General features: G+C 63.3%; 53 protein-coding genes and 1 tRNA gene. 33 read left to right on the top strand and 21 right to left on the bottom strand.

Translation table 11 applies throughout. The features are described 5' to 3' along the window. Positions 1-202 precede the first annotated feature (202 nt). Together groL and groES are read right to left on the bottom strand one after the other, a co-directional pair. Positions 203-1,858 (bottom strand): chaperonin GroEL, encoded by a 1,656-nt coding sequence (gene groL / locus J7347_RS11720; protein WP_209162276.1) that lies wholly within the window; start codon positions 1,856-1,858, stop codon positions 203-205. A 53-nt stretch (positions 1,859-1,911) separates the two neighbouring features. Then, entirely contained in the window at positions 1,912-2,199 is a 288-nt protein-coding gene (gene groES, locus J7347_RS11725) for a co-chaperone GroES (RefSeq protein ID WP_209162277.1), read from the bottom strand. Positions 2,200-2,472: 273 nt separating this feature from the next. On the opposite strand from groES, the gene J7347_RS11730 reads away from it, so the two are divergent. Then, complete coding sequence (locus tag J7347_RS11730; RefSeq protein WP_348521619.1) at positions 2,473-3,306, top strand: mechanosensitive ion channel domain-containing protein; 834 nt, start codon at positions 2,473-2,475, stop codon at positions 3,304-3,306. Here J7347_RS11730 and J7347_RS11735 read toward each other — a convergent pair. Continuing rightward, entirely contained in the window at positions 3,303-4,715 is a 1,413-nt protein-coding gene (locus J7347_RS11735) for an MATE family efflux transporter (protein ID WP_209162278.1), read from the bottom strand. The two genes, J7347_RS11730 and J7347_RS11735, sit on opposite strands and share 4 nt — an antisense overlap. 147 nt (positions 4,716-4,862) lie before the next feature. Between J7347_RS11735 and J7347_RS11740 the strand changes: the two genes are divergently transcribed. Both J7347_RS11740 and J7347_RS13455 read left to right on the top strand, forming a co-directional pair. Beyond that, the gene (locus J7347_RS11740; protein ID WP_209162279.1) at positions 4,863-5,399 is read left to right on the top strand and encodes an acyloxyacyl hydrolase; all 537 of its coding nucleotides are present in this window, start codon (positions 4,863-4,865) and stop codon (positions 5,397-5,399) included. A gap of 122 nt (positions 5,400-5,521) precedes the next feature. Beyond that, positions 5,522-5,656 (top strand): hypothetical protein, encoded by a 135-nt coding sequence (locus J7347_RS13455; protein ID WP_255362961.1) that lies wholly within the window; start codon positions 5,522-5,524, stop codon positions 5,654-5,656. A gap of 168 nt (positions 5,657-5,824) precedes the next feature. Here the strand turns inward: J7347_RS13455 and rplL are convergent, their stop codons facing one another. From rplL to J7347_RS11775, 7 genes are all read right to left on the bottom strand, one after another. After that, positions 5,825-6,199: a 50S ribosomal protein L7/L12 gene (rplL, locus tag J7347_RS11745; RefSeq protein ID WP_067680291.1), complete on the bottom strand. Its 375-nt coding sequence runs from the start codon at positions 6,197-6,199 to the stop codon at positions 5,825-5,827. Positions 6,200-6,269: 70 nt separating this feature from the next. After that, positions 6,270-6,785, bottom strand: coding sequence for a 50S ribosomal protein L10 (rplJ, locus tag J7347_RS11750; protein WP_067680294.1), 516 nt, complete (start codon positions 6,783-6,785; stop codon positions 6,270-6,272). Positions 6,786-7,198: 413 nt separating this feature from the next. Further along, a complete protein-coding gene (locus tag J7347_RS11755; RefSeq protein ID WP_209162280.1) occupies positions 7,199-7,480 on the bottom strand; it encodes a hypothetical protein in 282 nt (93 codons plus the stop codon). 220 nt (positions 7,481-7,700) lie between these two features. Then, positions 7,701-7,946, bottom strand: coding sequence for a hypothetical protein (locus tag J7347_RS11760; protein WP_067680300.1), 246 nt, complete (start codon positions 7,944-7,946; stop codon positions 7,701-7,703). A 117-nt stretch (positions 7,947-8,063) separates the two neighbouring features. Next, complete coding sequence (locus tag J7347_RS11765; RefSeq protein ID WP_209162281.1) at positions 8,064-8,855, bottom strand: hypothetical protein; 792 nt, start codon at positions 8,853-8,855, stop codon at positions 8,064-8,066. Then, positions 8,839-9,048 carry a helix-turn-helix transcriptional regulator gene (locus J7347_RS11770; protein ID WP_067680306.1) on the bottom strand — a complete coding sequence of 70 codons (210 nt, stop codon included), beginning with the start codon at positions 9,046-9,048 and terminating at the stop codon, positions 8,839-8,841. The genes J7347_RS11765 and J7347_RS11770 overlap by 17 nt, the downstream gene beginning before the upstream one ends. Next, positions 9,048-9,554, bottom strand: coding sequence for a DUF2975 domain-containing protein (locus J7347_RS11775; RefSeq protein WP_209162282.1), 507 nt, complete (start codon positions 9,552-9,554; stop codon positions 9,048-9,050). The genes J7347_RS11770 and J7347_RS11775 overlap by 1 nt, the downstream gene beginning before the upstream one ends. A gap of 447 nt (positions 9,555-10,001) precedes the next feature. On the opposite strand from J7347_RS11775, the gene rpoB reads away from it, so the two are divergent. The 5 genes from rpoB to J7347_RS11800 all read left to right on the top strand — a co-directional run bounded on the left by rpoB (position 10,002) and on the right by J7347_RS11800 (position 24,374). Next, on the top strand, positions 10,002-14,198 hold the full coding sequence (gene rpoB, locus J7347_RS11780; protein WP_209162283.1) for a DNA-directed RNA polymerase subunit beta: 4,197 nt from the start codon (positions 10,002-10,004) through the stop codon (positions 14,196-14,198). A 77-nt stretch (positions 14,199-14,275) separates the two neighbouring features. Beyond that, positions 14,276-18,604, top strand: a complete 4,329-nt coding sequence (rpoC, locus tag J7347_RS11785) for a DNA-directed RNA polymerase subunit beta' (RefSeq protein ID WP_209162284.1) — start codon at positions 14,276-14,278, stop codon at positions 18,602-18,604. Positions 18,605-18,877: 273 nt separating this feature from the next. Then, positions 18,878-21,193 (top strand): EAL domain-containing protein, encoded by a 2,316-nt coding sequence (locus J7347_RS11790; RefSeq protein ID WP_209162285.1) that lies wholly within the window; start codon positions 18,878-18,880, stop codon positions 21,191-21,193. Positions 21,194-21,266: 73 nt separating this feature from the next. Beyond that, positions 21,267-22,634 (top strand): glutamate--tRNA ligase, encoded by a 1,368-nt coding sequence (gene gltX, locus J7347_RS11795; protein WP_209162286.1) that lies wholly within the window; start codon positions 21,267-21,269, stop codon positions 22,632-22,634. A 30-nt stretch (positions 22,635-22,664) separates the two neighbouring features. Further along, complete coding sequence (locus J7347_RS11800) at positions 22,665-24,374, top strand: SulP family inorganic anion transporter (protein WP_209162287.1); 1,710 nt, start codon at positions 22,665-22,667, stop codon at positions 24,372-24,374. 18 nt (positions 24,375-24,392) lie between these two features. On the opposite strand, the gene pyk is transcribed toward J7347_RS11800, so the two are convergent. After that, positions 24,393-25,871, bottom strand: coding sequence for a pyruvate kinase (gene pyk / locus J7347_RS11805; RefSeq protein ID WP_209162288.1), 1,479 nt, complete (start codon positions 25,869-25,871; stop codon positions 24,393-24,395). A gap of 51 nt (positions 25,872-25,922) precedes the next feature. Here pyk and J7347_RS11810 point away from each other — a divergent pair, with 51 nt between their 5' ends. The 4 genes from J7347_RS11810 (at position 25,923) to J7347_RS11825 (ending at position 27,987) form a co-directional block, all read left to right on the top strand. After that, positions 25,923-26,237 (top strand): DUF1244 domain-containing protein, encoded by a 315-nt coding sequence (locus tag J7347_RS11810; protein WP_209162289.1) that lies wholly within the window; start codon positions 25,923-25,925, stop codon positions 26,235-26,237. A gap of 105 nt (positions 26,238-26,342) precedes the next feature. Then, positions 26,343-26,579: a DUF2312 domain-containing protein gene (locus J7347_RS11815; RefSeq protein WP_067678053.1), complete on the top strand. Its 237-nt coding sequence runs from the start codon at positions 26,343-26,345 to the stop codon at positions 26,577-26,579. A gap of 190 nt (positions 26,580-26,769) precedes the next feature. Continuing rightward, complete coding sequence (locus tag J7347_RS11820) at positions 26,770-27,585, top strand: SDR family oxidoreductase (RefSeq protein ID WP_245174086.1); 816 nt, start codon at positions 26,770-26,772, stop codon at positions 27,583-27,585. Between the two features lie 84 nt (positions 27,586-27,669). After that, positions 27,670-27,987: a heavy metal-binding domain-containing protein gene (locus J7347_RS11825; RefSeq protein ID WP_067678068.1), complete on the top strand. Its 318-nt coding sequence runs from the start codon at positions 27,670-27,672 to the stop codon at positions 27,985-27,987. Between the two features lie 3 nt (positions 27,988-27,990). Here J7347_RS11825 and J7347_RS11830 read toward each other — a convergent pair whose 3' ends face one another. After that, positions 27,991-28,752, bottom strand: a complete 762-nt coding sequence (locus tag J7347_RS11830; protein ID WP_209162291.1) for a CPBP family glutamic-type intramembrane protease — start codon at positions 28,750-28,752, stop codon at positions 27,991-27,993. Between the two features lie 56 nt (positions 28,753-28,808). Between J7347_RS11830 and J7347_RS11835 the strand changes: the two genes are divergently transcribed. The 6 genes from J7347_RS11835 to J7347_RS11860 all read left to right on the top strand — a co-directional run bounded on the left by J7347_RS11835 (position 28,809) and on the right by J7347_RS11860 (position 32,321). Next, positions 28,809-29,552, top strand: a complete 744-nt coding sequence (locus tag J7347_RS11835) for a YebC/PmpR family DNA-binding transcriptional regulator (protein ID WP_209162292.1) — start codon at positions 28,809-28,811, stop codon at positions 29,550-29,552. Between the two features lie 28 nt (positions 29,553-29,580). Further along, entirely contained in the window at positions 29,581-30,054 is a 474-nt protein-coding gene (gene ruvC, locus J7347_RS11840) for a crossover junction endodeoxyribonuclease RuvC (RefSeq protein WP_209162489.1), read from the top strand. Between the two features lie 84 nt (positions 30,055-30,138). Beyond that, the gene (locus J7347_RS11845; RefSeq protein ID WP_156502123.1) at positions 30,139-30,594 is read left to right on the top strand and encodes a hypothetical protein; all 456 of its coding nucleotides are present in this window, start codon (positions 30,139-30,141) and stop codon (positions 30,592-30,594) included. Further along, positions 30,591-30,896, top strand: coding sequence for a transcriptional regulator (locus tag J7347_RS11850; protein ID WP_067683826.1), 306 nt, complete (start codon positions 30,591-30,593; stop codon positions 30,894-30,896). Before J7347_RS11845 ends, J7347_RS11850 begins: the two co-directional genes overlap by 4 nt. Before the next feature lie 28 nt (positions 30,897-30,924). Next, on the top strand, positions 30,925-31,275 hold the full coding sequence (locus J7347_RS11855) for an arsenate reductase (RefSeq protein ID WP_067683828.1): 351 nt from the start codon (positions 30,925-30,927) through the stop codon (positions 31,273-31,275). Then, entirely contained in the window at positions 31,254-32,321 is a 1,068-nt protein-coding gene (locus J7347_RS11860; protein WP_348521620.1) for a glycerophosphodiester phosphodiesterase family protein, read from the top strand. The genes J7347_RS11855 and J7347_RS11860 overlap by 22 nt, the downstream gene beginning before the upstream one ends. An 18-nt stretch (positions 32,322-32,339) precedes the next feature. On the opposite strand, the gene ubiG is transcribed toward J7347_RS11860, so the two are convergent. Next, positions 32,340-33,110 carry a bifunctional 2-polyprenyl-6-hydroxyphenol methylase/3-demethylubiquinol 3-O-methyltransferase UbiG gene (gene ubiG, locus J7347_RS11865; protein ID WP_209162293.1) on the bottom strand — a complete coding sequence of 257 codons (771 nt, stop codon included), beginning with the start codon at positions 33,108-33,110 and terminating at the stop codon, positions 32,340-32,342. 67 nt (positions 33,111-33,177) lie between these two features. Between ubiG and J7347_RS11870 the strand changes: the two genes are divergently transcribed. After that, complete coding sequence (locus tag J7347_RS11870) at positions 33,178-34,446, top strand: aspartate kinase (RefSeq protein ID WP_209162491.1); 1,269 nt, start codon at positions 33,178-33,180, stop codon at positions 34,444-34,446. A gap of 6 nt (positions 34,447-34,452) precedes the next feature. Here J7347_RS11870 and J7347_RS11875 read toward each other — a convergent pair whose 3' ends face one another. Beyond that, complete coding sequence (locus J7347_RS11875; protein ID WP_245174088.1) at positions 34,453-34,866, bottom strand: helix-turn-helix domain-containing protein; 414 nt, start codon at positions 34,864-34,866, stop codon at positions 34,453-34,455. A 114-nt stretch (positions 34,867-34,980) separates the two neighbouring features. Here J7347_RS11875 and J7347_RS11880 point away from each other — a divergent pair, with 114 nt between their 5' ends. Continuing rightward, positions 34,981-35,562 (top strand): flavodoxin family protein, encoded by a 582-nt coding sequence (locus J7347_RS11880; protein WP_067683834.1) that lies wholly within the window; start codon positions 34,981-34,983, stop codon positions 35,560-35,562. A gap of 77 nt (positions 35,563-35,639) precedes the next feature. After that, positions 35,640-36,818 (top strand): formate-dependent phosphoribosylglycinamide formyltransferase, encoded by a 1,179-nt coding sequence (purT, locus tag J7347_RS11885; RefSeq protein ID WP_209162294.1) that lies wholly within the window; start codon positions 35,640-35,642, stop codon positions 36,816-36,818. A 16-nt stretch (positions 36,819-36,834) separates the two neighbouring features. On the opposite strand, the gene J7347_RS11890 is transcribed toward purT, so the two are convergent. After that, on the bottom strand, positions 36,835-38,646 hold the full coding sequence (locus J7347_RS11890; RefSeq protein WP_067683839.1) for an SLC13 family permease: 1,812 nt from the start codon (positions 38,644-38,646) through the stop codon (positions 36,835-36,837). A 107-nt stretch (positions 38,647-38,753) separates the two neighbouring features. Here J7347_RS11890 and J7347_RS11895 point away from each other — a divergent pair, with 107 nt between their 5' ends. Both J7347_RS11895 and J7347_RS11900 read left to right on the top strand, forming a co-directional pair. Beyond that, complete coding sequence (locus tag J7347_RS11895) at positions 38,754-39,770, top strand: nitronate monooxygenase family protein (protein WP_209162295.1); 1,017 nt, start codon at positions 38,754-38,756, stop codon at positions 39,768-39,770. 4 nt (positions 39,771-39,774) lie between these two features. Beyond that, the gene (locus tag J7347_RS11900; RefSeq protein WP_209162296.1) at positions 39,775-40,095 is read left to right on the top strand and encodes a hypothetical protein; all 321 of its coding nucleotides are present in this window, start codon (positions 39,775-39,777) and stop codon (positions 40,093-40,095) included. A 199-nt stretch (positions 40,096-40,294) separates the two neighbouring features. On the opposite strand, the gene J7347_RS11905 is transcribed toward J7347_RS11900, so the two are convergent. Beyond that, positions 40,295-43,525 carry a TonB-dependent receptor gene (locus J7347_RS11905; protein ID WP_245174055.1) on the bottom strand — a complete coding sequence of 1,077 codons (3,231 nt, stop codon included), beginning with the start codon at positions 43,523-43,525 and terminating at the stop codon, positions 40,295-40,297. Between the two features lie 444 nt (positions 43,526-43,969). Here J7347_RS11905 and J7347_RS11910 point away from each other — a divergent pair, with 444 nt between their 5' ends. From J7347_RS11910 to J7347_RS11925, 4 genes are all read left to right on the top strand, one after another. Then, a complete protein-coding gene (locus J7347_RS11910; RefSeq protein ID WP_067685100.1) occupies positions 43,970-44,833 on the top strand; it encodes a dienelactone hydrolase family protein in 864 nt (287 codons plus the stop codon). 150 nt (positions 44,834-44,983) lie between these two features. Then, on the top strand, positions 44,984-45,196 hold the full coding sequence (locus tag J7347_RS11915) for a hypothetical protein (protein ID WP_209162297.1): 213 nt from the start codon (positions 44,984-44,986) through the stop codon (positions 45,194-45,196). A gap of 194 nt (positions 45,197-45,390) precedes the next feature. Further along, positions 45,391-46,425 (top strand): SPFH domain-containing protein, encoded by a 1,035-nt coding sequence (locus J7347_RS11920; RefSeq protein WP_067685104.1) that lies wholly within the window; start codon positions 45,391-45,393, stop codon positions 46,423-46,425. Positions 46,426-46,429: 4 nt separating this feature from the next. Continuing rightward, positions 46,430-46,891: an NfeD family protein gene (locus J7347_RS11925; RefSeq protein ID WP_348521621.1), complete on the top strand. Its 462-nt coding sequence runs from the start codon at positions 46,430-46,432 to the stop codon at positions 46,889-46,891. A 30-nt stretch (positions 46,892-46,921) separates the two neighbouring features. On the opposite strand, the gene J7347_RS11930 is transcribed toward J7347_RS11925, so the two are convergent. Then, positions 46,922-47,884 (bottom strand): complex I NDUFA9 subunit family protein, encoded by a 963-nt coding sequence (locus J7347_RS11930; protein ID WP_209162298.1) that lies wholly within the window; start codon positions 47,882-47,884, stop codon positions 46,922-46,924. A 77-nt stretch (positions 47,885-47,961) separates the two neighbouring features. Further along, positions 47,962-48,582: a hypothetical protein gene (locus tag J7347_RS11935; protein WP_209162299.1), complete on the bottom strand. Its 621-nt coding sequence runs from the start codon at positions 48,580-48,582 to the stop codon at positions 47,962-47,964. 183 nt (positions 48,583-48,765) lie between these two features. On the opposite strand from J7347_RS11935, the gene J7347_RS11940 reads away from it, so the two are divergent. The 3 genes from J7347_RS11940 (at position 48,766) to J7347_RS11950 (ending at position 50,648) form a co-directional block, all read left to right on the top strand. Next, positions 48,766-48,852: transfer RNA gene (locus tag J7347_RS11940), tRNA-Leu, on the top strand. A gap of 178 nt (positions 48,853-49,030) precedes the next feature. Next, a complete protein-coding gene (locus J7347_RS11945; RefSeq protein WP_209162300.1) occupies positions 49,031-49,552 on the top strand; it encodes a hypothetical protein in 522 nt (173 codons plus the stop codon). Then, on the top strand, positions 49,512-50,648 hold the full coding sequence (locus J7347_RS11950) for an endonuclease NucS domain-containing protein (RefSeq protein WP_209162301.1): 1,137 nt from the start codon (positions 49,512-49,514) through the stop codon (positions 50,646-50,648). The genes J7347_RS11945 and J7347_RS11950 overlap by 41 nt, the downstream gene beginning before the upstream one ends. A gap of 158 nt (positions 50,649-50,806) precedes the next feature. Here J7347_RS11950 and J7347_RS11955 read toward each other — a convergent pair whose 3' ends face one another. From J7347_RS11955 to J7347_RS11965, 3 genes are all read right to left on the bottom strand, one after another. Continuing rightward, entirely contained in the window at positions 50,807-52,000 is a 1,194-nt protein-coding gene (locus J7347_RS11955) for a diguanylate cyclase (RefSeq protein ID WP_209162302.1), read from the bottom strand. Positions 52,001-52,126: 126 nt separating this feature from the next. Beyond that, the gene (locus J7347_RS11960) at positions 52,127-52,966 is read right to left on the bottom strand and encodes a pirin family protein (RefSeq protein ID WP_209162303.1); all 840 of its coding nucleotides are present in this window, start codon (positions 52,964-52,966) and stop codon (positions 52,127-52,129) included. Beyond that, positions 52,963-53,928 carry a glutathione S-transferase family protein gene (locus J7347_RS11965; protein ID WP_209162304.1) on the bottom strand — a complete coding sequence of 322 codons (966 nt, stop codon included), beginning with the start codon at positions 53,926-53,928 and terminating at the stop codon, positions 52,963-52,965. Before J7347_RS11965 ends, J7347_RS11960 begins: the two co-directional genes overlap by 4 nt. A gap of 258 nt (positions 53,929-54,186) precedes the next feature. On the opposite strand from J7347_RS11965, the gene J7347_RS11970 reads away from it, so the two are divergent. From J7347_RS11970 to J7347_RS11980, 3 genes are read left to right on the top strand one after another with little or no spacing between them, the layout of a single operon-like run. After that, positions 54,187-54,504 (top strand): hypothetical protein, encoded by a 318-nt coding sequence (locus tag J7347_RS11970; RefSeq protein WP_348521630.1) that lies wholly within the window; start codon positions 54,187-54,189, stop codon positions 54,502-54,504. A 33-nt stretch (positions 54,505-54,537) separates the two neighbouring features. After that, positions 54,538-55,521 (top strand): rhodanese-related sulfurtransferase, encoded by a 984-nt coding sequence (locus J7347_RS11975; RefSeq protein WP_245174056.1) that lies wholly within the window; start codon positions 54,538-54,540, stop codon positions 55,519-55,521. Next, entirely contained in the window at positions 55,511-56,152 is a 642-nt protein-coding gene (locus J7347_RS11980; RefSeq protein WP_209162305.1) for a glutathione S-transferase, read from the top strand. Before J7347_RS11975 ends, J7347_RS11980 begins: the two co-directional genes overlap by 11 nt. Positions 56,153-56,243 lie beyond the last annotated feature (91 nt).

Consider the following 56,243-nt stretch of genomic DNA (forward strand, 5'->3'; position numbering starts at 1 on the left):
TAGTCCAATCTTCGCTGACTAGAAGGCGCTGCTCGCGATGAGCTGGCACGGTGTTAGCGAGCATTAGTGAAGAACGTCTCAATGCGAGCGCTAAGTAATTTTACCCAGCCAATGGGGAACGATCTTGCGTTCACAACGAAAGGGCCCGGCGGGATCGCTCCCGCCGGGCCCTCTTTAGATCCGGTGTCGGATGGGGGAGGGCTTAGAAGCCCATGCCGCCCATGCCGCCGCCCATGCCACCCATGTCGGGCATGCCGCCGCCGCCGGAATTCTTGTCTTCCGGCTTGTCGACGATGGCCGCTTCGGTGGTGATCAGCAGACCGGCGACAGACGCCGCGTTCTGCAGCGCGGTGCGCACGACCTTGGTCGGGTCGATCACGCCGGCCTGGACCAGGTTCTCATACGTGTCGGTCGCGGCATTGAAGCCGAGCGTTTCGTCGTTGCCGTCGAACAGCTTGCCCGACACCACGGCACCGTCATGGCCGGCATTGGACGCGATCTGGCGGACCGGAGCGGTCAGCGCACGGCGCACGATGTCGATACCGCGCGTCTGATCGTCGTTCTCGCCGGAAAGGCCCTGAAGCGACTTCGAAGCGTAGAGCAGCGCAGTGCCGCCGCCCGGAACGATGCCTTCTTCGACGGCAGCGCGGGTTGCGTGCAATGCGTCGTCGACGCGATCCTTGCGCTCCTTCACTTCGACTTCGGTGGCACCGCCGACCTTGATCACGGCAACGCCGCCGGCGAGCTTGGCGAGACGCTCTTGCAGCTTCTCGCGGTCGTAATCGCTCGAGGTGTTGTCGATCTGCGTGCGGATTTCCGAAACGCGGGCCTTGATGTCGCCCTCGTCACCGGCACCGTCGACGATGGTGGTGTTGTCCTTGTCGATGGTGACGCGCTTGGCTTCGCCGAGCATGCCGAGCGTGACGTTTTCCAGCTTGATGCCGAGATCTTCGCTGATCATCTCGCCCTTGGTCAGGATCGCGATGTCCTGCAGCATCGCCTTGCGACGATCGCCGAAGCCCGGAGCCTTGACCGCAGCGACCTTCAGGCCGCCGCGCAGCTTGTTGACCACGAGGGTGGCCAGCGCTTCGCCTTCGATGTCTTCAGCGATGATCAGCAGCGGACGGCCCGACTGGACGGCCGCTTCGAGCACCGGAAGCATCGACTGGAGGTTCGACAGCTTCTTTTCGTGGATCAGGATGTACGGATTTTCGAGTTCGACCGTCATCTTGTCCGGGTTGGTGATGAAATAGGGGCTCAGATAGCCGCGATCGAACTGCATGCCTTCGACGGTTTCGAGCTCGAATTCGAGACCCTTGCTCTCGTCGACGGTGATCACGCCTTCCTTGCCGACCTTGTCCATGGCTTCGGCGATCTTTTCGCCGACTTCACGATCGCCATTGGCGGAGATGATGCCGACCTGGGCGATTTCGCCCGAGCCCGACACGTCCTTGGAACGGCTCTTGAGGTCCGCGACGACCTTTTCGACAGCGAGGTCGATGCCGCGCTTCAGGTCCATCGGGTTCATGCCGGCGGCGACCGACTTCATGCCTTCGGTCACGATCGACTGGGCGAGCACGGTGGCGGTGGTGGTGCCGTCACCCGCCGCGTCGTTGGACTTGGAGGCGACTTCCTTGAGCATCTGCGCGCCCATGTTCTCGAACTTGTCCTTGAGTTCGATTTCCTTGGCGACGGTGACGCCGTCCTTGGTGATGCGCGGAGCGCCGAAGCTCTTGTCGATGACGACGTTGCGGCCCTTGGGACCGAGCGTCACCTTGACGGCGTTGGCGAGGGTATCGACGCCGCGCTGAATGCCTTCGCGCGCGTCGCGGCTGAACTTTACGTCCTTGGCTGCCATGTTGGTTTCTCCTGGATTGAATGAATTGGAAAGAAAGCGTCAGGGTTCGGCGATCAGCCGAGGATCCCCATGATGTCGCTTTCCTTCATGATCAGCAGGTCTTCGCCGTCGAGCTTGACCTCGGTGCCCGACCACTTGCCGAACAGGACGCGGTCGCCTGCCTTGACGTCGAGCGGGGTGACGGTGCCGTCATCGGCCTTGGCGCCCGAACCGACGGCGACGATTTCGCCTTCGCTGGGCTTTTCCTTGGCGCTGTCGGGGATGATGATGCCGCCTGCGGTCTTCTCGTCGGCTTCGATGCGACGGACCAGAACGCGGTCATGCAGTGGACGAAATGCCATGATGTACCTCTTTCCTGTTCGAAAGGTTTTGAATTGCGTGTTGGCACTCACGCTGGGAGAGTGCCAGCGGCGCGCATATGTGGACGGGGCGGTGCAGTGTCAACGACTCCGGCGGCAAAAATTCTGCGGCTTTCGGACAGGGCGTTGCATCGGGTGGCCGGACGGTGCGCCAGGCGGTGTGGGGCCGCATGGCTGGCCATTTCGGGCGGGTTTCGCTAGTCGCTCCGGCGAACGGGACGCAACCCCGAAATTTCAAGACAAGAGGCCGCCATCGTGACGACCGACAAGGACATCGCCGCTCTTACAATTCCCGAACAGCTTTTCATGTGGCTGAGGCTCCACATGATGGAGATCGCGGGCGCTTTCGCCGTTCTCGTGATCGGCCTGCTCTTGGCAGGATTGGTGTCGCGGTGGGCGCGTATCGCGCTCTCGCGCTCCTCCAAGCTCGATGCCACGGTCAGCCAGTTTCTCGCCAATCTGATCAAATATTCGCTCTGGGCGCTGGTCCTCGTCACCGTGCTCGCGCAGTTCGGCGTGCAGACGACCAGCATTCTCGCCGCGCTCGGTGGCATGGCGCTGGCGGTCGGGCTGGCCTTGCAGGGCACGCTGTCGAACGTGGCGTCGGGCGTGATGATACTGGTGCAGAAACCGTTCCGCGTGGGCGAGGGGATCACGGTCGGCGGGATAACCGCCGTGGTACAGGATATCGGCCTGTTCACGACCGAGCTGAAGCAGTTCGACGGCCTGTTCGTGATGATTCCCAATTCCGAATTGTGGAACCAGCCGATCGTCAATTTCAACCGCCACCCCACGCGCCGCTTCGAGCTGATCGTTGGCATCGGTTACGACGACAGCATGCAGGAAGCGCGCGAGGAATTGCTGAAGCTGGCCGAGGCGGACGAGCGCGTCCTGCCCGAACCGGCGCCTGCCGCCTACGTCGCTTCGCTCGACGACAGTTCGGTGGGAATCGGACTTAGAGTCTGGTGCGCGACGGGGGATTATCTGGGGCTCAGCTGGGATCTGACCGAACAGGCCAAGGCGCGCTTCGATGCGAAGGGCATCTCGATTCCCTTCCCGCAGCGCGAGATCACGACCAAAGCAGCCTAGGGGGCCGTCAGCCCCAGCCGGTCGCGGGCGGTCCAGCGCCAGATCAAGAGCGCTGCCGCCACGGTCAGCCCGGTGGCGAGGCCGATCCAGACGCCCACGCCTTCCAGCGGCGTGAAGAAGCCGAGCACCACCGACGTGCCGATCCCCGGCACCCAATAGGCGAAAGCCGCGATCCACATCGGCACGCGCGTGTCCTGAAGGCCGCGCAGAGCGCCCGCCGCCACGGCCTGCATCCCGTCGAACAGCTGGAAGGCGGCGGCGATCACGATATAGGTCAGCGCATAGCCGATCAGCACCGCATTGGCCGGATCCCAGGGATCGACATAGATCGCCAGCAGGTATCGCGGCGCGATAATCATCGCGAGCGCGGTGAGCCCCATGAACCCCGTCCCGATCGCGATCGCGGCCCAACCAGCGCGCTTCATCCCTTCCGGATCGCGCGCACCGTAGAAATAGCCCACCCGGATCGTCGCCGCCTGACCCACGCCGAACGGCACCTGAAAGGCGAGCGCCGCGATCTGGAGCGCGACCGTGTGCGCGGCCAGTTGCGCGGTGCCGATATTGCCCATCAGGAAGGCTGCGGCACCGAAAATGCCCGCCTCGGCGGTGATGGTCAGCGCGATCGGCGTCCCGATGCGCACGATCTGCCGGAACCGCTCCCAGTCCGGCGCCCACCAGCGCCCGAAGATGTGATAGCGATGCAGGCGCGGGTCGAGCCGGATCGCGGCGATATAGGCAGCCAGCGTCGCCAGCGCCGTGATGATCGTCGCCACGCCCGCACCCTTCAGCCCCAGTTCCGGCGCGCCGAGATGGCCGAAGATGAAGGCGTAATTGGCAAGCGCGTTTACCCCGATCCCGGCGGCCGTGATCAGCGTCGCCAGAATCGGCCGGTCGAGCGCGGAGACGAAGCTGCGCAGCACGTTGTTGAACAGCATCGGCACGAGCGACCAGACGATCACCGTGTTGTACTCGTTCGCCAGCCCGACGATCTGCGCGTCCTGGCCCGTCGCGCGCATCAGCGGGCCGAGCAGCAGGCATAGCCCCATGCCGAGAATGCCGCTCATCAGCGCCAGCCAGAGCGCCATGCGGATGCCGCGCCTGACGGGACGCAGTGCCGGAGCGCGCGCGCCCAGATCGGCGGCGATCACCGGAGCCACCGCGCCGGTCAGCCCGCTCATTGCCCACAAAATCAGGCCGAACAGCGCCACGGCCAGCGCGGAGGCGGCCAATTGTGCCTCGCCCAGCCGCGCGATGAAGATCACGTCGACCGCATAGGTCAGCATCTGCAACAGGTTCGCCGCCGCCAGCGGCCAGCTCAGCCGCAGCGTGGCGGCGAATTCGCCGCGCCAGCCATCTCTGCCGCCGAGGACTTCGGGAGGCAGGGGCGAGGGGGAGGACGTGGTATCCATGACAGTGCGTGCCGCCCGGTCAGGACAGCCGCACCGGATAGGGAGGCGCCCCGATCAAGGCAATCGCTGGCTTGTGCGCGCTTCAGCTTCGGGCAAGATGCGATGCAGCAGAGGCACACCCGTTCCAGCACAGGGGTCCCCCGCACGATGCGCCTTTCCTTCCTCGCCGCCGCTCTCGCGATCGGTCTCGCCGTTCCCGCGCAGGCAGGCGAAGTCTTCGGCGGAGTCTACGCCCACGCCGTCGACACGCCCTTCACCTTCGACACGGGCGAGGGCGGGGCGGATGTCCAGATCGGCGTGCGCAGCGAGCCGATCGAGGCCCTGCGCGTCATCGGCAAGCCGTCCGCCCATGTCTTCGGATCGCTCAACAGCGAAGAGGGCGGCACCGATTTCGTAGCCGCCGGTCTGTCCTGGAAGGTGGATGCGGGGCCGGTCTATATCCGCCCCGGCGTGGGCCTCGCGCTCCACAACGCGCCGGACCTGCGCGTCGACCCGGCAACCCGCATCCGCACCGATCTGGGCAGCCGCGTGCTGTTCGAACCCGAGATCGCGATCGGGACGAACCTGTCGGAGCGCGTCTCGATCGAGGCGAGCTGGGTCCACATCAGCAATGCCCGCCTGTTCAGTCGCGAGCAGAATCCCGGCATCGACATGATGGGCGTTCGGCTGAACTGGAAAATCTGAGAGAGTTTCGACGCGAAAACAGAGGCGTGCCACGCAATCGAAGGAACCGGTCAGACGGTTTGCGGTTGTATCCGCGTCGGCGCGCGTATGGTCGCATGCCGGAAGTAACTCGGAGAGACGCCATGAAGAAGTTCGTAACCATGCTCGCGCTGGGCAGCTCGATCGTCCTGTTGTCCGCCTGCAACACCGCACGCGGCGCCGTCAACGACGTCGAATCGGTTGGCGATTGCGTCGACGGCGTCGAAGGCAATTGCTGAGCCGACGCGAAGCGTAAGCTTTATAAAAAAAGGCGCTGCCCATCGGGCGGCGCCTTTTTTTATTGTGTCCGCACGGCTGGGCCTCATCCTCATCGAGAGCGGACAAACGAAAAGGGCGGCGCCTTGCGGCACCGCCCTTTCCTGTGTCTCGCAAAAGCGATCCGAAGATTACTTGAGTTCGACCGTGCCGCCAGCGGCTTCGATCTTGCCCTTGATTTCTTCGGCTTCCGCCTTGTTGACGCCTTCCTTGATCGGCTTCGGCGCGCCTTCGACGAGCGCCTTGGCTTCGCCCAGGCCCAGACCGGTGATGGCGCGGACTTCCTTGATGACCTGGATCTTCTTGCCACCGTCGCCGGTCAGGACGACGTCGAATTCGTCCTTTTCTTCGGCTGCGGGGGCATCGCCACCGGCGGCGGGGCCGGCCACGGCGACGGCAGCGGCGGCGCTAACGCCCCACTCTTCTTCCAGTGCCTTGGCAAGCTCGGCGGCTTCCATGACGGTCAGTTTGCTCAGTTCTTCGACAAGCTTGGCGATATCGGCCATGATGTTTCACTCCAAAATTTCAGTTGGGACACAGGCGTCCCGAGTACATGTTGCTTCTGCGGTAAATCGCTTACGCCGCTTCCTTGGCACCATAGGCACCGAAGACGCGTGCGAGCATCGATACGGGTTCCTTGATCGTGCGGACGACCTTCGTCGCCGGCGCATTGACCAGACCCACGATCGTACCACGCAGCTCGTCGAGCGACGGCATCGAGGCGAGTGCCTTGACCCCTGCTTCGTCGAGCACGCTCGCCCCCATGGAACCACCGACGATTTCGAGCTTGTCGTTGGTCTTGGCGAAGTCCACCACGACCTTCGCGGCCGCGACCGGATCTTCCGAATAGGAGAGGGCCGTGGGGCCGCTCAGATATTCGTCGATACCGGTGTAATCGGTGTCCTTCAGGGCGAGCTTGGCGAGGCGATTTTTCGCAACCTTGTAGGTCGCGCCCGCTTCACGCATCTTCTGCCTCAGTTCGGTGGACTGGGCCACCGTCAGGCCGAGGTTGCGGGTGACGACCACCACGCCCGCCTCGTTGAAGACTGCGTTGAGCTGGGCGACCGCGTCGGCTTTCTGCGAACGATCCATGCCATACTCCTTCACAATGTGCGCCGCATGCTAGGCCTTTTGGGCAGGCCATGCGGTTGGCACGATGGCCGCTCGGGATGGCTCCCGCACGGCCGGCTCATATTCGCCCATGCCGCTGATCGGCACGGACATGTCCATTGATGGGGAAGGAGGGCCGTTCGCTGCTCTGAGCGAAACATGCCTGACGGCCATGCGCGAAGGCATTGCCGATTGAAATCTCGTTTCCCCGCCTAGGCTGGAAATTAAGACCGGCAATTCCGGCCACCAACTGTCTCGGACGGCTGAACGCCGGATGCCTTGTCGCCTAAACGAAAAGGCCCGCCGTTCGAGGGCGGGCCTTTAGCGTTCCGGGCTGTCGAGTCAAGGACAAGCGTGTCTGCCGCTCGTGTCCTGACCCGATCCTGCCGAGCCGATTACATCGGCGTTTCGGCGGTGTCCGGCGTATCGGCCATCGCTTCGTCGGCCATCATGCCGTCTTCGCCCATGGCGTCGTTCGCCATGCCGTCCGTGGACATGGCATCGTCGGCCATTGGCGTTTCGCCGGCGACCGGGGCGGTCATGCCCTGATCCATCGGCTCGACCGCGGCGGGCTCCATCGAGGTGGTGTCGGTGCCGTCGACTTCCTCGGCCGATTCGCCACAGGCGGCGAGCGAGAGGGCGAAAGGCAGGGCGGCGATAAGGGCAATCTTCTTCATGGTAATCTCCGAGAAGGGTCCGAGGCATCGGTCGTGCTTCGGGTGAGTCTACAGGCCATGAAATCGCCATAATCGACGAAGGTTCCGAGACGCCCGGTGCATCGCCCGGCGCAGGGACAGGAAAAAGGACAAAGAAAAAGGGCCCAACCTCGGTGGCGGGGGCCCTTTTTCAGTACCGTCCGTAGGGATCGGGCGGAGCCGAACTCCGCCCGAAAGCCGCTTACATCGGGGTTTCGGTCGCTTCCGGAGCGGGGGTTTCGGCCGTCATGCCGTCTTCCATCATGCCGTCTTCCGCCATGGGGGTTTCGCCCGCCATCGGGGTTTCGGCAGCCATCGGCTCGGTGGTCATGGTTTCGGTGGTCATGGTCTCGGTGGCCATGGGCTCTTCGACGGTGTCTTCCGCGGCGTTGTCGCAAGCGACGAGGCCGAAAGCGAGCGGCAGAGCAATGAGAGCGAACTTCTTCATGATTTGATTCCTTTGCCGGTTAGGGCGCGCCGAAATGGCTTGCCGCGATTGGCCGTCACATTATCGCCTTATTTGAGATTCGTGCCAAGAGGAATTTTACCTGCCGGTAAGAAATACTCATGCGGGCGCAGCCTCCTTCGCGGAAAGACGAGCGGGCGTCAGGTCCACCCCCTTGCGCCTGGCAGCGCGGCGCGCAGCGAGTGCGCTCGATCCGGCGATCGTCAGCGCGAGAAAGCCCACCACCAGCGAATCCGCGATCATCAGCGCCCAGTCGAGCCCGGAGGGAGCCCAGACGACCGCCAGGATGGCCAGGCCGTAATGCGGGATCATCAGGGGCACGAAGCCCGCGACGAACAGACCGAGCGCGTACCAGAACGAACCGTTCATGATGGCGACCGAACGGACGGGACCGATCCGCGCATTGCCGAGCGCCCAGGCCACCGTCCAGACGGTCAGATAGATCATCGCCACCTGAAGCACGATACCGGTCCCGGCATCCACGATCGGTCCGCCAAGGCCCAGCGGCGCGAGGAGATCGGGACCGAACAGCGACCACCAGGCCTGGATCGCGGAGAGAGCGAATACGACCAGCCACAGTCCGATGGCGGGCCATTCGATCCGCACGGCGCGCGCCGCATCGCCGAGCAGCAGGTAGCGGACGAACCAATAGCTCGGCAGTCCGATCGCCAGCGTCTTGGCGAAGCCGAACCAGAGCCGCACCGGATCGCCCTCCGCCGCCTTCGCGCCTGCCTCGTTCAGATACATCCCGGCCTGTATCTCGACGACGTGCTGCGCCATTTCCACGAGCACCGGAATCAGGAACAGCAGCGGGAAGGCCAGAGCGAAACGCCCCGCATTGCGATAGATTGCCTTGATGTCGGCCCACATGATGTCATTCCCCCTCGTCATGGGCGAGCAGATCGCCCGGTTGGCACTGCAGCTCGCGGCAGATCGCATCGAGCGTGGAAAAGCGGATCGCCTTCGCCTTGCCGGTCTTCAGGATCGACAAATTGGCAAGCGTCAGGCCGACCCGGTCGGCCAGATCGGTCAGTGTCATGCGCCGCTCATGCAGCAGCTCGTCGAGCTTGACCCGAATGGCCATCAGATCGTGCCCTCCAGATCGTCGCGCATGATCGCGCCTTCCTTGAAAATGCGCGCCAGGATGAGAAGCAGCGGCACGGCAAACCAGCCGGTCAAAGAGAGCGACCAGCCGAGATATTCGCCGCTCGTCTCGCTCGCCCAGATGGAGACCTGACCGAAGGCGAGATCGACCAGATTGATAGCGAGCAGCGCCCAGGCGATGATGGCGAGGCGTTTGGCATTGGTTTCGGTAATGGCCGCGCCCGCCTGCGTATCGCGAAGCATGGCGATAAGCCAGGTGAAGATAAGGTGAGCGGCTCCCACGACGGCGAACACGCAGACGCAAGCGAGCTTGAGCCACAAGAACAGGGCGTCGACCGAGCGCGGACCTTCGAGGGCCCGCTCGAACGTCGAACGGAACTGATCCGGGGCGATCACCATCAATGCCAGCAGCAGGGCGAACAGCGCCCCCATGATCCAGTTCAGCCAATTGGCTGCCCGCAACACCCAGATCGCCACCTTGATCATGATCGAACCCCGCCTCGAATCTTTTATCGAAATTCGATATGGCCGAGCTCGACTTTATCATCAATCGATAAATCGCATATCGTTTTGCGGCGAGATGGCGTGTCACACGTGTCAACGCCCGGCCCTCTTGCGGGCCCGCCATTTCAGGCCCGAAGGTTGTCGCCCGCCGGTTGACCCCCGGTGCCCCGCCCCCTATATGCTGCCCCGACCGCACGCTTCGAGCGAGTCCGATTCATGCGCGGGAATCGGGACCAGGATGGAAGCGGCGTTTCCATATCGCGACGCTTGAAAAGAGCTGCAGCTGTCGGCCCAATCCCGATCCCGGGGAGGGTTGACGATCCGCTGCGGCTTGTTCGCGTCGGCATGGTTTCTTCAGCGCGAGAGTTGAATTTGCGGCCTCCCGTCCAGGGCAGGCCAGGCATTGCTAGAAAAGGCGAGAGCACCCTTATGGCTACCAAGGCGAAGGCCCCTCAGAACAAGGCCCCCCATGCCAAGGCATCGGGCACCGCGAAGCGGCGCATCCGCAAGATCTTCGGCGACATCCACGAGGTCGTCGACATGCCGAACCTGATCGAGGTGCAGCGCGAGAGCTACGAGCAGTTCCTGCGCTCGAACAAGGAGATCGATTACGTCTCCGGCCTGGAAAAGACCCTGCGCAGCGTCTTCCCGATCCGCGACTTCGCCGGCACCGCCGAACTCGACTTCGTCAATTACGAGCTCGAGCCGCCGAAATACGACATCGTCGAATGCCGCCAGCGCGGCATCACCTATGCCGCCCCGATGAAGGTGACCTTGCGCCTGATCGTGTTCGAGGTGGATCAGGAAACCGAAACCCGCTCCGTGCTCGATATCAAGGAGCAGGACGTCTATATGGGCGACATGCCCCTGATGACGGGGAACGGCACCTTCGTCATCAACGGGACCGAGCGCGTCATCGTCTCGCAGATGCACCGTTCGCCGGGCGTCCTGTTCGATCACGATCGCGGCAAGACCCACAGCTCGGGCAAGCTGCTGTTCGCGGCGCGGATCATTCCGTATCGCGGCTCGTGGCTCGATTTCGAATTCGACGCCAAGGACATCGTCAACGTGCGTATCGACCGCAAGCGCAAGCTGCCGGTCACTTCGCTGCTGTTCGCGCTCGGCCTCGACAATGAGGATATTCTCGACGTCTTCTACGAAAAGAAGACCTGGGAACGCGCCAAGGACGGCTGGAACATTCCGTTCGTGCCCGAAGCGTGGCGTGGCCACAAGCCCGCTTTCCCGCTGATCGACGCCAAGACCGGCGAAGAAGTCTTCAAGGCCGGCGACAAGATCAGCCCGCGCGCCGCTAACAAGGCGGCCAAGGACGGTCTCGAAACGCTGCTGCTGCCGACCGAGGAAATCTTCGCTCGCTACGCCGCGCGCGACATGATCGACGAGAGCACGGGCCGCATCTACATCGAGGCGGGCGACGAAGTCTCTCCCGAGAACCTCGAAAAGCTCGATGCCGCGGGCATCGACCGGATCGACCTGCTCGACATCGACGACGTCAACACCGGCCCGTGGATGCGCAATACGCTTGCAGCCGACAAGGCGGAAAACCGCGACGAAGGTCTGGAAGCGATCTACAAGGTCATGCGTCCGGGCGAGCCGCCGACCAAGGAAACCGCCGAAGCGCTGTTCGAAGGCCTGTTCTTCGATGGCGACCGCTACGACCTCTCGGCCGTCGGCCGCGTGAAGCTCAACATGCGCCTCGACCTCGATGCCGAGGACACCGTTACTACGCTGCGCAAGGAAGACATCCTCGCGGTGGTGAAGGAGTTGGTGAACCTTAAGGACGGCAAGGGCGAAGTCGACGACATCGACAATCTCGGCAATCGCCGCGTGCGTTCGGTGGGCGAGCTGCTGGAAAACCAGTACCGCGTCGGCCTGCTGCGCATGGAGCGCGCCGTGAAGGAGCGCATGAGCTCGGTCGATGTCAGCACGGTGATGCCGAACGATCTCATCAACGCCAAGCCCGCCGTGGCTGCCGTGCGCGAGTTCTTCGGCTCCAGCCAGCTTTCGCAGTTCATGGACCAGACCAACCCGCTGTCGGAAGTGACGCATAAGCGCCGCGTCTCCGCGCTCGGGCCGGGCGGTCTGACGCGTGAGCGTGCAGGCTTCGAAGTCCGCGACGTTCACCCGACCCACTATGGCCGCATCTGCCCGATCGAGACGCCGGAAGGCCCGAACATCGGTCTGATCAACTCGCTTTCGACCTTCGCGCGCGTCAACAAATACGGCTTCATCGAAACGCCGTATCGCGTGGTGACGGACAATAAGGTCACCGACGAGGTCATCTACCTGTCCGCGATGGAAGAGCAGAAGCACACCGTCGCGCAGGCGTCCGCCGAACTCGACGAGAATGGCGGCTTCGTGGAAGAGCTGGTCTCCGCGCGCCAGAGCGGTGACAACCTCATGGCGCCGCGCGAAAACATCACGCTGATGGACGTCAGCCCCAAGCAGCTCGTCTCGGTCGGTGCCTCGCTCATTCCGTTCCTGGAAAACGATGACGCCAACCGCGCGCTGATGGGCGCCAACATGCAGCGTCAGGCCGTTCCGCTCGTGAAGGCGGAAGCGCCCTGGGTCGGCACCGGCATGGAAGAGACCGTGGCGCGCGATTCGGGCGCCGCGATCACCGCGACGCGCGGCGGCGTGGTCGACCAGGTCGACGCGACCCGCATCGTGATCCGCGCCATCGGCGAGGTCGAAGCCGGCCAGTCGGGCGTGGACATCTACACGCTGCAGAAGTTCCAGCGTTCGAACCAGGATACCTGCATCAACCAGCGTCCGCTGGTGAAGGTGGGCGACGCGGTCGAAGCTGGTGACATCATCGCCGACGGTCCCTCGACCGATCTCGGCGAGCTGGCGCTGGGCCGCAACAGCCTCGTCGCCTTCATGCCGTGGAACGGGTACAATTACGAAGACTCGATCCTGATCAGCGAACGCATCGTGAAGGATGACGTGTTCACCTCGATCCATATCGAGGAATTCGAAGTCATGGCTCGCGACACCAAGCTGGGCCCGGAAGACATCACGCGCGACATTCCCAATGTCGGCGAGGAAGCGCTGCGCAACCTCGACGAGGCGGGCATCGTCTATATCGGCGCCGAAGTGCATCCGGGCGACATCCTGGCGGGCAAGATCACGCCGAAGGGCGAAAGCCCGATGACGCCGGAAGAAAAGCTTCTGCGCGCCATCTTCGGCGAAAAGGCCAGCGACGTGCGCGACACCTCGCTCCGCCTTCCGCCGGGCGTGGCCGGAACGGTTGTCGAAGTTCGCGTCTTCAACCGCCACGGCATCGAGATCGACGACCGTACGCGCGCGATTCAGAACGAGGAAATCGAACGTCTCCGCAAGGACGCGGCGGACGAACGCTCCATTCTCAACCGCGCGACCTACAACCGCCTCAAGGACATGTTGCTCGGCCAGACGGCTTCGGCGGCGCCCAAGGGCGTGAAGAAGGGTTCGGAAATCGACGAGGAGCTGCTCGAAGGCGTCGATCGCCACGAATGGTTCAAGTTCGCGGTGGCCGACGACAATCGCCAGACCCAGATCGAAGCGGTGAAAACCCAGTACGATCAGGCGGTCAAGCTGATCGACGACAAGTTCGCCGACCGTAAGGAAAAGCTCGAGCGGGGCGACGAACTGGCACCGGGCGTGCTCAAGATGGTCAAGGTGTTCGTCGCGGTGAAGCGCAAGCTGCAGCCGGGCGACAAGATGGCCGGCCGCCACGGGAACAAAGGCGTCATCAGCCGCATCCTGCCTGCCGAGGACATGCCGTTCCTCGAAGACGGGACGCCGGTCGATATCGTGCTCAACCCGCTGGGCGTGCCTTCGCGCATGAACGTCGGTCAGATCTTCGAAACCCATCTCGGCATGGCGGCCCGCAATCTGGGCATGCAGATCGGGACGGCGCTGGAAGACTGGAAGGCCGCCAATCCCAACGCGGCGGAGGACTATTCCAAGGCCAAGCCGCCCGAAGCGGTCGTGGATCGCCTCAAGGACGTCTATGGCGAGCAGTATCACGACGACATCGACAACCGGTCGGTGGAAGAAGTGGTCGAACTCGCCGGAAACCTGCGGGCGGGCGTTCCGATGGGCACCCCGGTGTTCGACGGCGCGCGCGAGAGCGACGTGACGATCCAGCTGGAAAAGGCCGGGCTCGACAGCTCGGGCCAGTCGGTCCTCTACGATGGCCGCACCGGCGAGGCATTCGACCGCAAGGTGACCGTGGGCATCATCTACATGCTCAAGCTGCACCACCTTGTGGACGACAAGATCCACGCCCGTTCGATCGGTCCGTACTCGCTCGTCACCCAGCAGCCGCTGGGCGGTAAGGCGCAGTTCGGCGGCCAGCGCTTCGGTGAGATGGAGGTCTGGGCGCTCCAGGCCTACGGTGCGGCGTACACGCTGCAGGAAATCCTCACCGTGAAGTCGGACGACGTGATCGGGCGGACCAAGGTCTACGAAGCCATCGTCAAGGGCGACGATACTTTCGAGGCGGGCATTCCGGAGAGCTTCAACGTGCTCGTCAAGGAAATGCGCAGCCTGGGCCTCAATGTCGAGCTCAAGAACCTGGCCGACGACGAGGACGACGACGGACTGGCGATCGCAGCAGAATGATCGGGGCGGGGCGGTCGCCGGATGGCCGACCGCCCGCCTCCACCGCCCCTGATTTATCCCTCAAAGGGAATTGAGACATGAACGAACTGACCAAATTCACCAACCAGCTCGCGAAGCCCGAAACCTTCGACGAGATCCAGATCGGCATCGCCAGCCCCGAGCGCATTCGCTCGTGGAGCTTCGGCGAAATCAAGAAGCCGGAAACGATCAACTACCGCACGTTCAAGCCCGAGCGTGACGGCCTGTTCTGCGCGCGTATCTTCGGTCCGGTGAAGGATTACGAGTGCCTGTGCGGCAAGTACAAGCGCATGAAGTACAAGGGCGTCGTCTGCGAAAAGTGCGGCGTCGAAGTCACCGTCACCAAGGTCCGCCGCGAGCGCATGGGCCACATCGAACTGGCCGCGCCGGTCGCGCATATCTGGTTCCTGAAGTCGCTGCCTTCACGCATCGGCCTGCTGCTCGACATGCAGCTCAAGCAGCTCGAGCGCGTGCTGTATTTCGAAAGCTACATCGTCACCGAGCCGGGCCTGACCCCGCTCGAGAAGTTCCAGCTGCTGAGCGAGGACGACCTCCTCGAAGCGCAGGACGAATACGGCGAAGACGGCTTCACCGCCGATATCGGCGCGTCCGCGGTCAAGACCATGCTGATGGATCTCGACCTCGAGCGTGAGCGCGACGATCTGATGGAAGAGCTTGCGACCACCAAGTCCAAGCTCAAGCCCGCCAAGATCATCAAGCGCCTGAAGGTCGTCGAAAGCTTCATCGAATCGGGCAATCGCCCCGAATGGATGATCCTCGAAGTGATCCCGGTCATCCCGCCGGAACTGCGCCCGCTGGTCCCGCTCGACGGCGGCCGGTTCGCGACGTCGGATCTCAACGATCTCTATCGCCGCGTCATCAACCGCAACAACCGTCTGAAGCGCCTGATCGAACTGCGCGCGCCCGACATCATCGTGCGCAACGAAAAGCGCATGCTGCAGGAAGCGGTCGACGCTCTGTTCGACAACGGCCGTCGCGGCCGCGTCATCACGGGCGCCAACAAGCGTCCGCTGAAGTCGCTCAGCGACATGCTCAAGGGCAAGCAGGGCCGCTTCCGCCAGAACCTTCTGGGTAAGCGCGTCGACTATTCGGGCCGTTCGGTCATCGTGACCGGGCCGGAACTCAAGCTGCACCAGTGCGGCCTGCCCAAGAAGATGGCGCTCGAACTGTTCAAGCCGTTCATCTACGCCCGCCTCGACGCCAAGGGTCTTTCGATGACTCTCAAGCAGGCGAAGAAGTGGGTCGAGAAGGAGCGCAAGGAAGTCTGGGATATCCTCGACGAAGTCATTCGCGAGCACCCCGTTCTCCTGAACCGCGCACCGACGCTTCACCGTCTCGGCATCCAGGCGTTCGAACCCGTCTTGATCGAGGGCAAGGCGATCCAGCTTCACCCGCTGGTCTGCGCCGCGTTCAACGCCGACTTCGATGGCGACCAGATGGCCGTGCACGTTCCGCTGAGCCTTGAGGCGCAGCTGGAAGCACGCGTGCTGATGATGTCGACCAACAACATCCTCTCGCCCGCCAACGGCAAGCCGATCATCGTCCCCTCGCAGGACATGGTCCTGGGTCTCTATTACCTGTCGATGGAACGGCAGGAGAAGACGCCCGAATTCGTCGAGAACGACAAGGGCGAGAAGGTCGAAAAGCTGCCCATGTTCTCGGACATGGCCGAAGTGCACCAGGCGCTGGAGACCAAGCAGGTTTCGCTCCACACCAAGATCCTCGCCCGCGTTCCGCAGGCCGACGAGAGCGGTGCCATTTCGATGCAGCGCTTCGAGACGACCGCTGGGCGCATGCTGATCGGCGAATGCCTGCCCAAGAACCACAAGGTGCCGTTCGATATCGTCAACCGTCTGCTGACGAAGAAGGACATCGCCGACGTGATCGACGAGGTCTATCGCCACACCGGCCAGAAGGACACGGTGCTGTTCGCCGATGCGATCATGACGCTGGGCTTCCGCCACGCGTTCAAGGCCGGCATCTCGTTCGGCAAGGACGACATGATCATCCCCGAAAGCAAGGTCGGGATGGTCGAGGAGACCAAGTCGCTCGTCGCCGATTACGAGCAGCAGTATCAGGACGGCCTGATCACGCAGCAGGAGAAGTACAACAAGGTGATCGACGCCTGGAGCCGTTGCGGCGATCAGGTGGCGGAAGCCATGATGGACGAGATCAAGTCGCAGCCGATCGACGATGACGGCAAGCAGGCACAGATCAACTCGATCTACATGATGTCGCACTCCGGTGCGCGTGGTAGCCCCGCGCAGATGAAGCAGCTCGCCGGTATGCGCGGCCTGATGGCCAAGCCGTCGGGCGAAATCATCGAGAACCCGATCATCTCGAACTTCAAGGAAGGCCTCAACGTCCTCGAATACTTCAACTCCACCCACGGCGCCCGCAAGGGTCTCGCGGATACGGCGCTGAAGACGGCGAACTCGGGCTACCTGACGCGCCGCCTGGTCGACGTGTCGCAGGATTGCACGATCGTGGTCGAGGACTGCAAGACCGAGAATGCGCTCGACATGCGCGCCATCGTTCAGGGCGGTTCGGTGATTGCTTCGCTCGGCGAACGTATTCTGGGCCGCACCTTGGCCGAGGATGCGGTGAACGCCGCCACCGGTGAAGTCATCGCCAAGGCCGGCACCCTGCTCGACGAACCGATGGTCAAGGCCATCGAGGAAGCCGAAGTTCAGGTCGCCAAGATCCGCTCGCCGCTGGTCTGCGAAGCCGAACAGGGCGTTTGCGCGACCTGCTACGGACGTGACCTTGCACGCGGTACGCCGGTCAATATCGGCGAGGCCGTGGGCGTCATCGCCGCGCAGTCGATCGGTGAGCCGGGCACGCAGCTGACCATGCGTACCTTCCACATCGGCGGTGCGGCGCAGCTCAACGAAACCAGCCACCTGGAAGCGGTGTCGGCCGGTAAGGTCGTCTATCGCGACATGCCGACCATCACCGACAAGCGCGGTCGTATCCTCTCGCTCGCCCGCAATGGCGAGCTGGCGGTGATCGACAGCGAAGGCCGCGAGCGTGAAATCCACAAGGTGCCCTACGGTACCATGCTGATGCACAAGGATGGCGAGCAGGTCGAAGAAGGCGGTCGTCTGGCGGAGTGGGATCCGTTCTCGCTTCCGATCATCACCGAGCAGTCGGGTGTGGTCCGCTTCCAGGATCTGGTCGAAGGCTCGACCCTGGAAGAGCGCGTCGACGATGCCACCGGCATTGCCCAGCGCGTCGTGACCGAAAACCGGGCGACCGGCCGCAAGAAGAAGGAAGAGCTGCGTCCGCGCATCACTCTCTTCAACGAAGCCGGGGACGAGACCGAGGCCGCGCGCTACATGCTGGCGCCGGGCACCACGATGTCGGTTGAGGACGGCCAGCAGGTCGAAGCGGGCGACATCCTCGCCCGTGCCAGCCGCGAAGCCGCCAAGACCCGCGACATCACCGGCGGTCTGCCGCGCGTCGCCGAACTGTTCGAGGCGCGCCTGCCCAAGGACATGTCGGTCATCGCCAAGATTTCCGGCAAGATCGAATTCGTCCGCGAATACAAGGCCAAGCGCAAGATCGCGATCGTCCCGGAAGAGGGTGATGCGGTGGAATACCTGATCCCCAAGACCAAGGTGATCGACGTGCAGGAAGGCGACTTCGTGAAGAAGGGGGACACCCTGATTTCCGGTTCGCCCAACCCGCACGACATCCTCGAAGTCATGGGCGTCGAAGCGCTGGCCGAGTATCTCGTCAACGAAATCCAGGAAGTCTATCGACTCCAGGGCGTGAAGATCAACGACAAGCACATCGAGACGATCGTTCGTCAGATGCTGCAGAAGGTCGAGATCACCGATGGCGGCGACACTACGCTGCTGCCGGGCGAACAGGTCGATCGCACCGAAATGGACGAGTACAACGCCAAGCTGGGCCGCAACAAGAAGAAGGCGGAAGGCACGCCGATCCTGCTCGGGATCACCAAGGCGTCGCTCCAGACCCGTTCGTTCATCTCGGCGGCGTCGTTCCAGGAAACCACGCGCGTGCTCACGCAGGCCGCGGTCGAAGGCAAGAAGGACACGCTGATCGGTCTGAAGGAAAACGTGATCGTGGGCCGTCTCATCCCCGCCGGAACCGGCGCGGGCATGAACCGGATGCGCATTACCGCCTCCAGCCGCGATGCCGCCCTGCGCGCCCAGTGGAAGAAGGCGCAGGAAGCGATCCTGGCCGCCCAGACTGCCGACGAGGAACGCGAAGCCGAACTCGCTCAGGATGCGGATGCGGCGATCGGCGACGATCCGCTGGCCCGGATGGAAGGCGAAACGCACGGCACCGATGCCGATGCGGGCGAATATCTGAACGAGGAAGCCGCCGACGGCGAATAAGCCGCGACTCGCGTGTTTCTCTTGGAATTGGCCCCGCCGGAGCGCCCCTCCGGCGGGGCTTTTTCGTTCCGGTCGGCGGCCTTTTTCAGACTGCCGTGCCTATCGTATTGATTTCCTATATAATTTGTTAAATGATCACTCGGTATCGATTGGGTCGCATCGATTCCGGGCAGGGAGAGCCTTTGGAAGTGCGATTGGATGACCGACTCGATTCGGCCAGGCGCGGCAATGCTCCCGGCGGATCGGTCACGGAGGCGTCTAGTGGGGTGCAGGGTGACGCAAATTCGCGATAGCGCGGCGCTCGTTCGGGAGCGGCGCTTGCGGGCGGCCACTGCAGCGGGGTCGTTCTCGCAGATCGCGACGGGTCTCTCGGCCGTCATACTCGCCGCCACGTTCTACGGCTTCGTGCCCAATGCGATACTTTTGGCGTGGCTGACGGGGGCAGCGTTCCTGTTCGCGACTCGCTTCGTGATCATTCGGGGGTGCGATGCGGACCTGCTCGACGATCGGCAGATACGGACACAACTTGCGCGCCTAGTCGGATCGAAAGCTGCTACATCCGTTTTCTGGGCTGCGAGCTTCGTGCTTTTCGCCGGGTATGCAGAGGGGGAACGCCTCGCTCTGCTGATCCTGATAGCGGCGCTGATCTTCGTCGGAACCATCCTGCTGCACCGCGGAGTACCGCGCGCGAGCATCGTCCACCTCGTCGCGACGACGATCGGCATCATCCTGAGTGCGCTGGTAGTGGCCGGCCAGGAAGCAGTGTGGGTCGGTCTTTTGATCGTGCCCTATGCAGTGGTCCTCTTCCGCTTCACGATCATGCAGGATCGCGCCTTTGTCGAAGAGGTGCACAACGAGATAACGCGCCAGGAAAGCGAGCTTACGGTCCGCCTCTTACTCGACGAATATGAGACGCAGGCACAGGATTCCCTGTGGTCGGTCGGCCCGCGCGGCCGATTGCGGGACGTCTCGCAACGGCTTGCCAATTTCGTCGGACAGGACATCGATGCGCTCGAGGGCATGCCCTTCGCCGACCTGTTCCTCGAAGGATCCCATCGTACGCGTCTGCTGGATCTGCTGACCAACCGGACGCCGTTTCGCGACGAGATCGTGAAGCTCGAAATACAGGGCGAAATTCGCATCTGGCGGGTCAGCGGTCGCCCGCGGTCGGACGGATACGTCACCGGCGTTCTCCGCGACGTTACGGAAGCGCTGCGGACCGAAAAACGTGTGCATTATCTCGCAATGCATGACGACCTTACAGGGCTCGCCAATCGGCATGCGCTCAATGAGCATTTGCGCGGCAAGATGGGCCTTCTCGCAAAACAATCCCGAAAAATCGCGCTGTTCTATCTCGACCTCGACGATTTCAAGGCCATCAACGACACCTACGGGCATCGGACTGCCGACGCGATCCTGTGCGAAGTTGCCAAGCGTCTGAAGGCCCAGCTGCGGGAAGCGGATCTCGTCGCCCGGCTCGCTGCGGACGAATTCGCGATCATCATCGAAAGCGCGCTGGGCGATGGTATGCTGATCGAACGCGGGCATCGCTTGCTCGATGCCGTGCGCCAGCCCTTCGTGATCGAAGGGCGTCAGATTGCCGTGTCGGGCAGTGTCGGCATCGCCCGCTGTACCGAGGAAGCCTGCGAAGCTGAGGAACTGGTCCGGCGGGCCGATCTCGCGATCGTCGCCGCAAAGACGAAGGGCAGGGGGCAACTCGCCCTGTTCGACCACGCCCTCGATGCCAGGGTTCAGCAACGTCGCCGGACCGAACAGGAATTTCGCACGGCTCTGGATACAGGGGGCTTGCGCGTCCATTATCAGCCGGTGATCGACATCGGGACGGGGCGCACGGCGGCGTATGAGGCGTTGGTTAGGTGGGACCATCCCGAACGCGGACTCCTGGGCCCGGACGAATTTCTCGGAGTTGCCGAAGAAACCGGCCTGATCGTCCAGATGGGCGAATTCGTCATACGCCGCGCCCTCAGCGAAATGGCCGCCTGGAAAGGCGATTTTCGTATTTCGATCAATCTCTCACCCAGCCAGATCCGCTCGGTCGATCTTCTTCCCACCATCGCCGAGGCGATTGCTGACACCGGGATCGATCCCCACCGGATCGAATTCGAGATTACGGAACACGTCATCCTTCAGGCCGACGATACCGCCGCCGCGACTCTCAGCCGCCTGCGCGCGTTGGGGGTCAAGATCGCGCTCGATGATTTCGGGACCGGCTATTCCTCGCTCAGCTACCTGCGCCGCTTCCCCTTCGACCGGATCAAGATCGATCGCAGCTTCGTGAAGGATTTGACCACCAGCGCCTCGGCCCGCGCGATCGTGAGCACCGTCATCGCATTGGGGCGGAGCTTGGGTATGGAAGTCACTGCCGAAGGGGTGGAAGACCGTACTCAATTGCATATCCTGAATGAATTGGGCTGTGACGAGGCGCAGGGATATCTCATTCTCGAACCGGTCGCGGCACCCGAACTCGATCGCGCACGCGCCGATCTGGGTGCCGACAGGGATGACGGCGTGCTCGACTATGCCGCCGCGCGCGAGGCGATCCTGCGGAGGCGCAAGCAAGCCGGCTGACCTGCTCGCTCCATTCGCGGGGACAGCGCTGCGCTCTCGCCAGGTCCGCGGCCATCGGCTATCGGCAGTGGCGATGACCTCTGCCAACACCACCGTAACCCGCTTCGCCCCGTCCCCGACCGGGCGCCTCCATGTCGGCAACATCCGAACCGCGCTGCACAATTGGATGTTGGCGCGAAAGGCGGGCGGGCGCTTCCTGCTGCGGATCGACGACACCGATGCAGAGCGCAGCCGCGAAACCTATGTCGAGGCGATCCGCGACGATCTTGCCTGGCTCGGCCTCGAGCCCGATGGAGAGGAGCGTCAGTCCGAGCGGCTTGCGCATTACGAGGCGGCGTTCGAGGCCCTGAAGGCGGATGGCCGCGTCTACCCCTGCTACGAAACCGCGCAGGAGCTGGAGCTGAAGCGCAAGATCCAGCTGGGCCGTGGATTGCCGCCCATCTACGACCGCGCGGCGCTGTCCCTGAGCGAGGAAGATCGCGCGGCGAAGGAAGCCGACGGAATCGCGCCGCACTGGCGCTTCAAGCTCGATCACGACACGCCGATCGTGTGGGAGGACGGCGTGCGCGGGAGGCAGAAATTCGACGCCGCACAATTGTCCGACCCCGTGATACGTCGTGCCGACGGCTCGTGGCTCTATATGCTGCCGAGCGCTGTCGACGACCTCGAAATGGGCGTGACCAACGTGCTGCGCGGCGAAGATCACGTTTCCAATACTGCCGTTCAGATTCAGATGTTTACCGCACTCATTGCTGCGCAGCATAATGGCTCGTCAACGATGCCCGATTTCGCGCACGAGGCTCTGTTAGTGGGGAGCGAGGGCAAGCTGTCGAAGCGCCTCGGCTCGCTCGGTTGCGATGCGTTTCGCGAGCGGGGGATAGAGCCGCAGGCGCTGGTAGCACTGCTTGCGCGGCTGGGCACCGCGCTCCCCGTCGAGCCGATTGCGGATCGAGACTTACTGATCGAGAGCTTCGACCTTGCGACCTTCGGCCGCGCTCCGGCGCGCTTCGACGATGGCGAGCTCGATCGTATCAACGCGGCGCTGGTTCACAAAATGGAGTATCGCGACATTGCCCACCGACTGCCTGAAGGGATGGACGAGGCGGGGTGGCATGCGGTGCGGCCCAATCTCGAGAAAGTCGGTGATGCGGCGGCGATCTGGCAGTTGGTGACCGGCCCTGTCCCGGTGCCCGACCTTCCGGAGGAGGATCGCGACTATTGCGGCCTGGCGGCAGGGGCACTGGAATGGACGGACGATCCGTGGCGGTCGCTCACCACTCGGCTGAAGGAAGAGACCGGGCGCAAGGGTAAATCTTTGTTTCTTCCCCTGCGTTTGGCCTTGACCGGACAGGCATCGGGACCCGACATGGGCGAATTATTGCCGCTGATCGGTGAGGATGCGGCGCGCACCCGCTTGGAGGCTGCGGCACGCGGCGCCTAGGAAATAGCGCTTAAGGGGCGAGGGAGAGCCATGATCGGAAACGCCCTGAGACCCCGCCTCGGCTGGCTGACCGATCTCACGGCGGGCGGGCTGGTCAAGGATATCATCGCCGGTCTGATCCTCGCCATCCTGCTGGTGCCGCAGGCAATGGCCTATGCGCAGCTGGCGGGCCTCCCACCGCAGACCGGTCTGTTCGCCGCCCTGTTGCCGCCGGTCATCTATGCGGTCTTCGGCACCAGCAATTTCGTGTCGATGGGTCCGGTCGCGCTGGTTTCGCTGGTCGTGGCCGAGGCGGCGGGCAATGCTCCCGTTCCGCCCGAGACCGCTGCCGCCGTGATCGCGATCGAGGCGGGACTGGCGCTGGCGCTGTTGGGCGCGCTCGGTCTTGGCCGACTGGTGAATTTCATCAGCGAGCCGGTCCTGCTCGGCTTCACCGCGGCCGCCGCTTTCCTGATCGCGGCGAGCCAATTGCCGACGCTGATCGGCGTCGAAGCGCCGCGCGCGGGCAATCTGCCGACCGCGCTCGAAGGGCTGTGGAACGGCCTCGGCGGCTTCAGCCTTGCGACCACGCTGATCGGGCTCGCCAGCCTTGTCGCGCTGCTGTTCATCAACCGCTACGCGGCTGCGATTCTCTGGAAGCTCGGCCTGCATCCGCCATTGCGTCAGGCCGTGGCGAAATCCTTGCCCTTCGCCGTGATCGTGGCCGCTGCCTTCGCAGTGTCGCAGATCGCCGCGCCGGTCGCCACGGTGGCGGCGGTGGAGCGCGGCCTGCCAAGCCCGCCCTGGCCGCTCGGCGGACCGGCGCTCTGGCTGGCGCTGCTGCCCAGCGCGCTGGCCGTGGCGGTGATCGTGTTTGTTACCGCGACCGCCGTCGCCAAATCGCTTGCCGGGAGCAACCGCAGCCATCTCGACACCAGTCGCGAAGCGGTGGCGCTCGGCTTCGGCAATATCGCCGCCGTGGCGACGGGCGGTTATGCAGTCGGGGCCAGCCTCAGCCGATCGGCGCTCGTCGAGGATAGCGGAGCGCGCAGTCCGCTCGCGTCGATCGTCGCATCGATGGTCGTGCTCGCAGTGCTGCTGTTCCTTGCGCCTTATCTCTCGCTGCTACCACGTACCGCGCTTGCGGCGCTCGTCATCAGCGCGGTCTTCGGCCTGATCAAGGTGCGCGACATCCGGCAGATCTTGGCACACGATCGGATCGAGGGCGCGATCGTGGCCGTCGCCTTTCTCGCCACGCTGATCTTCGGCGTGCGGCTGGGCCTCGCCGTCGGCGCGGGCGTGGGCCTTGCGCATTTCCTCTGGTTCTCCTCGCTGCCGCGGGTCACCCGCGTCGGCACCGATGATGGCGGCATGTCCTTCCGCTCGGTCGATCGCGATGCGGTGATGATCGACACGCTGCCCGTCCTGATCGTGCGGATCGACCGCTCGATCTATTTCGGCAATGCCGCTTATTGCGAGGACGAAATCTTCGCGCGCATCGCCCAGCACGAGGAAGTGACCTGCCTCGTCATCGACATGCGCGCCGTCAACGGTGTGGATGCGAGCGGCGCGGCGATGCTGCGGCGGCTGACCGAACGCCTGCGCGAAATGGGCATCATGGTCCGTTTCGCCGAGGCGCATGAGCCGGTCCACAGCGCGCTCCAGTCGCTCGATCCCAATATCTGCTGCTTCCACCGCACGGTGCAGCACGCGATGGAGGAATGCGGCGCGCCGGTCGACGAGACGATCGCGCCGACCTGACGCATGGGGCCGGGGCGCTTACTTCTGAAGCGCGCGATCCGTATCGTAATTCTGCAATTCGTCGCCGCTCAGAGTGACGACATGCAGCAGATTGGTTGCCCCCGGCGTTCCGAACGGCACGCCCGCCAGCGCGATCATCTTGTCGCCGCCTTCGCCGAAGCCGTGGCGCAGCGCCATGCGCTTGCCCTTGGCGATCATCTCTTCGAAACTGCCGATATCCTTCGTCGCCACGGCGTGCGCGCCCCATAGCAGGCCCACGCGCCGCGCCGTCGCCATCGAAGGCGTCAGCACCAGCATCGGCACCGAAGGCCGCTCGCGCGCAACGCGGCGCGCGGTCGATCCCGATCCGGTGAAGACGGTGATCGTCTTGATCGAGACGGTGTCGGCAATGGTCATGCAGGCATGGCTGAGCGCATCGGCAGTGGTCCGGTCGGGCGGCGTGTCGAGATAACGGACGCGGCCCAGATAGGCCTCGTCCCGTTCGACCTGGATGGCGATCTTGTCCATGATCGTGACCGCTTCTTCCGGCCAGTCGCCCGCGGCAGTTTCCGCCGACAGCATGATAACGTCCGCCCCGTCATAGACCGCATTCGCGACGTCGGAGACTTCGGCACGGGTGGGGGCCGGGCTCTCGATCATCGATTCGAGCATCTGCGTCGCCACGATCACCGGCTTGCCCGACAGGCGCGTCGCGTTGACGATCTGCTTCTGCAGAGGCGGAACCTCCTGCGGCTCCAGCTCGACGCCCAGATCGCCGCGCGCCACCATGACACCGTCGGACTGTTCGACGATTTCGGCGAGGCGGCGCACCGCCATCGGCTTTTCGATCTTGGCACAGAGCGCCCCGCGCCCGCCCATCAGCTTGCGTGCTTCGGCCAGATCCTCGGGCCGCTGGACGAAGCTGAGGCCGATCCAGTCGACCCCCTGTTCCATGGCGAAGGCGAGATCCTTGCGGTCCTTTTCCGTGAGCGCAGGGATCGGAACCTCGGCATCGGGTACGTTGACGCCCTTGCGGTCGGAAATCACGCCGCCGACTTCGGCGGAACACAGGATTTCGTCTTCGTCCGCCCGGATCACGCGCAGGCGGATCTTGCCGTCATTGATCAGCAGGCGCTGGCCCTTTTCGAGCAGGCCGAACAATTCGGGATGGGGCAGCTGGACGCGCGTCTCGTCGCCCGGCTCGGGATTGCGGTCGAGCGTGAAATGGCCCGAATGGCGGATCACCGCCTTGCCGCCCTTGAACGTGCCGACGCGCAGCTTCGGCCCCTGCAGATCGGCCAGGATCGCGATGGGACGTGCGAATTCCTTTTCCAGCGCGCGGATCGCGCGGATCGTCTCCCCATGGACGGAATGCTCGCCATGGCTCATATTGACCCGGAAGGCATCGGCGCCGGCCTTGAACAGGCGCCGCAGCATGTCGGGATCGCGGCTCGCCGGGCCGATGGTGGCGAGGATTTTCACCTTCCGCGCGCGCGGATCGAATTTCTGGATCGTCATGCTGAACGCCTATGCCACCCCCGTGTTGCAAGACAAGGAATATGCCCCTTCATGGATACGAATACCAAGACCGACGCGCTCGACGCGCTTCCCGACGATGTCGCCGCCGCGGCCTTTCGCCGCCTGGTGCGCCATCTGCGCCATCGCCACGATGCCCAGAATATCGACCTGATGGGTCTGTCTGGCTTCTGCCGCAATTGCCTCGCCGACTGGATCCGCGATGCGGGTTATGACGGCGACAAGGAGCAGGCGCGCGAAGTGATCCACGGAATGCCTAGCGGTGAATGGAAGGCGGCCCGCCAGTCGCCGGCGACCGAGGAGCAGCTGGCACGGATGAAGGAAAGCGTGGCGAAGAACGCGGGATAAATCTCAGCGCCTGGCGCGGAATAATCCGAACCGCCCACTTCACCCCCGCCGCGCCTCTGGCTATCGAGCCCGCAACCGATCCCGAATCACACTGGAGTACACGAGATGGCCGAAGCCACCGACGACCGCCTGCGCCTGCTGATCGAGCGCATCGAACGCCTCGAGGAAGAAAAGAAGGGCATCGCCGACGACGTTCGCGACGTTTACGCCGAGGCGAAGGCGGTGGGTTACGATCCCAAGATCATGCGCCAGATCGTGCGCCTCAGAAAGATGAAGCCCGACGATCGCAGCGAACAGGAAATGATCCTCGACACCTACAAGGCCGCGCTCGGCATGGGGTGAGGCGGCGCGGCCGGAAGCCCTGCCGCAGGCAAAGCTCGACGAAGGCCCCCGCGTTCGAGACGAGTGACGGAACTTGTGCGCGGTGCCTCCGCTTGAGTGGGTAGAACCCCCAGGCGGAGCCCGAACCATGACCGAACTGAAGAAAACAGACAGCGCCACTTTTATCGAACCGATCGCAGAAGAGCCGCGCATGCCCGGCCACGAAAGCGAGATGGACCGTAAGCCCGAATGGCAGCCGCGCTATCCGGGGTCGGGGCGGATGAAGGGCAAGGTTGCGATCGTCACCGGCGCGGATAGCGGGATCGGGCGCGCCACCGCCGTGCTGTTCGCGCGCGAGGGCGCACAGATCGCCATCGCCTATCTCAGCGAAGATGACGATGCAACGAAGACCAAGGAATTGTGTGAGGCGGAAGGCGCGGAAGCCTTCATCTTTGCCGGCGATCTCGGCGACAAGGCGGTCGCCGACGCTCTGGTCGCCAAGACGATCGAGCGGTTCGGCCAGCTCGATTGTCTGATTCAGATCGCGGGCGAGCAGCATCCCGACAAGGACGTGACAGACATCACGCCCGAACAATTGCAGCGCACCTTCCAATCGAACATCTATTCGATGTTCTACATGGTTCAGGCAGCGCGTCCGCATTTGAAGCGCGGCGCCACCATCGTAAACTGCACATCGATCACGATGTATGAAGGCCAGCCGATCCTGCTCGATTACAGCTCGACCAAGGGTGCCATCACCGCGTTCACGCGCTCGCTGTCGCAGAACCTGATGGATGACGGCATCCGTGTGAATGGCGTCGCGCCGGGCCCGATCTGGACGCCGCTCAACCCGTTCGGGGGCCAGCCGAAGGACAAGATCGACGATTTCGGCAAGGGATCCCCGATGGGCCGGGCGGGAGAGCCGAACGAGGTCGCACCCTGTTTCCTGTTCCTCGCCTGCGAAGACAGCTCCTACATGTCGGGCCAGGTGCTGCATCCCAATGGCGGCAGCGTCGTCGGCGGTTGACCGTGCGCTGCGTATTACTTATCTAATACACGAAGCGAAGGAGGAGGATCGGATATGGCAGGCCCCTGGAAAGACGCACGCGGCATCACCGTGACGACGACGCCCACGATCGAGGGCAAGCCGGTGCAGGACTATCTCGGCATCGTAACCGGCGAAGTGATCGTGGGCGCGAACCTGTTTCGCGATCTCTTCGCCAATATCCGCGACATCGTCGGCGGGCGCTCGGGCAGTTACGAGCGCATCCTTCGCGATGCGCGCGAACAGGCGATTCAGGAATTGCAGGCCGAATGCGCCGCGCTGGGTGGAAATGCCGTGGTCGGCGTCGATCTCGATTACGAGGTGATCGGCGATACCGGCTCGATGCTGATGGTTTCGGCCAGCGGTACTGCCGTCAAGGTCTGACCGTCAGGACGCGGTCACCGTTGCAAGCGCCACCAGCGCCATTGCAGTGCCGTTGTGCAGCGCATGCAGCGCGATGCTCGTCCCAAGGCCGTAAGTCACCCGCATATAGCCGAGCAGCGCGCCCAGCACGAATTGCGGCAGCACCAGCGGAAGCAGGACGAACAGCGCGCCCTCTTCGAAATTGAACAGATGGACGCAGGCGAAGGCCAGCGTGCTGAGCCAATAGAACAGCGGGAACAGGCCGGCGAACCAGCGCATCGAGGGCCGATGCCGCGCGGTCCAGAAAAGGATTGCCGTCAGCCCGAGAGTGAAGATGAGCGCTGCGATCGACCAGATGGCGGCGCCTGTCATATCGCTCGCGCCCAGCCATGCGGTCGCGCCCATCCCGCCTAGGAAGACCACGCACGCCAACACGTCGCGCTTGCGCCCGGACAGCCAGCCGCGAAAGGCGATTTCCTCTCCCACCGGCGCGACGATCAGGATCGCGGCGATCAGCCCGGGCGTCACGGCCAGATTCGCCAGAGACGATTCCGGCAGTTCGATACCGGAAGCGATCACGATCGCGGCGATGGTCGCCAGTGTCGCCATCAACGCCAGATCGAGCAGAAAGACGCGGAGCAGCGCAACCACCGGGCGCGAGGGGCGCGGCTCCACCGGATCGGGCAGTCGGGGCCGCGCCACGAAAGCGCGCACCCGCGCCCATTCGCCGGTCAGCGAGTTCGGTTCTCCCGAAACCGCCACCGGGCTTGTCGATTCATCATCCATGCGGCTAATGCGGCCCTTCACACACGCAACCCACCCGAGGCACGGTAACGCACCCCATGGCAGGCCATTCCAAATTCAAAAATATCATGCACCGCAAGGGTGCGCAGGACAAGAAGCGGTCCAACCTGTTCTCGAAGCTCAGCCGCGAGATTACCGTGGCGGCGAAGATGGGCATGCCCGATCCGGACATGAACCCGCGCCTGCGCCTGGCGGTCAACGCAGCCAAGGCGCAGTCCATGCCCAAGGACAACATCCAGCGGGCCATCGACAAGGCAAGCGCGGCGGATGGCGAGAATTTCGAAGAGGTCCGCTACGAAGGCTACGGCCCCGGCGGTAGCGCGATCATCGTCGAGGCGCTGACCGACAACCGCAACCGCACCGCCACTGCCGTACGCACCGCCTTCAGCAAGAATGGCGGCAATCTCGGCACCGAAGGCAGCGTCGTCCACGGCTTCGAGCGGCTCGGCCTCATCGTCTATCCCGCCGATGCGGGGAGCGAGGACAAGGTGCTGGAAGCCGCGATGGAAGCGGGCGCAGACGACATCGTCTCGTCCGAAGACGGCCACGAGATCTGGACCGCGGCGGACGATCTCCATCAGGTGGCGAGCGATCTCGAAAAATCGCTCGGCGAAGCCGAAACGGTCAAGCTCGCCTGGAAGCCCAATCTCACCGTCGACATGGACGAGAAGGATGCGGGCACGCTCCTGAAGCTGATCGACACGCTGGACGACGATGACGACGTCCAGACCGTGTGGGGCAATTACGACATTTCGGACGAGGTGATGGAGAAGGTGGGCTGATCCTCTCCGCTACGGCGAGGGCGTGGCCGTGTTGATCCTCGGGCTCGACCCCTCGCTCAGCTGCACTGGCTGGGGCGTGGTTCGTGCCGAAGGATCGCGCATCGCGCATTGCGCCAACGGCCAGATCAAAACCGATGCGAAGGCGCCGATGGCCGAGCGGCTGGCGGCGCTCCAATCGGGCCTGAGCGCGATTATCGCCGAGCATCGCCCCGACCGCGCGGCGGCGGAGGAGATCTTCGTCAACAAGAACCCGCAATCCACCTTGAAGCTCGCCCAGGCGCGCGGGGTGGTGCTGGCGGCGTGCGGCCTTGCCGGGCTGGCCGTGAACGAACACGCCGCGCGGCTGGTCAAGAAAGCGGTGGTCGGCACGGGCGGGGCGGACAAGGCGCAGGTTCAGGCCATGCTCAAGATCCTGCTGCCAGGCGCGACCATCGCGGGCGCGGACGCAGCCGACGCGCTGGCCGTCGCTATCGCCGACGCCCATCTGATCCGAAGCGCCTAACTTTCCAATTTGGAAATTATTCTTTTGCCGGATTGGAAAGTCGTGCTATCTGTATTTCCGAGCTGGAAAGTGAAGGAATACGAGATGGCAGACCGCACTGATCCTCGCGACGCGCTGGCCGCGATCGAGCGTACCGAAGGCAGGTTGGCGACGCGCATGCACTGGCCGCTCCACCGCCATGCGGCGGCGGGAGTGTTGCAGGCGCTGTTCGTTGTCGCTTGGGCGCTGCCCCTGCCTTATATGGGCGCGCTGTTCGCCGTCGCCGTGGCGATGATGACGCTGATCGCTGAAGCCGATCGCAAGCGCGACGGCATGTTCGTCAGCGGCATGGTCTCGAAATCGGGGATACCGGCGATCGTGGTCGCGATCGCGCTGACATTGGGCGGGATTGCGGCGGTGACTTGGTTCGCGGGTGGCCCCGGCATGTGGCATATCGCTGCGGTTCCCGTGGCGATTGTGGTGGCGGTGGGCGTTACTTTGGCGAGCCTTTGGTGGGAAAAGCTCTATCAAGCCGAATTGCGGCGGGAGCAGGCGGCATGAGCGGCGGGCTCGACATGGTATTGCACCCGCCTGCGCGCCTCCAGATTGCGGCCATGCTGGCGCGGGTTGACGACGTCGAGTTCGCGGTCATCAAAGATGTCGTCGAGATCAGCGATTCGGTTCTCTCCAAGCACTTGTCCGCGCTGGCCGAGGTCGGCTACGCCAAGGTCGCAAAGGGTAAGCGCGACGGGCGGCAGCGTACCTGGGCTTCGCTGACGGCCAAGGGTCGCAAGGCATTCGCTGCGCACATGGCCGCCCTCCATCGGCTGGCCGAGGCCGCGGCCGACGCTGTTCCGGCCTGATAGCCGCCATACAGCGGACGGAAGTACTATGATTTACCTTTACGGCATTCCCAATTGCGACAGCATCAAGAAGGCGCGCCGCTGGCTCGATGGGAAAGGGCTCGACCACACTTTCCTCAACTTTAAGAAGCAAGGTGCTGACCGCGCGACGGTCGAAAAGTGGGCCGACCGCTGCGGCTGGGAAAGCCTGCTCAACCGGCGCGGCACGACGTTTCGCAAGCTGGACGAGAGCGACAAGGTCGATCTCGACCGCGAAAAGGCGATCGACCTCATGCTGCAACACACCAGCCTGATAAAGCGGCCCATAGCCGAGCACGAGGACGGGCAGCGCACGCTGGTCGGCTTCAACGAAAGCGAGTGGGAGAACGCGTTTTGCTGACACGGGCGTTGCTGAAATGGGTGGGGGCCGCGCTTGCGGCGCTGGCGCTTCTGCCGACGCCGCTCTTTGCGCAGGATGCGATGCTGGTCATCGCCCATCGCGGCGCGAGCGGGGAACGGCCCGAGCACACGCTGGCGGCCTATGAGCGCGCGATCGATCAGGGGGCGGATTATATCGAGCCGGACCTTGTGGCGACCAAGGATCTGGTCCTCGTCGCCCGGCACGAAAACGAATTGTCCGGCACCACGGACGTTGCGAGCCGCGAGGAGTTCGAGGATCGCCGCCGGACCAAGGAGGTGGACGGCCAGCGGGTGGCGGGCTGGTTCGCGGAGGATTTCACGCTCGCGGAATTGCGGACGCTCCGCACGAAGGAGCGCATCCCCTCGCTGCGGCCTGCCAATGCGCGCTTCGACGGGCTGTACCCGGTGCCGACCTTCGACGAGATTGTGGCGCTGGTGCGCGCGAAGGAGGTCGAGACCGGGCGGCGGATCGGGCTTTATCCCGAACTGAAGCATCCTACGTTTCTGTTGCAGAATGCCGGGATCGACATGGTCGATCTGATGGTCGCAGCGTTGCGGCGTCACGATCTCGACGATGCGGACGACATGGTGTTCGTCCAGATCTTCGAAGTCGAACCCCTGCGGCGCCTCGACAGCCTCATCGAAACGCCGTTGGTCCAGCTCGTCGGGGCGGAGGGCGGCCCTGCCGACACGCCAGCGCTGCGCTATGCCGACATGGTCGCGCCGAGCGGCCTTGCGGACATCGCGACCTATGCCGATGCGATCGGTGCCGACCTGCGCGTGCTGCTGACGGATGACGGACGATCCAGCGGCGTGGCGCAAGCGGCGAAGGCGACTGGGCTGAAGGTCCATGCCTGGACCTTGCGCAAGGAGAACGCCTACCTGCCGCATCCGCTGCGCCAAACCGGCGGGGATGCCGGACGCGGCGATATCTGCGGGCTTTACGGTCTGCTGCGCGGAGCGAGTGTCGACGGGGTTTTTACCGACGATCCTGGGCTTGTGGAGGCGTGTCGCGTCGATGAATGATGCAACGCGACGAGAGCCTCACCCGCGCCGCGCGGTAACGATGTAGTTCAGCGACAGATCGCTTGATAGATGCAGGCCCTTGGCGGGCGAAAAGGCGATGCCGCGCGGCTCGCCCATTTCCAGCCCGGCAGCGGCGAGCAACTGCGACAGGTCTTCGGGCGCGATGAAATCGTCCCAGTCATGCGTACCGCGCGGGATCAGGCCGGTGGTTTCGGCAGCGCCCACCATCAGCACGCGCGACTTCAGGGTGCGGTTGGGCGTCGAAAGGATCAGCAAACCCTCCGGCGCCAGGCTCTCGGCCAATTGGCGCACGAAAGCGCCCTTGTCCGCGACGTGCTCGATCACTTCGAGGCAGGTGACGAGATCGAACTGGCCGAGATCGAGATCGGCCAGCTCGCCCGCCATATAGCGGATGTCGAGCCCGCTGCCTTCGGCATGGTGCGCGGCGGCAGCGGTGTTTTCCGGCGCGGCATCGACGCCGGTGACATCGGCGCCCAGCCGCGCCAGCGGCTCGCACAATAGCCCCGCGCCGCAGCCGACATCGAGCGCGCTCTTCCCGTCCAACGGATGGCGGGCGCGTACATCGCCGCTCCAGTGAAGGTCGATCGCCTCGCGCACGAAGCCCAGCCGCACCGGATTGAGGCGGTGGAGCATGGCGCTCGACCCCTTGGGATCCCACCAATCGCGGGCCAGCGCGCCGAAATGCGCAGCCTCGTTTGGCCGGATGGTCTGACCGCCCGTTGGGGCCTGCGAAGGAAACGTTTCCGAAACCGGGATTGCATCGCTCATGCCTGCTGCCGTAACAGCCCCGCGAAACGGTTTCCAGCGGGAGGCGCAGGGCTTGGCTCGCATCGTGATGAAATTCGGCGGCACCTCGATGGCGGGGACGGAGCGTATTCGGCGCGTCGCCAATATCGTGCGCCGTCAGGCGGCTGACGGGAACGAGGTCGCCGTGGTCGTTTCCGCGATGGCGGGTGAGACCGATCGGCTGGTCAATTTCTGCCGCGAGGCGAACGCGCTGTACGATCCGGCGGAATACGATGTCGTCGTTGCAAGTGGGGAGCAGGTGACGAGCGGGCTGCTTGCACTGACCTTGCAATCGGTCGGCTGCAAGGCGAGGAGCTGGCTCGGCTGGCAATTGCCGGTCCGCACGATCGAAGCGCATGCCAAAGCCCGGATCGACGATATCGACGGAGACGCGCTGGTGGCCGCGATGGAAGCGGGCGAGATCGCGGTGATCCCCGGTTTCCAGGGCGTGTCGGACGATGGCCGGATCACCACGCTGGGCAGGGGCGGATCGGACACGTCGGCCGTGGCGGTGGCCGCCGCGATCGGGGCGGATCGCTGCGACATCTACACCGATGTCGACGGGGTCTATACCACCGATCCGCGCATCGTCGCCCGCGCGCGCAAGCTGAAGGCGGTGACGTACGAGGAAATGCTGGAACTGGCGAGCGTGGGTGCCAAGGTGCTCCAGACCCGCTCGGTCGGGTTGGCGATGAAGGAAGGGGTGCGCGTGCAGGTGCTCTCCAGCTTCGTCGACGACGATGCGACTCCGGCTGACGAATATCCCGGCACGATGATCGTGTCCGAGGAAGAAATGAACGAACTGGTGGAGAAGGGCGAAATGGAACGCCAGCACGTGACCGGCATCGCGCACGACAAGAACGAGGCCAAGATCATCCTCACCCGCGTGCCCGACAAGCCGGGCGCGGTGGCGCATATCTTCGATCCGCTGGCGAAGGCCGCGATCAATGTCGACATGATCATCCAGAACGTGGGCCGCGACAAGGGCGAGACCGACGTGACCTTCACCGTCCCCATGGCCGATCTCGCCCGCGCGCAGGCGCTGCTGGAGGACAAGCGCGGCGATATCGGCTTCAACCGCATCATCACCGACAGTCATATCGCCAAGATTTCGGTCGTCGGCGTGGGGATGAAAAGTCATGCGGGTGTTGCCGCGACGATGTTCCGCTCGCTCGCCGATCGCGGGATCAACATCCAGGCGATCACCACGTCCGAGATCAAGGTGAGCGTGATGATCGACGAGGACGAGACCGAACTGGCGGTGCGCGTGCTGCACACCGCCTATGGGCTGGATGCGGCGGATAATTCGGCGGACTAAAGCCGCTCAGGCGGCGTCCTGCTTCGCGTCGTATAGATCCTGCGCTCGCAGGATCGCGGGCATGTTCTCTTCGGCCCAGCGCAGGACCGGACATACACGCTCGGTAAGGGTCTCCCCCATCACGGTCAAAGCGTATTCGACCGAGACCGGCACGCTCGGCGTCACCGTGCGCGTCAGCAAACCGTCGCGTTCGAGCCGCTTGAGAACCTGCGAAAGCACTTTTTGCGAAATTCCCGCGATGTCGCGTCGCAGTGCGTTGAAGCGGCGCGGCCCTTCGGCGAGGCGGCGCAGGATCAGAAGCGCCCATTTGTCGCCGACATGGTCCAGCACGGCGCGGGCCGGGCATTCGCTGCTGTAGACGCTGAAACCCTGCATCTGCGCATCGTGCGCATCGTCCGTGGGTTTCCGCAAGGTTACCATGTCACTCACAAGTGCTCTCTTTCGCGATTTCCTGAGCGATCTATCTAGCGGTTCGCACGCTGGTTTCCAAACGAAACCTGCAATCATCGCGAAACCCAAAATAGGAGCACGATCATGACCCAATCCAGCGAACCGAGCATCGCAGTCCTCTTCCATTCCGGTTACGGCCACACCGCCGCCGTGGCGCAGCATGTCGCGAACGGCGCGGGGGCGGGTGCGCGCCTTGTAACCATCGATGCCGAAGGGAATCTGACGGACGAGGACTGGCAGGCGCTGGATGCAGCCGATGCCATCGTCTTCGGCGCGCCGACCTATATGGGTAATGTCAGCTGGCAATTTAAAAAGGTCGCCGATGCGACTTCGGGGCGCTGGATGGCGGGGGCCTGGAAGGACAAGATTTTCGGCGGCTTCACCAATTCGGCAAGCCCATCGGGCGACAAGCAGGTATCGCTGATCGCAATGCAGACGCTCGCTTCGCAGCATGGCGGCATCTGGATCAGCCTCGGAATCCCGCCCGCCAATCAGAAGGCGTCCAGCCATGACGATCTGAACCATCTCGGCGGATCGGTCGGGGCGATGATCCGATCGCCGGCCGATGCAGCAGTAGAGGAGATTTTCACCGGCGATCTTGCGACGGCGGAAACATACGGTCGCCGTATCGCAGACTTCGCCGAGCGCCTGCGCCCTGCCGCGTAAGCGCGGGCTTGCACGCCAGGCTCCGGTGGTCGAAAGACGGCACGAACGCCGCGATCGGCCACCGGAGATATGTAGCCATGGCTCACACCGCCAAAATCCTCCTGCTCGGTTCGGGCGAGCTGGGGCGCGAATTCGTCATCTCGGCGAAGCGGCTGGGGGCGCATGTGGTGGCCTGCGACGCCTACGATAACGCGCCCGCCATGCAGCTCGCCGATGCGCGCGAGGTGTTCTCGATGCTCGATGCCGAGGCGCTGCGGCGCGCGGTCGAAACGCACGGGCCCGATTATATCGTGCCTGAAATCGAAGCGATCCGGACCGAGGTGCTGGCAGAGCTGGAGCAGGAAGGTTTTACCGTGGTGCCGAGCGCGCGTGCCGCGCAGCTGACCATGAACCGCGATGCGATCCGCGATCTGGCGGCGCATGAGCTGGGCCTCAGGACGAGCGCCTATCGCTACGCCAAGAACCTGGAAGAGGTCCGTGCCGCCGCCGCCCACACCGGGTTTCCCTGCGTAGTAAAGCCGGTCATGTCCTCGTCCGGCAAGGGCCAGACCACGGTCAGGGGCGAAGATGGGTTGGAAGCGGCCTGGGATTACGCCGTCGCCAATATGCGCGGCGACCGAAGCCGCGTCATCGTCGAGCAGTTCGTGGCTTTCGAATACGAGATCACGCTTCTTACCGTTCGCCACGAGGGCGGCATCAGTTTCTGCCCGCCGATCGGCCATCGGCAGGAACGCGGCGATTACCAGGAAAGCTGGCAGCCCATCGCCATGAGCGACGCGGCGCTCGAAAAAGCGCAGGACATGGCGCGCACTATCGTTGACGATCTCGGCGGTTATGGCCTCTTCGGCGTCGAATTCTTCGTCGCCAGGGCGGAGGACGGCGCGGAAGAAGTCATCTTTTCCGAATTGAGTCCTCGCCCGCACGATACCGGCATGGTCACGCTGGTCAGTCAGAACCTGACCGAATTCGACCTTCATGCCCGCGCCGTACTGGGCTTGCCGGTGCCTGCGGAACTGCGTGCCCGTCCCGCCGCGAGCGCGGTCATCCTGGCCGAGCGGGACAGCGAGAGCCTGTCCTATGAAGGTCTGGCCGAAGCGCTTGGCCAACCGGGCACAGATCTGCGCATCTTTTCCAAGCCCACCAGTCGCCCCTATCGGCGCATGGGCGTGGCGCTGGCGACAGCGGGTGACACCGATACGGCCCGCGCCCATGCGCGCGCCGCCGCGGACAAGGTGCGGATCGTCTATGGCGACTGATTGCGACTGACCGGGCTCAGCCGAAGAACAGGTCGATGGCGAAGCAGGTCGCTACGCCGACGACGATATTCATCGGCACGCCGATCTTGAGGAAGTCCGCGAAACGATAATTCGCCGCGCCATAGACCAGCGTATTGGTCTGATACCCGATCGGCGTCGCGAAGCTGGCGCTGGCTCCGAACATCACGGCCACAACCATTTCGCGCGGATCGGCACCGATCGCCTGCGCCAGCCCGATCGCGATCGGCGTCAGGATCACGGCGACGGCGTTGTTGGTGACGCTTTCAGTCAGCACGCTGGTCAGCGCATAGACCGCCAGCAGGATCAGCACGGGCGAAGAGGCGGTGAACAGAGGCTGGGCCCAGCGCACCAGCAGCTCCACGGTCCCGGCATTTTCGAGCGCCGTGCCGAAGGCCAGCATACCGAAGATCAGCACCAGAGTGTTCCCGTCGATCGCGCTCCACGCCTCTTCGGGTTCGAGGCAGCGTGTTGCTAGGACGATTCCCGCGCCCAGCAGCGCCAGCGCCTGGATCGGCAGGGCGAAAACGGCCGCAACCAGCACCACGGCGGCAAGCGTGGCGATGGCGATCGGCGCACGATCACGGCGGAACGCACGCGCAGGCGTCTGGGTCACGGTGCCGAGCAGGACATTGGCCTGCAGGGCCTGTGTGGCGTCCTCTCCTGCCGCGATCAGCAACCGGTCGCCCGCCCGCACGCGCACTTCGGCCAGTTCGGGGCCGGCGACATGCCGGGGACGCGACAGGCCGAGAACGCGTACGCGCAGCTTCGACAGCAGCGGGATATCGGCGAGGCGGCGCCCGATGATCGGATGGGCTGACGATACGACCGCTTCGACCAGGGAAAGATCGCGCGGACGCTCCGGCCCCGCCGTGACAACTCCGCCGCCGACACCGGTCAATCCAGTGCGGAAATCGTAGGCCTCCGCCAGCGAGGCGAGCTCGGCTGGGCTGGAGGAGACCACCAGCTGGTCGCCCGCGCCGAGGACATGCTCTTCGATATCGCCGCGCAGGATTTCACCCCCACGTTTCAGGCCGAGGATGCGCACGCCCGGACGGCGCGACAGCGCGATCTGTCCGATCGGCTGGCCGACCATAGGGCTGTCCGAAACCAGCGAAAGATGGGAGAGATAGACATCGCTTTCGGCCGCCTCGTCCAGCGCGCGAGGCTGGCGGTCGGGCAGCAGGCGTGGTCCGGCGACGACGAGGTAGAGGATACCCGCCACACCAGCCCAGAGCCCCACGCCGGTGATCTCGAACATGGTGAAGGGCTCAAGACCCTGTTCTTGCGCCACGCCGTCGACAAGGAGATTGGTGGAGGTTCCGATCAGAGTCAGTGTGCCGCCGAGGATAGAGAGGTAGGAAAGCGGGATCAGCAGCCGTGTCGCGCCGATCCCCACCGCCTTGGCGAGGCGCTTGACGATGGGAATCATCACCAGGACGACCGGCGTGTTGTTCATGAAGGCCGATGCCACCACCGTGCCTGCACCGATTTCCGCAACCGCCAGCCGGGGTTTGCGCAGCGTGCGCCGGATCACCCAGCCCGCCACTTCCTCCAGCGCGCCGGTTCTCAGCAAGGCGCCGGACAGGACGAACATCGCTGCGATGGTGATCGGGGCCGGGTTCGAGAAGACCGCCAGCAATTCGTCCACCGAAAGAAAGCCCAGCAGCAGCATGGCGAGCGCGAAGGAGACCGCCAGCACGACCGGCGGCAAACGCTCCAGCGCAAAAGCGATGAAGAGGATCACCAGCATCGCCAGCCCGATTTCGGGGTGAAAGGGGGCAAGCGATTCGGGCAGGAGCGTCGGCATCTGCTCCGACAGCTATCCAAAAATAGCGAACGGGGAAGCGTTTTCGCCTATTCGCGGACGAAGAGAGTTTCTTGCTCCATCCATGACCAGCGCCTAATCGCGGTCCGATGAACGATTTTTCCAAGACTGCGCGGCTGATGCGCCGAGGCACCGATTTCCTGGGCAGCGAGACCGCGATCCTGTGCGGGGCGATGAGCTGGGTGTCCGAGCGCAACCTGGTTTCCGCCATATCGAATGCGGGCGGCTTCGGCGTGATCGCCTGCGGCGCGATGACGCCTGAGCTGCTCGACGCGGAGATCGCGGCGACCAGAGCGCTGACCGACAAGCCGTTCGGCGTGAATCTCATCACCATGCATCCGCAGCTCTTCGATTTGATCGGCGTGTGCGAAAAGCACGGCGTCACGCATGTCGTCCTCGCAGGTGGCATCCCGCCCAAGGGCAGCGTCGAGGCGATCAAGGGCGGCAAGAACCCTGCCAAGGTCATCTGTTTCGCGCCCACGCTGGCGCTGGCGAAGAAGCTGCTCCGCTCGGGCGCGGATGCGCTGGTGATCGAAGGCATGGAGGCGGGCGGCCACATCGGCCCGGTATCGACCAGCGTGCTGGCGCAGGAAATGCTGCCCGAGCTGAGCGAAGAGCACCTGATTTTCGTTGCAGGCGGGATCGGGCGGGGCGAGACGATCGCGGGCTATCTCGAAATGGGCGCTGCGGGCGTCCAGTTGGGAACGCGGTTCGCCTGCGCTGTCGAGAGCATCGCCCATGCCGATTTCAAGAAGGCGTTCTTCCGCGCCAGCGCGCGCGATGCGGTCGCCAGCGTCCAGGTCGATGCGCGCTTGCCGGTGATCCCGGTGCGCGCGCTGAAGAACAAGGGTACGGAGGCGTTCACCGCCAAGCAACGCGAAGTCGCCGATATTCTCGATCGCGAGGAGATTGCGATGGCGGAAGCGCAATTGCAGATCGAACATTACTGGGCGGGCGCGCTTCGCCGGGCCGTGATCGATGGCGATGTCGAAAATGGCAGCCTGATGGCGGGCCAGTCCGTCGGCATGCTGAAGGAGGAAGAGCCTGTGGCGGATATCGTCGCCAAGCTGATGAGGCAAAGCGAGGAGGCGCTCGCGCGCCGCTGAGATCATGCTGGGCCGCCTCGACGTGGATGTCGCGATCTATCGCGACCGTGTGCAGGTCACCGAGCGCAAGAGCGGCATATTCATCGACCAGCGCGCCGATCACCCCTTCTCGTCCGACACGCAAGTGGTGGCCGACGCCACTCGTTTCGAGCACGCGCTGTCCCACGCCTTGCGCCAGATCCTGAAGACCGGCGCCTATATGCTCTACGAACCGCGCGCCGTCGTCGGCCCCACCGATCCGGCGCTGACCCCGGCGGAGCGGGCTCTGGTGCGGCGGGTTCTGCAGGATACCGGCTTTCGCCGGATCGAGTTCGAGGACGAGTGAAAAAGAAAGGGTCGGAGAACTGCTCTCCGACCCTCGAAGGTCCGGCTCCCGCCCGGAGTGAGGGCGCCGCTGCCCGGGTGCCCCTGCTTTGTGAGGTGACTGCGCCAAGTAGGGGCGACGCAGGCCGCACTGAGCTGTTCGAGGTTTCCCGTTTTGAGAGGAAGGGCGGCCCACCCGACAAGGCGAGCCGCCCCAAGGCTTAGAATTTGAATTCCGCCCCGGCGTAGAAGAACCGTCCGACCGGACCGAAGGGCGATCCGCCTTCCGTGCCGAGCAGATCCAGCGGCGGCAGCTTGTCGAACGCATTGTCGACCCCGGCGTAGAACGTGAAATCATCGTCCGTCGAGAAATCGACGCGGAAGTCGTGGTAGGTCACGTCGGGGTAATAGGTGAAGGGCGATGCGTCGGGATTGAGCGGCGGACGGCCCTGAACGCTGAAATAGGTCTCGTAATTGCCGAGAACCTGCTTGCCGATATATCGCATGCGGTATCCGAAATCGACAGTGTCGGTGGACAGGTTCGCAGAGAGCTGTCCCTGCCAGCGCGGATCGCCAAGTTCACCGAGCTGGCGATCGTAGAAGGTCTCGTCTGTGATGTCGGTGAAGTTGTTCCGCTTGATCACGTAGGACAGCAGGCCGCGCAGGCGCAGATCGAGGCCGTCGCTCAGTTCGGTGCGATACGACATGTCGGCATCGACACCGGACGTTTCCTGCTTGGCGAAGTTGAACGGCGCGATCAGAGCGGACGGCCCGGTCGGCGTCAGCGACACCGTAGTACCCGCCTGGATCACATTCTGCTGGCCCTGAAGGGTTCCGTTCGGATTGCGGAAGACAGCCGCGCAGTACTGGTTGTCGATTCCCGAGGGACTGTCATAGCACTGGTTGATAACCGCCTGGCCGCCCAGCGCGAAGATCACGTTGTCGATCGTGATGTCGTAGTAATCGACCGTCAGGGCGAAGCCCGGCAGGAAGCGCGGCTCGAACACGGCGCCGAAAGTCCAGCTTTCACTGCGTTCCTCGCGCAGGTTGGGATTGCCACCATTATTGGCCGAGATACCCGATGCGGTCACGTTGGTGAACGGTTCGGTCGTGCCGTTGAAGGTCTGCGTCGTCGGCACGCCCGCCGCTGCACAATTCGCGCTGCGGTTGGGATTGTCGTTAATGCGGTTCTGGCTGCACGGATCGACGAACCCGTTGATGAAGGTCTGGGTCGCGGCCGAGAACAGATCGCTCTGGGTCGGCGCACGGACCGCACGGGCATAGCCGCCGCGCAGTTTGAGATCTTCGACAGGCGCGTAGATCACGCTGCCGTTATAAGCCCATACGCCGCCCGTCTGACCGATATTGTAGTCGGAATAGCGCGCAGCGCCCGCAAGGCTCAGTTCCCGAATAAACGGGATGTCGGCCACGATCGGGATATTGATTTCGCCAAACGCTTCGGTGACCTTCTGCTTGGGCGGATCGAAATCGGCGATCGCGTTGAGGAAGGTGAGGCCGTTGCGGGTCGTTTCGTCATATGCGGCAAAGGCCGTCTGCTCGCGATATTCCCCGCCGATGACAAAGCCGATCGGACCGGCAGGCATTTCGAAGAACTGCGAGGTGTCGCCGGCGACGAAAGCCGTGACGTCGAACAATTCTGCCTCCTGTACGCGGTTGGACGTGTAGAGGAAGTAGTCGAGCGCGGCCTGACTGACCTGGCCGTCACCGAACAGATTGACGGGAACGCAGGCCGGATCGTCATTCGTGGTCGAAGCGTCGGCATTGATGCGGCAGACGATCTGACCCGCGGCGTTGCGCGTCGCGTCGATGGCATTGGCGTAACGGGCGCGCAGCAGATTGCCTTCGGTTTCGTAGTAGGTATCGAGCTTGCCGTAATTGACCGCGACTTCGTAACGCCAGTCCTGATTGAAATCGCCACGCACCCCGCCGACGATCGAGTAGGTTTCGCGTTCGTGGTCCTCGCCGCGACCGCCGAAGTCGATGTTGAAGCGCTGCGCGGTGAAAGTCGTCGCCGGATTGGCACGCTGGGCGGGGGTGAGAACGCTGTTGAGCGTCGCACGGGCCTGTGCGCTCAGGAACGGGTTGTCGATGCGGAAGCTGTTGTTGAAGAAGGTCGGCTGGCCTTCCTGATTGGCCGTTACGTTGACATAGCGCGCTTCGATGAAGGGATCGAAGGCGGGCGAAATTTCGAAATGGGCGAGCACGGTCGCCGAATAGCGTTCGAGGCCGGGCGACAGCATACCCGTCCGGCGCAATGTGGAACCCAGGCCGCCGACGCAATTGTTCGAACCGAAGACGCGCAGATCGGTGGTGCAAGGATTGGCAATGAGCGTGCCGTCCGGCTGGAAAACGAAGGTTCGGCCGAACTGGGCGAGCGCGTTGGAACTTCCTTGCACTGCGATGCCGGTGCAAGCCGTCGCCCGGCGCGCATTGAACTGCGCTGCCGTTTCGCCGATTGCCGCCGCCGTGGGGCAAGCTGCGGTAAAGAGGCCGCCATCGGAGATCGTGTTGTTGCGGATACCGTTCAGGAAAGACGTGTCCGGGATGCCGTTACCGGTCGAGGGCTCGGCAGCCCGAACGCCGAGCGTCGGATTGACGATCGGGCCGGTGAATTCGGTCGCGTTGAACTGGTTGCGGCCGCTGAACGCGCCGGTCTGCGCGTCGCGGCTGGTGAAGAACAGAGTGTTCTGCCGGGCATATTCGCCGGCAAACGAGATATTGCCGCGACCTTCGGCGAAATTCTTGCCCGCGGTGATGCTCCCGAAATACGATCCGCGATCGCCACGCGAAGAAATGCCGCCCTGGCCGCGAAGGCGGATGCCGTCGAAATCGTCGTTCAGGACAAAGTTCACGACGCCCGCGACGGCATCGGACCCATAAACCGCAGAATTGCCGCCGGTCACGATATCGACACGTTCGATCAGGTCGGACGGAATGGAGTTCACGTCGACCCGCTCGACCCCGGGCGTAGCGGTGATCTGGCGGCGGCCGTTGACCAGCGTAAGCGTGCGAGCCGTACCAAGGCCGCGCAGGTCCAGGGCGTTGATGCCTGCCGTGCCGATGAAGCGCGTGGAATTGGACTGGCTGAACGTTGCACGCAATTGCGGCAACTGGTTCAGCGAATCGCCCAGCGACAGATTGCCCGAAGACAGATCTTCGGCAGAAACGCTGACGACCGGAACGGGCGAAGACAGATTGACGGGGATCGCGATGCGCGATCCGGTCACGACGATGGCATCGTTCTGCGGTTCGGTGCCGTCCGCGTCGCTGTCGCAATTTTCCAGCGAGATGTCGCAATTATTGTCGGAAAGATCCTGCGGCTCAGACTGTGCCTGCGCGACGCCGGTTGCGGCAAGGAAGGCTGCGGAAGCGAGAGAAATCCAGGCGAGCGAAGACGATGCGCGAAGCGCATTCTTGTGTGACATACCCATGAAAGAACCCCAGAAGCACGGGACCGGACGGCGGTCACCGCTTAGACTCAGAAAAAGCCTTGTACGTGACCGGTAAGCCGATTCGCCTCTTGGCGTTCATAAAATGCCGCCAAAGCCCCTTGCCCACAATAGGATTATTTCACTAACCCCGGCATCGGAAGCGGCAAAAAAACTTATATTCCGACAAAAAGTAATTATATTCTATAAGACTGAACTTTACTTTCAATTTTTGGGGAGGGTCTTGTGCTGGGCGTGATTCCTAAGATTTTGAAAGATAATGATGTCTTGATCGTCAATCGATGTGTTGGCGCCCCTGTTGTAGAATTGTTACAACTCCGACAAAATTCGATCCGAGGGAACATCCTCTGCCTTCTGCCATAGTCTTGAGAATGGGTTCATGCGGGTCGGCTCGATGAGTCGGTGGCGAGAAGAGGAGAGGCGAGCATGTGCGATTCAGCGATGATGAAGAAATGGGGCGAGGCCGCGATGACCCGTCGCCGCTTCGGCCAGGTTGCTGCTGCATCGGGCCTCGCGTTCGGAGCCGCGGGCTGCGCCACCATGGCGGCGCCGGGGCAAAGCGGACGCGCGGTCTCCTTCGCGACGCCCGACGGTACCATGGACGGCTGGTATGTCACGACTTCGGGCACGAGGAAGCCCGGAGTGCTCTTCTGGCCTGACATCGCCGGCCTGCGTCCTGCAAAGAAAGCCATGGCCTCGCGCCTTGCCGCAGCGGGTCACGCGGTGCTGGTGATCAATCCCTACTATCGCGACGTATCCGGCCAGCAATACGAGGATTTCGCTGAATTCGCCGCCAGCGACGGCTTCAAGACCGTGCGCCCGTGGCGCGAAAAGCTGACTGCGGATGCGATCATGCGCGACGCGAAGGCGGCCACCGCTTGGCTCGACGCGCAGGACGAGGTCGATGCGAAGCGCGGTATCGGGACGCAGGGGTATTGCATGGGCGGTCCCTTCACGTTCTGGACAGCCGCAGCAGTGCCCGCGCGCGTCAAGGCGGCTGCGAGCTTCCACGGAGGCGGCCTGGTGCGAGAAGGCGCGAACAGTCCGCACCGGATGGTGGACGAGAGCCGGGCGGGCTATCTCGTCGCGATCGCGCAGGACGACGATGCCAAGGATCCCGAGGCCACTGCGACTCTGCGCGAGACCTTTGCCGCGCTCGACAATCCGGCCGAGATCGAAGTCTATCCCGGCGACCACGGATGGACCGTTCCTGACTCGCCCGCCTATGCGCCGGAGGCGGCCGAGCGTGCCTGGGAACAATTGCAGGCGCTCTATGCGCGTGAATTGTAGACTCAAGGAGGTTTTCGGCGGACCGAATGGACGAAACGGTGTTGCGTGAAAGCCGCTTAACGTGTGTTTTAGAATGAAACAGGATATATTGCTTGAGTTTTGCGTCCAATCCTTCATGCCCTTTCGTGAAGATTTATGTGGGAGTTTTTAATGCGTACGAAGACCGTTACTTTGGCCCTCGCGGCCTCCGCCCTTGCGGCGGCCCCTATCGCGGCTCAGGCTGCCGACCGTTCGGCTGCGCCGATCTCGGACGAAAGCGAACTGGCCGGCGGCGCGAGCCGCATCCTTATCCTTGCGATAGTCGCTGCGGCGATCTTCATCGGCATCGAAGTGTCTGACAGCGATGATCCCGTCAGCCCGTAAGGCGGACAGCGTTTTGATTTTCGATAGGGGCCGCACGAAAGTGCGGCCCTTTTCTTTTGTCCCGCGCGATCTTCCTCCAACCGAACAGGCTCGCGCTTGACGGCCAGGGCCTGAGGGGCACGATGCAAGCCTTGGGGGGTGGTCTTTTTGCAAGAGCGGCGTAGGCTGGACAGAGCTCAAAAGGAGGATTTCCCATGGCCCAGACAATCCTGCTGATCCTGGCGGTGCTGGTGCTCGTCACCTTCCTGATGATGGGCGTGCGCGTCGTGCGTCAGGGCTATGTCTATACGATCGAACGGCTCGGGAAATTCACCATGCCTGCCGAGCCGGGGCTGCACCTGATCATCCCGCTGATCGACCGGGTCGGCCACAAGATCAACATGATGGAGCAGGTGCTCGATATTCCGGGGCAGGAAATCATCACCAAGGACAATGCCATGGTCGGGGTCGATGCCGTGGTGTTCTTCCAGGTGCTCGACGCGGGCAAGGCGGCTTATGAAGTGTCCGGCCTTCACAATGCGATACTGGCGCTGACCACCACCAATCTGCGTACGGTCATGGGCAGCATGGATCTGGATGAAACTCTCTCGAAGCGCGACGAGATCAATGCCCGGCTCTTGAGCGTGGTCGATCATGCGACCTCGCCGTGGGGGATCAAGATCACCCGCGTCGAGATCAAGGATATCCGCCCGCCGATGGACATTTCGGAAGCGATGGCGCGCCAGATGAAGGCCGAACGCCTGAAGCGGGCCGAGATTCTGGAAGCCGAAGGCGATCGTCAGAGCCGGATCCTGCGCGCCGAGGGTGACAAGCAATCCGCCATCCTCAAGGCCGAAGGCAAGCGCGAGGCGGCCTTCCGCGATGCCGAAGCGCGCGAGCGCGAGGCCGAGGCCGAAGCCAAGGCGACCGAACTGGTCTCGAACGCCATCGCCTCGTCCGGCAATCAGGCGATCAATTACTTCATCGCGCAGGAATACACCAAGGCGGTCGGCAAGTTTGCGGAAAGCCCCAACGCCAAGACGATACTGATGCCGTTCGAGGCCACGCAGCTCATCGGATCGCTCGGCGGGATCGGCGAATTGGTACGCGACACGTTCGGGGATGGGCGAGCCGATGTGAAGGGCACGGTCGATACCGGCACGCCCATGCCGTCGCCACGGGAGCGCGATCCGGTCCAGCGCCGCAATAATCCGGCCAGCGTTCCGCCTTCGGGCACAACCCGGGGCTGATCGCGTGGACGGGATCGAGTCCTATTGGCTGTGGTTTGCCGCCGGTCTCTTGCTGTCGGGTCTCGAAATGGTGGTGCCGGGCGTCTATCTGATCTGGCTCGCCATGGCGGCTCTGGCAACGGGCGTGATCGCGTTGATCGCAGGGCCAGCGCTCGGCATTCAGGTCGTCGCCTTCATTTCGCTCGCGCTGATCTTCGCCTTTTCCGCCAAGCGGATGCTGCGCGATCGACCGATCATAAGCTCCGATCCGCTGCTCAACAATCGTCGCGGACGGTTGGTTGGACAAACTGCCGTCGTCACCACTCCGATCGACGGGGGCGAGGGCCGGGTGCGCGTCGGAGACAGCGAGTGGATCGCCCGCGGAAACGATACTCCAGAGGGGCAACGCGTGCTTATCATCGGCAGTGAAGGCTCGATCCTCTTGGTCGAACCGGTCGCCCCCCTACCGATCGAGCACCGCTCCTAGCCGCAAGCCTGCGAATATCGTCCGACGCGCTCAGAGCCCGCCCGATGCCATCGCGCGGTCGCCGAAGCGGCCATGCTTGCGATAGCGCACCATCCACTTGTCGAGGAACAGGCCGAGCGGCTTGGGCTCGATCCCCAGCTCGGCGAGGCCAGGATATTCGCCCGAAACGGTATTTCCCTGCTTCAGCAATTCCCACTGATCGCTGCCCATCGGAGTGCCGGGTAGCGAAGCGAACGCGCCTGCGACGCCATCGGGCATGGGCAGGAAGGTGCGGGAGCGGCGCTGCGCCTCCGCGATCCGGCGGTTCAGCTCGAGCATCGTGATCTTTTCAGGCCCACCGAGCTCGAAAATCTTGCCGCCATGTTCGCCCGGCGTTTCCAGCGCGACCGCAACCGCTTCGGCGACGTCGTCGACATAGACGAGCTGCAATTCCTTGTCAGGCCCGAACACCGGCAGCACGGGCAGCCAGCGGATCATCTGCGCGAACATCGTGGTGAAATCGTCGTCCTTCCCGAACAGGAGGGACGGACGCAGGATGGTGGCGTCCGGAAATGCTTCGCGCACCAGATCCTCGCCGAGATGCTTGGCCTCGGCATAGTCGATCTCGACGTCTTCGTCCGGTCGGCGGGCGATCGCGCTGACCTGGACGAAAGCCTCGGCGCCGGTCGCGGTGGCGGCTTCGGCCATCCAGCCGGCGCTGATGCCCATCAATTGCTTCAGATTGCCCTGGAAGCTGCCGACCAGATTGACCACGGCGTCGGAGCCCTGGATCACCTGTTCGACCTGTCGACGATCGGTCACGTCGCAGCGGGCGAATTGCAACTGGCCGAGCTTGGCGAGCGGCTTGAGATTGAAGGCGCGCTCCGGATGGCGGCTGGCGACCCGCAGCCGCGCGCCGCGATCCAGCAGCGCCTGGGCCACGTAATCGCCGATGAAGCCGCTGCCGCCCATCAGCGTCACCAGTTTGCCGTTCAACGCGCTGCTTTTCGCCATGGCGGAGATGCTTTCTTCAATCCGTCTCTAAGAAACCGTCTGCGCCCTAGCCCCGGCATGGTGGGGCGAGCAAGGCGTCAATTGCCGCATGCCCAAGTGCCCGAACTGCGCGTGGAAAGCGGCGTGCCCTCATACGCGATCGTGAGCGTGGCGGGCCAAGTGCGCGTTTCGATGCGCGCGGGCGCGTCGCCCTCGCCGTCTTCGGCGGCGTCCGGCTGGCTCTGTTCGCCATTTTCCGCTTCGCCGCGCACGATCTGGGCGACCAGATCGCCATCCGATCCATAGCGCCCGCCTTCTTCCATGCGCGCCTGAGCGCCGGTAAATTCGGCCGTGAACAGCACCGGCTCCCCGCTGACACGCGCGACGCCGCGAGGATTGGCGCCCCCGTCGTCGGGCACGGCGGTCTGGAACAGCATGCGATCGCTGTCAGAGGTAAAGGAACAGGTCGCGACATTCGCATTGCCGAGCAGGGCGCCGTCGGCCCGCGTCACGACCGAAAGAAGGGGATCGGTACGACCTTCGTCGATCGTGGTTCCCGCCACGCCCGTCACGTCCGCATCGCCATCCTTCACTTCTGCGAGCGGTATTTCATCGGCGCGCGATTGTTCGGGAATCGGTTCCGCACAGGCCGCGAGGGCAAGGAGTGGGAGGGCGGACACAAGGGCGGAAAGCGCGAGACGCGGTGTTTTCGTGATCATAGCGATGCAACGTGCCGCACTCGTCGCGGTTTCGCAATTCCCGAAGGCAGATCGTGCGGCGAAATCTTTATGCCCCCGCACATTGGGGGGGATTCGATAAGCGTTGACAAGCCCTCCCAAGGCCAGCTAGTGGCGCGCGCCTACCAGGACGCCGGACCACGATGACCGGCAGTTCTCAAACGTGCCCAGATGGCGGAATTGGTAGACGCACCGTCTTCAGGTGGCGGCGCTCGCAAGGGCGTGGAGGTTCGAGTCCTCTTCTGGGCACCATTTTCCTGTTTCTCGACATTCGCTAACGGTTGCAAAAACCCCGGAAATCTGCCAAAAATACGGCTCGATTGGTCGTTGACGTTCGCCCACATTCGCCAGCAATCGCGTGGTGGCGGGGGCCACATTGGGGGCCATACTGAAACAATTTCGCATTCGTGGCGATGCAGGCGATTGGATCATGCCGTCGCAATTCTTCGTCATTGCAACTGCGAATGCCGACACGCTGCAATCCACTACGGGCGGAGCACTGGAGCGCAATCTCTTCACGCCTGTGTTCAAGCACGAACTGAATAGCGATGAGCAAGGGTTAGCTCGCAAGCTTGATGATCACGACATGATCCGATGGTGGCACCGCAACGGCACGGCGCATGGCAGCTATGCCTTGCGCGGCTGGAAGCGAGGCAGAGTGTATCCCGACTTTGTCTTTGCCGCTGTGCAAGATGGTGATGAGCAGCGATTGGTGGCGCTGGAAAGCAAAGGCGATCAGCTTGACAATCTGGACACAGCCTACAAGCGCGATCTCCTTACGAAACTGACCGAAGCCTATGGGCAGAATGCCGGTGGTGTCGCGGGTCAACTGGCGTTGGTTGGCGATGTGCCGGATTATGAAGCCAAGGTGGTGCTCTTCAGCGAAATGGACGCGGAGTTACCGGGTCTGATTGAGCCTGCAAACCAAGGTGAGGGACAGGGTGCCAATTGAAACTGCTATCTGGCTTGTCGATGAGCAGCCACAAAAGCTGAGCGCTTCCAGTTTGCTTTCAGAGCGAGAGCTGGAAGACATGATCGTTTCTTCTCCTAAAATTCTCTCTGACGAGTGGATGCTGATTGGTAGGCAGGAGAGAACTGTCAGTGGAGGGATTGTCGATCTACTCGCCATAGCTCCCGACGGTGGCTTGGTCCTGATCGAACTGAAGCGTCATCGCACTCCTCGCGAAGTGGTAGCGCAAGCGTTGGACTATGCTTGCTGGGTCGAAGGGTTGGAGGCCGATGCCATCGCGGCGATCTATGCGCGCTTCTCTGAGAATGCAGATTTTTCGAAAGACTTTGCCGATTTTTTTGGCGCTCCATTGGACGAAGATACGCTGAACGAAAATCACCAGATTGTGATTGTCGCGGCGCAGCTCGACGAGAGCAGCGAGCGCATAGTCGGGTACCTCAATGAGAGGTCAATCGCGATCAATGTGCTCTTTTTCCAAGTCTTCGAACTGGAAAGTCAGAAGCTTCTAAGCCGTGCGTGGCTACTCGATCCAGATGAGACGCAGGTTGCATCTGCCACCGTTTCTCGTCCTTCGAAAGATAGGGAGCGAGAACCGTGGAATGGCGAAATCTACGCCAATTACGGTCATGGAGAAACGCGCGACTGGGCTGAAGGTAGGAAGTTTGGCTTTGTCTCCGCCGGTGGCGGTAGCTGGTACAGCAAGCCGCTAAAAACCTTGAAGCAAGGTGATAGAATTTGGGTCAAAGCGCCTGGGTTTGGCTTTGTCGGAGTCGGCGAAGTTGTCGGCCCTCGCCAATCGATTCACGACTTCCAAAGTAAAACCGACGAAGGTGCCAAGCCTGCTCTCGAAGTGCTTTCCGGTGCATCATATCATCGAGAGCACCAAGATGACCCCGACAAGATGGAGTACTTCGTGCCAATCAATTGGATTCACGCCGTGCCTCTCGAACAGGCGATCAATGAAATCGGATTGTTCGGAAATCAGGGCACGGTTTGCAGGCCTACTACGCCTAGCTGGCGTACCACTGTCGACCGGACTGAAGCAGCGTTGGAATCTGGCCTAGCAAGGGGTGAATAGGGGCCATTTTGGGGGCCACAAACCCAAGGCGATATTTAAAACATTTATTTGTCAGTGACTTATGTTAATAATACGAGTCCTCTTCTGGGCACCATTTTTCAATCGACGCACAACGCGGGATTTCCCGGCGCTTCGGTTTGGCGAAGATCGCTTTTGGCTTACGCTGCCAGTCTAACCACGTTGCGACCGCTGTTCTTCGCCTCGTATAAAGCGTGATCTGCGCGGGCCATCAGGCTTTCCACGGTCTCCTCGCGGTGTAGCTGCGATACGCCGACGCTCACCGTGACCCCGATCGACTTTCCATCGATCATTATCGGCTCGGCCTCGATCGCGGCCCGCATCCGGGCGCAAGCTTCCATGGCTTCCGCTTGATTGGCGGCTGGCAGGATGACGCCGAATTCCTCTCCGCCGATGCGGCCAACCAGATCCCGCGCGCGAAACGTCGCGACCGCTCGCCTTGCGACTTCGGCGATCACTGCGTCGCCGGCGGCGTGCCCATAGGTGTCGTTGATCGACTTGAACCGATCGATGTCGAAAATGGCATAGGCCAGTTCCTTGCGCCCGTCGGACGATCGGGCGACCGAGCGGTGCAGGGCGTCCATGAAACCGCGACGATTGCTGAGGCCGGTCATCTCGTCGCTCGATGCGGTGCGCTGCAGCATGCGGCGCGCTTCGGCCTCGGCAGCGAGCGCGCGGCGCACGAGAATTGTTGCCCAGGCGGACAGGCCGAGCAGGAGAATGCCGATCAGGGTCAGAGCATATTGATAGCGTTCGTTCGCGACCGCCTTGGCCCGAGCGTCTTCCGTCTGAACGGCAAGAAGATCCTGCTCGATGGTTTCGATTCCGCGCAATTCCTCGAGGATCTCGTCCGTAGCGGTCCGGCCGGCGCCCGAGCCGACCCGCGCCAGCGCCGCAGCGTGGTCGCCCGAGCGTTTGAGCTCGACGATTTCTTCGAGGACCGAACTTAAATGCGCGATCTCGGTTTGCAGGCGGCCGATGCGCTGCTGTTGCTGGGGGTTATCGAGAGCAAGTTGCGTCAGGCGATCGAGACCCTCGCGCGAATCCACAAGGCCACGTTGATAGGGCTGCAGAAACGTCTCGTCCCCGGTCAGCAGGTATCCCCGTTCACCACGGACCATGCTGAGCGTGGCGACCTTCAGATCGTCGGTTTCGAGGAGAACCTGGAGCGTGTGGATTTGCCATTCGGCGGCGCGCTGCCGTTCCTGCGAACTGCCGACCGCACTCCAGCTGGCGCCGGTAAGCAGGGCGGCAAGCAGCACGACGCAGCCGATCAGGGCGTAACTGCGCCGATCCAGGCCCTTGCGACCGGCCAAACGGACGAGGAAATTCATGCAGGAGGCTTCCTTACTCCGACACGGGCTACGCGTTTTGCGTATAGGAAAGTTTAATTGTGACCGTGCGTCGCGCAAATGGATCGGTGGGCGGGCGCGGGCGGCATCCGGCGCTCGGTCGGTTGGCTATAGTCCTCCGAACAGGCCAGCCTGATAGTCGTGCACGGCTTGGGCAATTTCCTCCCTTGTGTTCATGACGAAGGGGCCGTGTGCTACCACAGGCTCGCCAATCGGATCGGCATGGCCGAACAGGATGCGGCAACCCTTTTCGCTCGTCGCTTCGATCCCGTCTCCGTCCGTCAGTCGTGCGAGCGTGTGCTCGAGCACCGGCCTCCCGCTGATCGCCGCTTCGCCTTCGACCGTGTAGAACAGCACGTTGCGCCCAGAAGGGACAGGCAGGTCGGCGTGGCCACCGGGCTCGATCGAAACGATCCCCAGCATGACATCCGTCAGGGAATGGATCGGCGCGTCCTGCGTCCCCGACACCACACGCATCGAAACGCCCTTGCCCGGACTGCTTTGCGCCATGTCGGCGGCGGGCACCGGCGTATAGGCCGGGGCGGTCATCTTGAGCCTCGCGGGCAGGTTGACCCACAATTGCAGGATTTCCAGCGCGCCGCCATCTTGCTTGAACTGCTCGGGCGAAAGCTCGGCATGGACGAGCCCGCTCCCCGCCGTCATCCACTGGACTCCGCCCGTTTCGACCACGCTTGCGCCCGAACCGCTGTCGTGATGAGCCAGGCTTCCGGCGAGGATGAAGGTCACCGTTTCGAAGCCGCGATGCGGATGGGGTCCGAAGGGCAGGCCGCGATTGGGCGAGGGATAGGTCTGCGGCCCGTGATGGTTGAGAAACAGGAACGGATCGACTTGCGGCAGGCCCTGGCCGGGCAGGGGCCTGCGAGTCACGAGATCCTGGATATCGTCGCGCATCGCGCGGTGGAGCGACAGGATTTCGCGGCTGCTCATTTCTGCATCCCCGGTACCAAGGGAGCGGGCCCGGCAGGGACGATCCCATGCGGATTTATCCGCTCGTGGCTTTCGTAATAATGATGCTTGATGTGCCGGAAATTGACCGTTTCCGCAATTCCGTCGAGCTCGTAGATCCGGCGGGTCAGCGCGGACAGATTGGGATAATCGGCGATCCGGCGGACATTGCATTTGAAATGCGTGTGATAGACCGGATCGAAACGGATCAGCGTGGTCCACAGGCGGATGTCGGTCTCGGTCAGGCGATCGCCGACCAGCCAGTCCTTTCCCTCGAGCCGCTCTTCAAGTTCGTCCAGCATTGCGAACAGGGGCGTCACGGCCTTGTCGTAGGCGTCCTGCGAAGTGGCGAAGCCCGCCTTGTAGACGCCGTTATTGACCGCGTCGTAAATCCGGTCGTTCAGCGTATCGATCTTGTCCCGATAGCTTTCCGGATAAAGATCGAGATCGTTCGCCCCGCAGGCATCGAACGCGCTGCCGAGCATGCGCATGATGTCCGCGCTTTCATTGTTCACGATGGTTTCGGTGCGCGTATCCCACAGCACCGGCACGGTGACGTGGCCCGAATAATCGGGCTTGGCATGCGTGTAGAGCTGGTGGAGATTGTCGGCGCCGATGGCGGGATCGCCGGTGACGCATTCGCCGTCGCGGAACGACCAGCCGCCCTCCTTCATCAGCCAGTGGACGACGTTCAGCTCGATCGCATCGGTCAATCCTTTCAGATGGCGCACGGCATTGGCCCGGTGCGCCCAGGGGCAGGCGAGGCTGATATAAAGGCGGTAACGGCCCGGCTCGGCGGCGAACCCGCCGTCGCCGGTGGGACCGGCCGAACCATCGGGGGTGATCCAGCTTCGAAACGCGCTTTCGTCGCGTTCGAATTCGCCGCTCTCTTCGTCGTTATGCGCCCATTCGTCGTGCCAGGTACCGTTCTTGAGAAAACCCATGGTGCTCCAAGTCCTTTGATCGGAAAGAAGAATTGCTGCTCGTCGCGTCCAGCTGAAGTCCGGAGCGGGTGGATTGCCCAAGGCCCGTCGCAGCGAGAGGGGCCGTAGGCTACAGGATGCGAACGGGTGTGGCTGATAATCGTTTCGCGAAGTGGCGAGCCAAGCCCGCTTCGGCTAGAGGCCGATCCAACCTTTTCAGGATTCGGGCGAAAATACGTGGCACGCAAATATTCCAAGGGGAGGGCGCTGGACGAACGCATTCCCAATCAGGACGGGGACGAGGACAGTGACGGGGAGGCAGCGGCGCCTGTCGAGTGCTGGCTCTGCAGCCGTCCTCTGGGCGAGACAACGGTCCTGCATCATCCCGTACCGAAAAGCCGGGGCGGGCGCGAGGTCGTGCCGATGCACCCCATCTGCCAGCAAACGCTGATCGCCAATTTCAGCAATTCCGAATTGCAGCGCCATGGCCTCGACGTGGAAGCGATTCTGATGAATCCCGACATGCGCAAATTCGTGGACTGGGTCGCCAAGAAGGAACCCGATTTCCACGCCGCTCCGGCCAAGAAGAAGCGCTGACGCTCTGGGGCTCGGCGAAGACCGCTACGCAGAATGACCATGACCCAGCCGACACATCAAGGCGCATCGCCGATCTGCGTAGCCGCGCTGTATCGCTTCGCACCGCTTTCGCGGCTCGGAGAGGTCCGAGACGCTCTGAAAAAGGTGTCCGACGAGCAAGGTATCAAGGGCACGCTGCTGCTGGCAGGCGAAGGCATCAACGGCACGATTGCGGGGTCGAGAGCGGGTATCGATCGGGTCCTCGATCATATCCGCAACTGGCCCGGTTTCTCCGATCTCGATGTAAAGTTTTCGAGCGCGACGACGATGCCGTTTCATCGCATGAAGGTGCGCGTGAAGCAGGAAATCGTCACCATGGGGCAGCCCGATCTCGACCCGGCGAGCGATGCGGGCACTTATGTCGATCCGCAGGACTGGAACGCGCTGATCGACGATCCCGATACGATCGTGATCGACACGCGCAACGATTACGAGGTTTCGATCGGCTCGTTCGCAGGGGCCGTCGATCCAATGACCGCCAGCTTTCGCGATTTTCCAGACTGGTTCGCGCGCGAACGTCAGCGCCTGCTCGGATCCGGCAAGCCGCCGAGAGTGGCCATGTTCTGCACCGGAGGCATTCGCTGCGAAAAGGCGTCCGCCTATCTGAAGAGCGAAGGGTTAGACGATGTCTATCACCTCAAGGGCGGGATTCTCGCCTATCTGGAGCATGTGGCTGAAGAAGAAAGCCGGTGGCAGGGCGAGTGCTTCGTATTCGACCAGCGTGTCGCCATCGGGCACGGCCTGTCGGCGGGCACGCACGAGCTGTGTTTCGCATGCCGCCGCCCTGTAAGCCCGGCAGACAGGCTTTCGCCGCTTTACGAAGCGGGCGCCAGCTGCGCAGCCTGCCATGGCGAAAGGGACGAGCGGCAGCGCGCGTCCTATCGCGAGCGCTATCGCCAGGAATTGCGCGCGGCGGAGCAGGGACGTGCTCACGTAGGAGCGACCCTCGAAGCGACGGGGCGTGACCATGTCGGCTGAACCGGTCCTCTACAGTTTCCGCCGCTGTCCCTATGCAATCCGCGCAAGGCTCGCTCTGGCGATTAGTGCAACGCCCTACGTGCTGCGCGAAGTGCATCTGGCGCGCAAACCGGCAGAGATGCTGGAGGCATCGCCCAAAGGCACGGTTCCGGTGCTCATCCTCGCCGATGGTACCGTGATCGAGGAAAGTATCCAGATCATGCGCTGGGCCTTGCAATGCAACGACCCCGAAACCTGGCTGCAACGCGATGACACTGCCCTGATCGCGCGCAATGACGGGCCGTTCAAGCACGATCTCGATCGGTACAAATATCCGGACCGCCACGGGTCCGACGCCATGGCGCATCGTCAGCAGGGAATGGAATTCCTGCACGTGCTAGAGGCGAGATTGACGGAGCAGGCATATTTGTGCGGTTCGACGCGCGGCATCGCTGACGCAGCGATCATGCCCTTCGTTCGGCAATTCGCAGCGGTCGATTCCGACTGGTTCGCGACCCAACCGATCCCGCGCGTCCGGTCATGGCTGGCCGAGGCCCTTGCATCGGAGCTGTTCTCCGAAGTCATGCTCCGCGTCGCCCCATGGGCGCCAGGCGACGACAATCTTGTCATAAGGGGTCGGCAAGAAAGCTAAGTCGGGCGATTAGTCGGCCAATCGAAGCGTCCCGCCTGGGGAGGGCCGTCCGAACCGCCACACCAGCGCCGAGTGGATCGTGCTCGCGCGG

The sequence above is a fragment of the Erythrobacter sp. A6_0 genome (assembly GCF_017744235.1).
Taxonomy (GTDB): domain Bacteria; phylum Pseudomonadota; class Alphaproteobacteria; order Sphingomonadales; family Sphingomonadaceae; genus Qipengyuania.

Excerpts from the sequence above, each read along its gene's own strand:
- groL (WP_209162276.1), bottom strand. The coding sequence starts at position 1,858 with ATGGCAGCCAAGGACGTAAAGTTCAGCCGCGACGCGCGCGAAGGCATT.
- groES (WP_209162277.1), bottom strand. The coding sequence starts at position 2,199 with ATGGCATTTCGTCCACTGCATGACCGCGTTCTGGTCCGTCGCATCGAA.
- J7347_RS11735 (WP_209162278.1), bottom strand. The coding sequence starts at position 4,715 with ATGGATACCACGTCCTCCCCCTCGCCCCTGCCTCCCGAAGTCCTCGGC.
- J7347_RS11740 (WP_209162279.1), top strand. The coding sequence starts at position 4,863 with ATGCGCCTTTCCTTCCTCGCCGCCGCTCTCGCGATCGGTCTCGCCGTT.
- J7347_RS13455 (WP_255362961.1), top strand. The coding sequence starts at position 5,522 with ATGAAGAAGTTCGTAACCATGCTCGCGCTGGGCAGCTCGATCGTCCTG.
- rplL (WP_067680291.1), bottom strand. The coding sequence starts at position 6,199 with ATGGCCGATATCGCCAAGCTTGTCGAAGAACTGAGCAAACTGACCGTC.
- rplJ (WP_067680294.1), bottom strand. The coding sequence starts at position 6,785 with ATGGATCGTTCGCAGAAAGCCGACGCGGTCGCCCAGCTCAACGCAGTC.
- J7347_RS11755 (WP_209162280.1), bottom strand. The coding sequence starts at position 7,480 with ATGAAGAAGATTGCCCTTATCGCCGCCCTGCCTTTCGCCCTCTCGCTC.
- J7347_RS11760 (WP_067680300.1), bottom strand. The coding sequence starts at position 7,946 with ATGAAGAAGTTCGCTCTCATTGCTCTGCCGCTCGCTTTCGGCCTCGTC.
- J7347_RS11765 (WP_209162281.1), bottom strand. The coding sequence starts at position 8,855 with ATGACGAGGGGGAATGACATCATGTGGGCCGACATCAAGGCAATCTAT.
- J7347_RS11770 (WP_067680306.1), bottom strand. The coding sequence starts at position 9,048 with ATGGCCATTCGGGTCAAGCTCGACGAGCTGCTGCATGAGCGGCGCATG.
- J7347_RS11775 (WP_209162282.1), bottom strand. The coding sequence starts at position 9,554 with ATGATCAAGGTGGCGATCTGGGTGTTGCGGGCAGCCAATTGGCTGAAC.
- rpoB (WP_209162283.1), top strand. The coding sequence starts at position 10,002 with ATGGCTACCAAGGCGAAGGCCCCTCAGAACAAGGCCCCCCATGCCAAG.
- rpoC (WP_209162284.1), top strand. The coding sequence starts at position 14,276 with ATGAACGAACTGACCAAATTCACCAACCAGCTCGCGAAGCCCGAAACC.
- gltX (WP_209162286.1), top strand. The coding sequence starts at position 21,267 with ATGACCTCTGCCAACACCACCGTAACCCGCTTCGCCCCGTCCCCGACC.
- J7347_RS11800 (WP_209162287.1), top strand. The coding sequence starts at position 22,665 with ATGATCGGAAACGCCCTGAGACCCCGCCTCGGCTGGCTGACCGATCTC.
- pyk (WP_209162288.1), bottom strand. The coding sequence starts at position 25,871 with ATGACGATCCAGAAATTCGATCCGCGCGCGCGGAAGGTGAAAATCCTC.
- J7347_RS11810 (WP_209162289.1), top strand. The coding sequence starts at position 25,923 with ATGGATACGAATACCAAGACCGACGCGCTCGACGCGCTTCCCGACGAT.
- J7347_RS11815 (WP_067678053.1), top strand. The coding sequence starts at position 26,343 with ATGGCCGAAGCCACCGACGACCGCCTGCGCCTGCTGATCGAGCGCATC.
- J7347_RS11820 (WP_245174086.1), top strand. The coding sequence starts at position 26,770 with ATGCCCGGCCACGAAAGCGAGATGGACCGTAAGCCCGAATGGCAGCCG.
- J7347_RS11830 (WP_209162291.1), bottom strand. The coding sequence starts at position 28,752 with ATGGATGATGAATCGACAAGCCCGGTGGCGGTTTCGGGAGAACCGAAC.
- J7347_RS11835 (WP_209162292.1), top strand. The coding sequence starts at position 28,809 with ATGGCAGGCCATTCCAAATTCAAAAATATCATGCACCGCAAGGGTGCG.
- J7347_RS11845 (WP_156502123.1), top strand. The coding sequence starts at position 30,139 with ATGGCAGACCGCACTGATCCTCGCGACGCGCTGGCCGCGATCGAGCGT.
- J7347_RS11850 (WP_067683826.1), top strand. The coding sequence starts at position 30,591 with ATGAGCGGCGGGCTCGACATGGTATTGCACCCGCCTGCGCGCCTCCAG.
- J7347_RS11855 (WP_067683828.1), top strand. The coding sequence starts at position 30,925 with ATGATTTACCTTTACGGCATTCCCAATTGCGACAGCATCAAGAAGGCG.
- ubiG (WP_209162293.1), bottom strand. The coding sequence starts at position 33,110 with ATGAGCGATGCAATCCCGGTTTCGGAAACGTTTCCTTCGCAGGCCCCA.
- J7347_RS11870 (WP_209162491.1), top strand. The coding sequence starts at position 33,178 with ATGAAATTCGGCGGCACCTCGATGGCGGGGACGGAGCGTATTCGGCGC.
- J7347_RS11875 (WP_245174088.1), bottom strand. The coding sequence starts at position 34,866 with ATGGTAACCTTGCGGAAACCCACGGACGATGCGCACGATGCGCAGATG.
- J7347_RS11880 (WP_067683834.1), top strand. The coding sequence starts at position 34,981 with ATGACCCAATCCAGCGAACCGAGCATCGCAGTCCTCTTCCATTCCGGT.
- purT (WP_209162294.1), top strand. The coding sequence starts at position 35,640 with ATGGCTCACACCGCCAAAATCCTCCTGCTCGGTTCGGGCGAGCTGGGG.
- J7347_RS11890 (WP_067683839.1), bottom strand. The coding sequence starts at position 38,646 with ATGCCGACGCTCCTGCCCGAATCGCTTGCCCCCTTTCACCCCGAAATC.
- J7347_RS11895 (WP_209162295.1), top strand. The coding sequence starts at position 38,754 with ATGAACGATTTTTCCAAGACTGCGCGGCTGATGCGCCGAGGCACCGAT.
- J7347_RS11900 (WP_209162296.1), top strand. The coding sequence starts at position 39,775 with ATGCTGGGCCGCCTCGACGTGGATGTCGCGATCTATCGCGACCGTGTG.
- J7347_RS11905 (WP_245174055.1), bottom strand. The coding sequence starts at position 43,525 with ATGGGTATGTCACACAAGAATGCGCTTCGCGCATCGTCTTCGCTCGCC.
- J7347_RS11910 (WP_067685100.1), top strand. The coding sequence starts at position 43,970 with ATGTGCGATTCAGCGATGATGAAGAAATGGGGCGAGGCCGCGATGACC.
- J7347_RS11915 (WP_209162297.1), top strand. The coding sequence starts at position 44,984 with ATGCGTACGAAGACCGTTACTTTGGCCCTCGCGGCCTCCGCCCTTGCG.
- J7347_RS11920 (WP_067685104.1), top strand. The coding sequence starts at position 45,391 with ATGGCCCAGACAATCCTGCTGATCCTGGCGGTGCTGGTGCTCGTCACC.
- J7347_RS11930 (WP_209162298.1), bottom strand. The coding sequence starts at position 47,884 with ATGGCGAAAAGCAGCGCGTTGAACGGCAAACTGGTGACGCTGATGGGC.
- J7347_RS11935 (WP_209162299.1), bottom strand. The coding sequence starts at position 48,582 with ATGATCACGAAAACACCGCGTCTCGCGCTTTCCGCCCTTGTGTCCGCC.
- J7347_RS11945 (WP_209162300.1), top strand. The coding sequence starts at position 49,031 with ATGCCGTCGCAATTCTTCGTCATTGCAACTGCGAATGCCGACACGCTG.
- J7347_RS11955 (WP_209162302.1), bottom strand. The coding sequence starts at position 52,000 with ATGAATTTCCTCGTCCGTTTGGCCGGTCGCAAGGGCCTGGATCGGCGC.
- J7347_RS11960 (WP_209162303.1), bottom strand. The coding sequence starts at position 52,966 with ATGAGCAGCCGCGAAATCCTGTCGCTCCACCGCGCGATGCGCGACGAT.
- J7347_RS11965 (WP_209162304.1), bottom strand. The coding sequence starts at position 53,928 with ATGGGTTTTCTCAAGAACGGTACCTGGCACGACGAATGGGCGCATAAC.
- J7347_RS11975 (WP_245174056.1), top strand. The coding sequence starts at position 54,538 with ATGACCATGACCCAGCCGACACATCAAGGCGCATCGCCGATCTGCGTA.
- J7347_RS11980 (WP_209162305.1), top strand. The coding sequence starts at position 55,511 with ATGTCGGCTGAACCGGTCCTCTACAGTTTCCGCCGCTGTCCCTATGCA.